The following is a 57,671-nucleotide window of genomic DNA, read 5'->3' as shown; positions in this document are numbered from 1 at the left end:
CTGATCTGCGCATCATTATTCAGAAAGTAGGCTAGGAAATTGACCACTTCTAGGATGTCCGACTCCTCACCAGACACCCTGTTGCCCACGAACACCCAAAGCGGCTTTTCGATGTTGAAGTCGGTCAGCTTGTCGCGATGAGTGCTCCAAAGCCAAAGCTGCTGATAGAAAGCCAATAGGCAGGCAGTGAAGTATTTGCGGGCGTACTCCTCCTGCTCGTAGGCCTCGCCGTTCATGTTCAGAATCAACGACTCTTTACCGTAGCCGTCTTCGTAGAAAAACTTGTAGGAGTAATCGAACAAGATGCACTTGGCGTAGATCTCACGGGTTGCGGAGATACGCGCTAGGCGTTTTTCATCGCTGCTCAGAGCAAGCTGCGCCAGCTGGCTGTCATCCAGCTTCTTCAGACTGACTGTCTCGAACAGCATCTTTGACTTCTTTTTCTGGATGTCTTCCTCCGCCGCAGCCACGGTCATTCCTTTGGCTACAGCCTGGCCGAAAGTAGCCGAGTACTCGAAGGCAAAGCCGCCGCGCACCAGTGCATCACGCCGGCTCATCCACGCACCACCGGCCTTGCCTGTGCCGGAATGGCCTTCGTCCACTAACACCAGGTTGTTGCCTTCGAAGGCATCCACAGCAACAACCTTATCCCCCATCTCATCACCAAGCTTGTTGATGTCGATGATCTCGATGGTTCCGCGCGCAGGGTTCTGCGCCTTGTTGAAGAACTGAGCAAAACTGAAGCCTGACAGATGCAGTTCTTCCAAATGCTGGCGTGACAAGCCCTCATTGGGCGTGAGAAGAATGATCTTGCTCGGGTAACTCTCATACTGACCTGCTTGGAAATAGTGCAGGTACTGCCTGATGTTGACGTGCAGTAGCAGCGTCTTACCACTACCTGTGGCGTTCCAGAAGGCAATCTTGTTCAGATCGTCTGCCTCAAAGGCATTAAATTGCTCCGCACCGGCCTCGGAACGATAGCGCAGCATCTCCTCATTCAGACTATCCAGCAGGGCCTGACGCTTGTTGAAATACCAGTCCAGATAGATCTCGGTGAACAGCAGCGACAGGTACTGAAAGTACTTCATCTGCAGTTCATGGCCTTCCAGCTTATTACGCTGAACGGTGATGGCTTGCCAGTGGCCAACAATGCTCAGGTCATAGCGCCGTAAGTCAACTTCAGATACTCGATCTACTTCGAACAGATTGCGAGTCAGCTCGTGGAAGAATTTGGTTTGCCCGTCCTCATCGATACCTTCGTGTCGGTCATCACCTAGGCGCAACTTCAATGCACCTAGGTTACCGCCCTTGAAAAAACCCATCATCCATCGATTAAGCACCAACTCCTGGTGAAAGCTGCGCTTTTTTCCGACAACTCTGGCGCCTGTAGTCGCGATAGTCTTGCGGGGACGCGCCATCAGATGTCCTCCGCCGAAAACATACGCTGCAGAAATTCAGGCTCAATCTGACGCAGCTTGAGCACACGGGTGGCACCGCCTTCTTCTGCGGTTTGCGTCAGTACGGTCGGGATGTTGTGGTCACCATTGATGTAAACCACGTCAAACTCGTTATCTGCCGGGTTAATGGCAAGCCGGTCGCAGAGTTTACTCACGCCTTCGTAATTTAGTATTTCGCAGTCACGCCACAGCACCAGGCAGCTCTCGCCGCTAGGCAGCATTCCAGTGACGGTTAAAAATCCACGCTCTGGTTGAGCATCGACATGCCGGACGCGTAGCCCGATCAGATAGTTGAATGTTTCGACTAGGTCGATGTTGCGCGGCTCAAACGCGCCCGCCGAATCGACCGCCACGTTCAGTGTGTAGTCGAAAGGTTTCTTGAAATCCTGCACGGAAAGCAGCGAATCGCGGCTCTCTACATCCAGCATGTAGTTCAGCAGATAGTCGTCTTGGGTCTGCTGATTCAATAGGGACAGCGTTTCACCCTGCTTGGCGTCCCGGCGCAGTTGCAGGTTGTTCAGCGTGTCTTCGTAGCTTTCGAGTTTGATGATCTTGAAACAGTGGGAAATTCCAGTATCAGGGGCGGTGGGTAGGCCGTTTGCCCAGTCAGCGGAGAAAATGACTTTCTGCACCCTTGGCTTGAGGACAGTCTCAAAGTACTCGCCTTGCTCAATGAGGATGTACTTACGACCGCCTCCATCCTCTCGGTTTAGGGCAATTGTGGCGCACCCAGTCGTTCCCGAGCCTGCGAAGTAGTCAAGTACGGTATTGCCGTCCTTGATGTTTAGAACGCGTAGATTATCAACGACAAGGTTAATGCTCTTGGGGAAATCAAAATCCTTTGCCTTGAATTGGTCTTTGAGAACCTTAGTGCCGCTCTCACTTGCGGAATATTCGGGGCGATCCCACCACGTTCCAGGTAAAGCACCGTCTTGGTTCGGTCTATATTTTTTCTGAAGTTCAATTGGGCCGTTATCGCTCCTGACGACTTTCAGGTCGTCTAGCTCAGTCCGCAAGCGAGCCACAGAGCACGTCCACACTTTCTCATTACCATTTGAATCGATAGGCCAGACAGCGGTCTCATTAGGAACGACTTCTTCTTCAACAATCCATTGCTCCTGTTCGCTGCTCCACGACATTGCTGGAACACGTGCAGATTTATCCTGCACATAAACAGGATAAAACGATTTTTTCCTGTCTGACCGATCTGAATCGGTGCCCGATTTTCTGAAGTTTGCCCACGAGTAAATGCCTTTCTCGTCGGTGTTAGGGTAACGCTCTGCCTTGGAGCCGACTCGCGGAAGTCGCCCGATGACCGGCTTTTCGACAGGGGACCAGAAAACTGCGTATTCGTGATTCGCGGAGAACCCGGACGCAGTTGGCCTTCCCTGTGGCTTACTCCTCACTACCGCTGTTCCGGAGTGCTGAAGCCCCAGCACTCCACTCATCATCAAATACTGTTGTGAGTACTCAAAGTCATCGATTGCAACGCAAATCATGCCATCTGGACTGAGAAGTCTTAAAGCTGTGGTCATTCGGCCCGTGAACAGACTTGCCCAGGACGAGTGTTGGTACCCATTCTTGTAGACAATTGGAGAGGCGTCAGTGTTGTACGGTGGGTCTATGTAGATGCCAGAGATCGTTTGACGCCAAGAAGCCTCCAAAAGATTCACGCCTTGGAAGTTGTCAGCGTGAACTAACAAGCCGCCCAGATGAGTATCGATTTCTTCAATGGCAGCCTGCAATCGCCGCTTGAAGTCGATCTCAAACAGAGTGGTATCCACCATCCGATAAGGCCTTGCCTTCAGATCCTCAAGGGTGCCAGTTGCCTCTCCATCCCATAATCCAAGCTGCTTCCACCGCTCCCATTGCCTTTCATTCGCCAAAATGTCTGCAATCAACTGCCCCCGGATAGCGATGACTTTGGCCTTTTCTTCGACATTCTGAACGCCAGCACCGATATCAAAAATTCGATCGAAAGTAATGCAGTAGTGACTGGACACCACAAACTTTTTCTTTAACCAAAGCTTCTTCTGGAAGTCTTCCAACTGGGCCAAAAACACAATCAACTCTAGCGCGATGGACCGCAAGCACTGGATCATGCGCAGCGACTTCTCGATATCGGCAAAGGCGCTAGCATTCTGCACATCGTCCAAGTGCATGGCTTCGCTCTTGACATAGAAGTCCAGCTCCCGACGCAGGAAGTCACCCAGGTTTTTGTGGATAAAGTAATCGGCAGTGTTTTTTGTGGTGTAGTCAACCAGATGCTTTTCCAGCAGGGTGCGCTGAGGGTTCTTCTCAGTAGGGGATCGGCTGCTCAAGTCCAGCCAGCGAGCCTTGACGGCAGCGTCACTCAATACCGCTGCGACAGCCTTTTGTACCAGTGCGTCTTGTTTGGTGCCTTTGGCGACGGCTTTGTACTCGAAGCGAACGATCAGCTCCTTGCCGCTCGAACCATTAACTTCCTCGACCGGCAGGAGCTGTTCCTCATACTCGTCGCCCAGCTCATCAATGCGAGTAACGGTTTTTTGTTCAACTAGGGCAAACCGACGATCCTTATCGTTGTCCTTGCGGTTGTCCTTGGCGGTGTCTGCCGACACTAGCCTTAAATGAACCGTGCGGCCCGATTGTCCGTCCTCGCTAGGCAGCTTGAAGCTGTAGTTGGCGAAATTCTCGCCACTCTTGGTGTAGTACTGGTCCTTGTTGGCCCAATGCAACATCACCTCTTCCCCCGCATAGGGAATGGCGTAGGTGTCGCCCTTGTAGCGGCGTTGGCTGATGAAATCGCCGTTGTCGTAATAACGCGAGAAGAACGTGAGCAGGTGCGAAAACACAGCGTTTTCATGTTCGCCATAGCCGGTAGTGATTGCTTTTAGCTTGTTGCGCAATTCCTGTACTTTGGGCACACCATCAGGACTGACGCCCAGTGCATGGGCATTTTTTTCCGCCTCCTGCAATTCGATTTGCAGCTGCTGGGTGTTGGCGGCATTGCCTAAAGCCAGCGCGGCTTGCACTTTCTCTGCTAGCCGGTTCTCCAGGTAGTCGTTTATCTCATCGGCGCGGGTATTGAGGATGCGATAGATGCCAAAGTCGAGCTCCGGTCGGTCAATCTGGAATATTTCTCGCAGCTTGGTAACGAGCTGCTGGAATTTAGCGTTCTGTTTAGCGATCACGGCTGTGCTCATAATTCGGGCCTTAATTCATTCGTTTCCGGTGCTCGGTTCACACCACCTGCCAGCGCAGGGTGAACAGCGATTGGGTATCGGTTTTCTCTTGCAGCCGTTGCTGCAAAGACTCAATCAGCGCATCGCGCTTCTCGATTATTTCGTCTTCAACGGCAAAAATTTCCTGGCGCTGACGGCGCTGTTTGCGCTCCAACTCCGAAAGCTCACGCTGGATGGACTCCTGCTCTTGCAGCGTCGCGGCTTTGCGGGCATCTCGCTTTAGTTGGGCAATGCTGGCCTTGGTGTTCTTAAGCGCTTCCTCAGCAGCGACGAGCTTGTCATCTGCCCAACGCTCCAACTTTTCACGCTCTTCATTGAACAGTCGCTGGTTGGCTTCCAACACGCTGGCAATGGTGGCCTGCACCAAGCGCTGACTGTTCGCCACCAGGGCATTGGGCGCTGCATCATCAATAGCGATGGGCTTACCAGCTGCCGGAATAGTCAGCAGTTTTTCGCAGACTTCCTGATCAAGCAGCTCACCATCATCCGTCTGGCCTGAGAACAACAGCGCCTCGGTTGTATCAAAGGCTGTCACTTCGAGCCGCACCAGTGTGAGCCAGCCGGACTTGCCGAGTAGCTTTTCAATGACCGAGATGCGCGTGCCATGCTTGGCGTAGTCCAGATTGAGCAGGGCGACCGGAGTAGAGGCGTTGAGGCTGGTGGCAATGCTCCACTCGCCCAGCGGATGGCTGAGACGGTAGGCGTGTGCCAACATATCGGGTTGAGCGGCACCGCGGATGAGCTGATAGCGGCCCGGCACAATTTGCAGAGCCTCAATATCTGGCGGACTGGTCAGCGAAAAGGCATACGCTTGATCATCAAAGCGTGCCCGATCACTTAGGGCATAGCGGGTCACTCCCCAGAACCAGCGCCCTAGTCTGTCAAGCCGGGCTTCAGCTTCGTCCAGTCTCAACTTGAGGCGGTCATGAACATCCTCATCGAAGTTCTCCAGCAGCAGGGACTGGGTGTCCTTTATGCGGTCATTGATCGCTTCTTCTAGCTCTGTCTGCAGCGCATTAAAGGCAGCTTCTATCTGATCTGGCTGGCGACAGGTATCGTAGATTTTCTGTATTCGTTTCTCGAAGTCCAGGCCACCTTCGATGCTGCCTAACACCTCATCACTGGCACCGAACACACCAGAAAACAGGCTGAATTTTTCAGTCAGCAACTCCAATACGCGCTGATCTGCCTGATTGCGGGTATTGAGGAAGTTAATAACCACCACATCGAATTTCTGACCGTAGCGGTGGCAGCGACCTATGCGCTGCTCGACCCGCTGTGGATTCCATGGGAGATCGTAGTTAATTAGCAAGGCGCAGAACTGAAGGTTCACACCTTCAGCAGCCGCCTCTGTGGCGATCATGATTTCCGCACCGCTGCCATCGACCTTGCGAAAGTGATCAATAAGCGCAGTGCGGCGGTCTACCTGGGGGGATCCGGTTATCCGATCAGTGCCTTTATGTTCAGTCAGCCATTGCTGGTAGACAAGGGTGGAGTCGGGATGGTTGTTCGTGCCACTGAACAGCACCAACTTGCCATCATAACCGCTGGCAGACAGGAACTGATGCAGGTACTCCTGAGTACGCTTTGATTCGGTGAATATGATGGCCTTACGTGAGGCTCCAAGCTCAGCCATGCTGGCAAAGCCTAGTTGCAAAGCAGTGAGCAGGGACTGAGCTTTGGTATCAGTACGCAGCCTATGTGCGAGCTCAATGATGGCCGTCAGCTCATCTATTTCTGCTTGGATAAACTGTTTTTTATGCTCTGGGCTTTGTACAACCGGCTGTGAGGGCAGCCGTTCATCCGACTCTGGCTCTTCTTCTTCTTCTTCGAGATAGTCGGTTTCGAGGTCGTCCTCTTCTACCCATTGCTCCAGCAGGTTGATCTGCTCTGCCGAGGCTTCGTCTACCAGCATCTGTTCCAGCCGAGCCCGAACGGTAATCAGCGTGGCAACGATGGCTGGGGTGCTGGATGCGAGCAGTTTGCGAAGAATCAGACCTGTGAGATGGCGCTGGCTTTTGGGCAAGGCAAAAGAATGTTCGCGTAGCAGGAAATCAGACACCTGGTCGTAAAGCGCGTGTTCATCATCCGTAGGGCTAAATGGCTGGGTTATAGCCTTGCGCTCGGTGTATTGGATGTACTCCAGCACATCCTTACGCAAAGTGCGTTGAGTGAAACCAGCAAGCCGCCCTCGCAGCTCCTCCAGCCCAGCAGGGTTGTTCAGATACTGCTTGCGAAAGGCTTTTTCATCGCCGAACAGATGCTCATCGATGAGGGTGGACAGCCCATACAACTCCATCAACGAGTTCTGCATCGGCGTAGCCGTTAGCAGCAACTTCTTGCGGCCTTCCAGCGCCCGGCGCAAGGCCTGGCCAGTTCGGTTGCTCTGGCGGTGTGCATTGCGAAGCTTGTGAGCTTCGTCGAGAACCACCACATGCCAAGGAATGGCACGCAATTCAGCCTCAAGACGGGCAGCAAACTGGTAGGACATGATCAGGACTGATTTACCAGCAAGGTGCTGCAATGTTCCCAGTACGCTGCCGGATGATTGCTTCTTAAGTGCCACGGCATCCAGCACAGTGCAGGGCACGGCAAACTTCTCTGACAGCTCTTGCGCCCACTGCTTGCGCAAGCTGGCCGGGGCAATAATCAGCAGCCTGCGACTGCGCTCCGCCCATAGCTGACAGACAACCAGCGCGGCTTCGATGGTTTTGCCCAAACCTACTTCATCGGCGAGCAAGACTCCTTGCTGCAAAGGATTACGCAAAGCAAACAGTGCTGCCTCGATCTGATGAGGATTCAGATCAACACTGGCGTCAAACAGGGACTGAGACAGGCGGTCAATGCCATCGGCAGCATGGCGTCTTGTTAACTCGTGCGCGTAGTACTTGGCGTGGTAGGCAGAAATCATTTCTTTGCTCCGGCCGTACGCTCCGGCTCCGAATATCCTGGCGCTAGCACAGCATTTTTAACGCCGTATATTGCCAATGAGTCCTTCAGCCAAAGACGGTGTTCTGGCCCTCGCAGACTATGATCCGGGGTACAGTCCACGCTCCATTTGCGCAACACATAGCCCACCGTTGCCGCACGCAGTTTCATTCGCAATACGCCTCCATGCATGCCGTAATCCATCTCGGTAATTTCCGAGTGCGGCTGATCCGGGTGCGGCACCAAATCCAACTCAACAATGCGAGTCCACTGGATATCCTGATCGCTCAGCTCATGGGATGCCGGCGACTCCTCCTTGAGCAAGCGCGGGCGTTTGATTCGCGTGATTACAAAGTCACGAAACTCTTGGTTTTTGCGATCAAAGGCTCGTACATGCCAATGCAGCCCTGTATCGATCAAGGCGAAAGGCACAATCTCGCGTTTGGACTTACCGCTGGAAATAGAGTGGTACTCGATAGCCAGGGGACAGCCCTTATGAATGGAGCGAGTCACACTCGCCAGCACATCCAAATCTGGGTTCGTCAGCCTGAAGGGAATCTCACAGGGCACCCAGGTTTTGAACAGCAGCGGTTCGCCATCGCCGAAGGCCTGCGCCAGCCAAGACATGACTCTTTCGGCCGGGTAATTGAATAGCGCACAGAAATCTGCGCCAAGTACATAGGCCTTACCCTTGGAGTCATAATCGATGTTGCCGGGTGCTAGCTCCCTATAGAGCGCAAGATCTCGGGTGGCTGCAGCAGACTGAATAGCAAAGCGCTCGACCAGATCCTGCCGACGAATATCCCCAACGAAGCGCACGCGCAGCTCGATAAAAGCTAGGCGATCACGCTGTGGCTGAGCGAACTCTGCAAGCGGGTTCATGGACGTCATGTGGTTTTGCAACTCTTTATGAACATAATTTAGCAGAGCTTATGGCATGCCTTTAAGCACGTCCATGGTTTCATTTAACAAATAAAGTTATGATCATTTTGATCGCTATAAATTCAGGACTGAGAAGGGTCATCACGCAAACCCGAAGAGGCCCGCCACAACACAGCATCCTGTACCGTCGGTCAGGAAATCAGCAATCGCCATTACCGCCAGCAGGGCTCATAAATTAAACGAGCCCCTAAAGATCACGCACCGATGGCGGCATTAACCCCTACTGGTATCGAATCCTCGCTGACGATCCCCGTAGGACTTCGTAGCTGCCTTGCAGAAGTAGCTCGCCCTATAGAACAGTGCAGGCAATTCGTCGACATCACCAGATCGGACATTTCGCACGATCCGGTATTCAGCGTTCGGTGGGATATTCACCAGTCCTCTCACGTCATCAACTGACAGCCCCAGAGCACTGGCCCAGGCTTCATTCATGCGGTTATTGATATTGCTGGCTTTAGATTTGAGCCACCCAAGCGTGTAGTAAGCCTCCTGATTGAGCAAGATCAGCAGGTGGTAATGCGGACGTCCCATCTCTCCAATTTCTCTTGCCCAGACGTAACGCACCTTGCTGTCATGAGCGTACGGATTCCGTTCACGTGCCTTGGCGCGGTTGTGCTCGATCTTGGCCTTGAATGATTCGATGAACCGGCTGATAACTTCGTTGGTGTAAGCGTAGTCAGGCAGGTCAATACCCAAGGGCAGGCGCAGATCCACTCGGAATGCCAGCACCCTTGAGTGTTGCTCCAGCGCTAGGTCAATGGTCTGCTTGAGACGGGAGAGGTACTCTCGGATGAACGGCCCTGCGGCCAGCATTACGGGCAAGCCATCGAAGGTAGGCAAGTCGTGCAGGTGAAGGTTGGAGTTACCGGAATGACGAAGCAGAGGGCGCTTTGTCTTGGGAGAATCAAGGTGCATGGTTACTACTCCTGGGTTAGGTTCATAACCTGTACCCATTGAGTATTTTTTAACTATTGACTCTGCTGCTTAGCCTACCTAGGTACCGTTTTTATGATAGGTATCTAGGCTTAGATTCACCGCCCCTTATACGTATCCCATAGGTGGTATTCCACTCTGGAACTGCACCCTGCGAATCCTGCTGGCGCATGCCCATACAAGTGCCTGTAGCCCAATGAGTAATCCTGAAACCGTGCAGGTAGTGGTCACTGCTTAAAGCATATTACTTTTACCGAGAATGACGCTCTCGACTGGCTAGGGAAACATAGCCTCAATTATCCAGCCTAGCGGGGGAATTTCTGCTAGTCCGTTACTCTGGAAGAAAACCATTTCGGCATTCGCTGATATAGCTGCCCAAACGAGTCGAGCAATGAGAAACATCGCCGCTCTGCTTATCGAAAAATACATAGGCCCATTCACCATAAGCGCCATGACCAGCCATAGCCGGTCATGGCACTTATGGTGGTTTCTAGCTTGCCATACTCAGGTGGCCGGTGGACCGCACTGCAGCGCCCTCAGCCAGGTCACGCTCTTCGATCCGTGCCAGGATCCAATCGTGCACCTCGCTATCGACCCAGCCGACGCAGCGGTCGCCGAGAGATACTGGTTTCGGGAAGCTACCTTCCGCGATGTATTTGTATATGGTCGACCGGGCAAGACCTGTCGAGTCGATGACTTCTTTTAAACGGATGATCCTCATGAACGGGGCTCCTCGTATTCGTTCAGAGGATTGGCAGGGGCGATAAAAAATAACCGCCTAAACGGCTGTCGCTCGTGCTGGCGTGAGCAACCCCGCTTTCTCTCTAAGCTCCTCAGGGCAAAGGGCTTCCGTAGTAATCTTCGTCGTTCCAGCGTGCTCGCCGAATTCCCTCAGCAGCCAGCCACTGCCAGCGCCCCCATCAAGCAACATCCCCAAACAGGAATAACCTAGTCGCAGATCACTGGGTAGAAGTCTGAAGTTCAGGCTTGACCAGGCAAGTCCATCAATCCGTGAAAAGCGCACCTTGCACACCCGTGCAAACTGAATAGTCATCTCCCAAAGAAAATCTATGATCTCAGTCTCGTCGAGCGAGCTCGCATCTTCAACATCCCTCATTGGCTTACGAAAAAATGCGCTGATGTCACCTCGGACGCTAAGGAAAAAGTCTGATTTAGCTACATCTAGCTGCTCCCAGTGCCGCGCCAGAAGCTCTGTCACGCAACCGCTCAGAAAAAACTGGAGTTGCTCAATCGCGTGTTTGGGAGCACGCCTAAAAAGACGGAGAACCGAGGCCGGCGTGGAAAATTCAGGCAATGAGTATTTATGCTTAGTAGCGGAATTACGCCAGCACTCAAGATCAAACCAAACGTCCCCTATGTAACGCACATCATCAGCCCATTCGTCCGCGCACTCATACACAACGAAGCCGTTCTTGTCCGTCCCCAAGGTGATTTGCCGATGATTCAGGTTAAGGACATAACTGCTTTTGAGTTTTTCAGCATAAATGGGGCTGGCGACTCCGGGCACGTGTCGCCGAATAAACCCCATTTCAACAAGCTTCTTAATCCGCTGCTTAAGACTTATCTGCTCAAGGCCGGTAAGTCGACATAGCTCTACATTCCCGAGCGAATTTACTACGCCAAAACGGTCTGCATGAGCGGATAGCACTGCAAGCAGAAGTCGATTGGATCGACTGAGCAGTGAAGTGCGGTTCGGCACTGCTGCCCTCGTTTGCTCCGCCTTCACAGTAGGCATCGAATAGATTTCCACGTCGGGCCTAGTGGCGTGAATGTAAGGCCCCTTGATTAGGTGCTCGACGGCGCCAAAGTGCGGCGCAAGATCGATGGGGCGCGAAATCAAACTCGCAATCCCGAGCTTATTGACCACGTCGTCATGGATGCGAAATGATTTTTTCAGCCGACCGGCTCGTTGAGCCAACACCGTTGTAGCGATGAGGATCGATTCTTCCAGGAGCAAGTTGAGCGTATTGGCACATTCTCTCGTGGGCACTCCAAGGCAACCCGCCAGCTCATCAATAGTGATCGGCCCTGTGGCAGTGAACTCATAACGCAGGTAAAACGAAGCCAGCGTGAACCGAGCCTTCGAATCAAGCCGCCCTAAATCCAGTGATAAAAGACTATTTAGCATATGAATTCCGGAAATAATCACAGCTAAATATACCCTATTTTTACCTGAAAAATCTAATAACGTTATTCATAACGTTATCAATAATGAATATACTAGCCCTAACCAATGCTCCAGCAGGAATAGATGAGAATGGGACGCAAAAGAGTAGTTGGGCTGGATTGGCTTGATCCTGAAAATACGAATCAACGCCTTTGGGCCTTGAAGTATTTGCAAGCGAAAGGCTTAGAGAGAATTTTCGATAGCGGGGAGAGGATCCTTCCGAATGAGCTTCCGTCCCACAACGAAATGCTGGATGCAGGCATGTATATCGAGCAGGACGCTGGCGCGAGCAAACTATTTCGCGATATGAAGGATGCTTGGCGCCAGGAGAGAGACAGAAACAAGAAAAAGGAGAGCGGCCGCCAAGTGTGCGCATTCACTCTGAGTACAGCCACCAAGAGCCATCTACAAACCATGGCCAAAGAGCAAAAAAAGAGCCCCGCCGTGCTGCTGGATAGCATGATTACAAAGGCTTATGCAGCCCATGTGCGCAGACAGCAAAGGCAACTGCCGAAACAAACTTTGCAGGGGAGTCGTCACCACACAATTCAAGACCTCCACGAGATGTTCGTCGGAGGCGCCATACAGCCCGATAACTCAGCCATCCCCAGCCATTCCTTAGCTGAAAAATCAATGGGTGAACCTGAGCTGCTGAAGCAGAAGTCAGGCGAGTACACTTCGGCAGCTCCAAATGAACGCTCTAGTTCGCAGGCTGCCCCAGAAATCGTTGAACCTCTACTTGAACAGGGAGAGGCTATTACCCTCGTTCCAGATTCACCCTGCAATAGTCAAATGCCGTCCGCGGCGGCAGAGGATGATCAGTCAGAACAATCAGCACCGTTGGACTTAAATTCAAGCCCGACCGATGATTTCCCTCACGCTCAAACCGACAACCCTTCACCCGTGGTGAAAATCAGTCCACAAAAGAGAAAAACGTTCAGGTTATCCAGCGCTCGCTTACCAAAAGCCTGGGACAAGGAACAAAGTGATTAACTGTCCGATCTGAAGCGACATACAACGTTTGGCATTCCAAATGGCATTCCAGACAAAAAATAAAACCGATCTTTTTCTTAATAAACAATAAGTTATATTTCCTGTTCAGATTACCCCGGCCCACCAAATACGAAGCAAGACAAAACCCGCCCAGTGCGGGTTTTGTTGCATCTGGGGTTCGGTAATCCAAGCCTCACGCCCCCCTGTGGGAGCGGGCTTGCCCACGAAGAGGCCAGCCAGACTCAGTAGAACTCGTCCAGCAAACAGTAAAACGCTATACGTTGCTGATCTGGCTCCACACCATATTCATGAAAAAATGGGGCCACCCATGCCGGTCCCAAATTGCGTTCAATGCTTCGGGCAGCCAGCGCAAGGTCTTGATAGATGTCACTGATGCCTAGTCGGCCGCAGTCGATGTAGCCGGTAAAGCGGCCTCCTTCGATCATGAAATTCGGAAGGCAGGCATCGCCGTGGGTGACGGCAAGATCATAGGTTTCGGGAAGCGTCGACAGCAGCTCTGCGAAGACATCCTCAGCGGTCCGACCCAGCCGCTCATCGTCAAAGTCTGACTCGTCAACCAGCCCGGCACTCACTCGGCTCCTGGCGACTGCCATGCGCTGCTGCAACGGGTGGTCAAAGGGACAGTTCTCAATTGGCACCTGGTGCAGCGTACGTAGCGCCATCGCCAGGGCGCTGATGATTTGGGGTGCAGACAAGTCGTTGGCACTGGCCAGATCCTGTCCGGGGACGGCACTCATGAGTAACCAATGGCGGTTGTCCTCTGTCGTCACATCAAGAACGGTCGGCCCAGGCAGGTCTAGCCGGTTCATCCAACGAAGACGCTTAATCTCTTCCGGCAGCTCACTGTGCGGGCCAACGGACTCGGACTTCAGGAACAGGTGTTCGCCGTTGATGCAGCGAATGCGAGAAACCTCGGCTCCTGACTCTCCGATAGTTTGTCGCTCAATAAGCGCCGTACTGAATGTTTGGGACCATTGGGCAGGAATATCCATCCTCTCATTTACTCAGTTTTTGCTTTGTATTTGGAGATGCGTCGGGGTGAAACAGGTTTAGATCTATTTCAGGATTAGACCCACCTTGCCCCTCAGCTCAACCGAAAATCGCTCAAGTCAATCGACACCATCACCCTCTCCCGCACAGGCTGCCTATCCTCACCCCGCAGATAGGCTCTACGCCGTGTGGGAAAACGAAAGCCCTGGGCCTCAACGTACTCGCTCACGTACTGGGCAGCTGCAAACCCGCCCGCCACATCGACGTGGTAGTCATGTCGCCGCAACAGGCCATCGTCCCCGAAGTAAAAATCCTGGAAACGGCTGTGGCTGGCGATGTGTTGTGGAAATTCGACCCGCAGACCGCGCCAGGCCTCGTGGCCTTCCTGCCAGGGAGCGATTTCACTGACATTGAAGCCCGGCATCGCCATGAAAAACGGTGTCGTCAGGTAGGTCCACATGGCGTACCCGCTGAAGTAGGCACGGTGCAGCGGATCCCAGGGTGTGTCCATGTCGTGCCCGGCGAATGATTCTCGCGGGTTCGATCGCTCGCGCACGATTTCGCCATCGGTGGTTTCGATGGCGATGTAGTCGGCCTGGAATGCCGTGCGCCAGTGCGGGTTACCGAAGGGTGTCACGCTGGCGTTTTGCTGGTGCAGGCTGACGGTCATCTCGCGGGGCATGGTGTCTTGCACCACGCTTTTCATTGCCCATAATTCCCCGCCCGTGACGATGGTGGCGTTGAGCGTTGTGAACTTGTTCCAGCGCTCCAGCTGGCCATGGGCGTCGAGTACTTTTTTCAGCAAATCGTTCATGGGTCTTGCCCCTTTCGATGCTGGCCGGAATCAAAAGAATAGGTCACTGGCGGGTCGTGGGCGGATCTATGCTGATGACTTCACTACAGGCTCGATCCTCCACTGACCAGAAGCATTGAGGAATGCAAAACATGAATATGCGGATTCTGGCCCTCCTGGCAGCGATGGTTTGCCTACCGGCACACGCCACCAGCGAAGTCGGCGCCTCCGATGCCGGCAATGGCAGCCGGCCTTTCGACCAGACGCTGGAATTGCAGGGCATTGTCTTTCATGTGACGGATGAGTCGATCGACGGTAGCCGTGCAGTACGCATCGCTCCCCGAGGGCTGGAAATCGATAATTCAGCCATGACTCACGCCCTGACTGGCGACATCGCCCGGGCGGAGGTCGGAGACCTTGATCGGGACGGCTCACCGGAAATTTACGTCTACGTCAGGTCACCCGGGCGTGGGTTGCCCGGCGAACTCGTGGCCTACGCCGCCAACCGTAAAAAGTCGCTCAGTGCGATCTATCTGCCACCGGTCAGCGAAGACCCGAAGATCGCCGAGGGGTATCGGGGCGAGGACGAGTTTGCCGTGGCAGAAAACACATTGGTGCAGCGGTTTGCGCTGTATGACGGTGCCGACGCTTCGGCGGGGCGGACGGGGAAAGTGCGCGAGATTCAGTACCGGCTGATGCCTGGGGAGGCGGGGTGGATTTTGCAGAGGCAGAAAGTGACGGAGTATTGAGCCATTTTCCGGTTTTGCCCCTCGGGCAACACATGAACTTTTCTTCACCCCGCGTTCAGGCAACTCCCTGTACATTTGACTCGCTCATTCAAGAAACTACGGTTTGCCCGCCCTCCCGCGGGCTTTTTTTTTGTCCTGCGAAAGGTCCTACCCCCAGAGCCAATCGCAGGGAAAAATCCCACAGGTCTTTCAGGTTGTCGCTCGGAAGGGGGCTGATTAATCTTTTGTCGTCACTGACCGCTCAGTGATCGGGTGTGAGAACCCGGCAAGTAATAGCCATGCACTACCAGTATCCGCATAATTGCCGGCAGCTTGTCCGCTGTCTGTAAATGCGCAATGGCGGCTGTGTGCGGGCAGACTTTTGTCTGACCGGGTGGCTATGACCGGATTCTCACCTCGCACATAGCTGCCACCTCTTTGCTGTGTGAGAACGGCAAGTACTGGCACCCACGCAAGAGGTTAATCATCTTGGATAAGCTAACCCCCGATCCCCCCTTCGATACCACCAAACCCTACCGCCCCAGCCCCTTCTTCACGCTCCTCCCCGACATAAAATCCGAAAGCCTCCTCGCCCACGCGTGCGAATCATTGGCTTCAGCCAGCGTCATGCTCAATGATTTCGCGACTTACCTCACCGGCCCCCAGCGCAACACGGCGCTGGGGATTGCGCAGGTCGTCATGCTGGCGGAGCTGGCTGTGAACCGGGCGCTGGATATTGTCGATCCGCAGGAGTAAGTCGGCCAGGCTGAGCCACCAATGCCGGTTCTTCAGCCTTGCGCAGGGCCGGCATCTCCAGCCGCGCTCGCCCGTAAAACGCCAGCGCCGTCAGCAGACACGCCAGCCACACGAAGATCCCGGCCCAGAAGGTGTGGGACATGTAGTGCCAACCCTGCACCACCCGCGTCGTGCCATACACGAACCCCAGGGCCAGCGAGCCGTACATGATTGCCTTGGAATAGCGCCAGCGGTAACGGCGTGCAACAAAGTACAGCGCAAGCATGGTGAAACCACCGGAGGCATGCCCGCCCGGCCAGCAGCGACCGTCACCGGCGACCTTGAGCAAATCGAAATTCTCGTACCATTCCTTATGCTCGATCTTCCCACCGTACTGGGTCGTCTCGATCGGGCAATACACACTGGTATGGCCCTTGAGGTAGTGAATCACACCGGTGCTGATGGAGAACGCAAGCACCACGTAGAGGAAATCCCGACGATGCTTGCTGGCAAAGCGCAATACCGGCGCGACTTTGATCTTCTCCAGGAAGGCGATGACTTTCGCGTGTTTTTCAGCCTTCAACCGCGGCCAGAGAAACGACAGCAAGGCACCGATGATGGCGATCTCGCCGGTCCAGTTCGGAATGATCCGCGCCCATTTATGGGTGATTTTTTCAAACAGGTGCACATGGTCCAGCGGGAACGTCTGCGTCACCGGGTCATAGAAAAGATTGTTGAAGGCGATGTCGATCCGGGTCAGGTCGAACATCAGGAACACCACAACCGCGCAGGCCAGTGGGATACCGAAGTTCAGCCAGTAAAAACGAGAACGGGAAGCCGTCTGCATGGTGCGTCCTGATTCAGAGAGTGAATTCATTCGGTGGTCACCGATTGCCAGTCCGAGGCTTCGATGAAACCGAGGATGCGTGGCGCTTGCTGCGCTTGGGCGGTGACGAAAAGCGCGGAGCCATAGCCGAAGGTCGAAGTCGGTAATTTGAGATCCTTTTGCAGTTGCGCCATGCATTCGCTGTGCGTCACCAGGATCAGGTTGCGCCCGGCGACCTTGTGCGCCAGGGCGTCGTGCAACATCGTGCCTTTGCAGTTGATCAACCAGTCGTCGCCGGCGCCGACCGTGTTGAACATGTAGCCGCTCGTCTGTGCCGTACGCACCATCGGGCTGTTGTAGATGTCGGCCTTGCGCAGCCCAAGCTGCTCGAACCGCGCACCGACGGCCACCGCAACGCTGCGCGAGCGATCGGTAATGCCATCGTTACCGCTCAGGCAGGGCGCGCTGGAGTGATCGCAACGCTCGACATGGCGCACCAGCACGATCATGTCGCCCTTGGCCCAACCCGCCAGCAGCGCCCGCGCGCCCTGCACATTGCCGTGGGCCAGGTCCGGCACGGCGGCAGGCCGTAACAGCAATACAGTCAAGAGGATCGCCAGCAGCGCCGAGGCCAGCACCACGATGGCATTGCGATAACGACCAAAACGGTTCAGGTCTATTGAGCGGCGTATTCCGAACAGACTCAGTCTCAGTTCCACATCAAGCCGCCTCGCAGCCCTTCATTAGGTGCCGTGAGCGTAAGGAGGTGGGCGTCGGCAGCCGGTGAAACCAATGTGAAAAAAAGCTTAAGCCCGTGCAAAAGCTTGTAACAGCATCCACCCGACAAAATCCTTTCAGCTCTCGCGATTGCTGCCGATACAAACCTGCAACCCACCCTTGCTGGCGCCTAAAAACAACAATCTTCCAGCCAACCGACGATCAAGAAACACACGTTCCTGGAGGAATTTTGATGAATAGCTGGTTCGGCAACATCAGCGTGAACCTGAAACTGGGCCTGGGCTTCGGCCTGGTCCTGGCCCTGACCTGCGTCCTCGCCTTGACCGGCTGGACCAGCCTGGGCAGTTTGATCGACCGCAGCAACTGGATGAGCGACATCACCCAGCTCAACGCCGGCCTGACCAAGCTGCGCGTGGTGCGCCTGCAGTACATGCTGACCAACGGCGACGAAGCCACCGCGCAGAATGTCCAGACCACGCTGCAGGCCTTTTCCGATCAGCAACAAGCCTTGCTGGCGAAGTTCAAGAGCCCGGAAAACATCAAATTGCTCAAAGAGCAAGGCGCTGTCATCGACGCCTACAAGACGTCCCTGGCCAAGATGCGTGACGCCTATCGCACCGGCAACCGTGTACGCGACGTCATGGGCGCCAACGCCGAAACGGCCAGCACGCTGATCGACGATCTGAACAGCCGCGTGCAACAACTGCCACCGAGTGACCAGCGCTTCGAACAGTTCCAGGCCATCACCGCCGCCAAACAAGCGTTCTTGCAGGCTCGCTACGAAGTGCGTGGCTACACCGCGACCACCAATGCCGAAACCGAGCAAAAAGCCGTCGCCCAACTGGACACCGCCATTGCCAGCCTGAAACAGCTCAACGTGCACCTCACCGACATCCAGCCCGACGCCCTGCGTCAACTGGAGACTGCGCTGGGCAACTACCGCAGCGCCTTGCAGGCTTACAAAGCCGCGAACAGCGATGCCGTGCAGGCGCGCAAGGAAATGACCGACCAGGGCGCGGCCATCGTGAGCCTCAGCGAGCAGCTGTATCAGATCCAGCTCGACCGTCGTGACGCCGAAAGCGCCCAGGCACGTACCCTGCAACTGATCAGCACCCTGCTGGCCTTGTTGGTGGGCATTATTGCCGCCGTCATCATTACCCGGCAGATCACAGGCCCCTTGCGCGAGACCCTGGCCGTGGTCGATCGCATCGCCAGCGGCGACCTGTCCCAGGACGTCAGGGTGACGCGCCGCGATGAGCTGGGTGTGTTGCAACAAGGCATCGCGCGCATGGGCGTGACCCTGCGCGACCTGATCAGCGGTATCCGCGACGGCGTCACCCAGATCGCCAGCGCGGCCGAAGAACTGTCGGCCGTGACCGAGCAAACCAGCGCCGGGGTCAACAGCCAGAAGGTCGAGACCGACCAGGTCGCCACCGCCATGCACGAGATGACCGCCACTGTGCAGGAAGTCGCGCGCAATGCCGAGCAAGCCTCCCAGGCCGCCGCCGCGGCGGATGGTGAAGCACGCGAAGGGGACAAGGTTGTCGGTGAAGCCATCACCCAGATCGAACGCCTGGCCAGCGAGGTGGCGCGCTCCACCGAAGCCATGGGCCTGCTGCAACAGGAAAGCGACAAGATCGGCAGCGTCATGGACGTGATCAAGGCCGTGGCCGAACAGACCAACCTGCTGGCGCTCAACGCCGCCATTGAAGCGGCACGCGCTGGTGAAGCCGGACGCGGTTTTGCCGTGGTGGCCGACGAAGTGCGGGGCCTGGCGCAACGCACGCAGAAATCCACCGAGGAGATCGAAGGCCTGGTGGCCGCCCTGCAGAACGGCACCCAGCAAGTGGCGACCGTGATGAACAACAGCCGCACCCTGACCGACAGTAGCGTGGCCCTGACCCGCGAGGCCGGCACCTCACTGGAAAACATCACCCGCACGGTGTCCAACATCCAGTCGATGAACCAGCAGATCGCCGCCGCGGCCGAACAGCAAAGCGCGGTGGCCGAAGAGATCAGCCGCAGCATCATCAACGTGCGCGACGTGTCGGAACAGACCGCGGCGGCCAGCGATGAGACGGCCAAGTCCAGCGTGGAACTGGCGCGGCTGGGGAATCAGTTGCAGATGATGGTCAGCCACTTCCGCGTCTGACGTTCACTGCGCGGTGAATGAAAGATCCATTCGCGAGCAGGCTCGCTTCCACAGGTTCAATGAGCATCCTGTGGAGCTAGCCTGCTCGCGAAGGCGATCCAGCTGTCAATGAAGGCACTCAGGCTTGCCACGGGTTGATTACTTCCAGCCCGGAAAACTCGAAATCACGAACATTGCGGGTGGCAATCGGTGCTCCGTGAACTCGGCAGACGGCGGCAATCTGCGCATCAGCCATCGACACAGACCGCCCCTTGGCTTCACAACCCGCCACCAACGTCGCGTACTCAACGGCGGCATGCACATCAAAAGGCAATATCCTCGCGGCGAAGTCCTCTTCAAACATCGCGATCGCATGGGCTTCAAGCTTTTGTTTGCGCTTGCCGGACGGGAGACGGGCGAGGCCATGGAGAATTTCCGCCACGGTAATGGCAGCAATGGCCAGTTCCATGGCAGGTTGTGCATCTACCCAGGCCAGAACCTGAGCGTCAGGCTCAACCCGCATAAACTCCGAAAGCACATTGGTATCAAGCACTATCATTCGGAGAAATCCACCGCGGTTGCTTTCTCCTGCCGTACGGGCAGATCCAGGTCAACTCCACCGCACACACCAAATCTGTTGCGGATTCTGCTGCCTAGCCCTCCCGCACGATCAACGGTAGCCAATGCCCTACCCAGGATAAGGCGAGCTTCCTCTTCCATCGAATGCCCGTTATGAGCAGCCGCAATTCGCAACTGCTCCTTGATCTGATCGTCGAGATTTCGAATCGTGATACTGGCCATGACGCCTCCCGCAATCAATGAAATCATTGATTTCAGACTAGCACATCATGTCCCGCTAAAACCCATTAAGACGCCCAACGGAATCAGGTATTTGGTAAACACCAATGTCACAAGAATCCCGCACGCAAATCCCCTTCCCGCGCCAGGAACCGCCCTTCCCTGCGCCCGTTCGCCTGACCGTCCTGATAGCTCAACACTCCATTGACCCACACGCCATCGATGCCTTCGGCCGCCCGTTGCGGGTCGTTGAAATCGGCGACATCGCGAATCGTTGCCGGGTCGAACAGCACCAGGTCGGCCCAATGGCCTTCACGGATCTCGCCCCTTTGCTTGAGGCCGAATCGCGCGGCCGACAAACCGGTCATCTTGTGCACGGCGGTGTGCAGGGGAAACAGGCCTACGTCACGGCTGAAGTGACCGAGCACCCGCGGGAAGGCGCCCCACAAGCGTGGATGGGGAAACGGATCTTCCGGCAGGCCATCGGAACCGACCATCGTCAACGGGTGCGCCAGAATCCGTCGCACATCGGCTTCGTCCATCCCGTAGTACACCGCGCCGGCCGGTTGCAACTGGCGGGCGGCATCGAGCAAGGACTGGTTCCACTCGGCGGCGATATCCATCAGGTCGCGCCCGCCCATCTGCGGGTGCGGCGTTGACCAGGTGATGGTAATGCGGTGGGCATCGGTGACTTGCTTGAGGTCCAGGGTCGAGGAACTGGCGGCATACGGATAGCAATCGCAGCCCACCGGGTGGGATTTCGCCGCCTGTTCGAGGGACGCCAGCAGCTGCGGGCTACGTCCCCAGTTACCGGCGCCGGCGCATTTGAGGTGGGAAATGATCACCGGGGATTGCGCATGGCGGCCGATCTGGAACGCCTCGTCCATGGCTTCCAGTACCGGCTCGAATTCGCTGCGTAAATGGGTGGTATAGACCGCGCCGAACGCCGTCAGCTCTTCGGTCAGTTGCATCACTTCCTCGGTGGATGCCGAGAACGCACTGGCGTAGGCAAGGCCGGTGGACAAGCCCAGGGCGCCGGCCTCGAGACTTTCGCGCAGCTGCTCGCGCATCGCGGCAATTTCATCGGGCGTAGCGGTGCGAAACAGGTCGTCGAGGTGGTTGCTGCGCAACGCGGTGTGGCCCACCAGCGCGGCGACGTTCAGCGTGGTGTTCGCCGCCTCGACCGCCGCGCGGTAATCACTGAACTTCGGATAAACAAACGCCGCAGCGCTGCCGAGCAGGTTCATCGGGTCCGGCGGATCGCCGCGCAGGCTCACCGGCGAGGCGCTGATCCCGCAGTTGCCGACGATCACCGTGGTCACGCCCTGGCTGAGCTTGGGCAGCATCTGCGGCTGACGGATCACCACCGTGTCGTCGTGGGTGTGCACATCGATGAAGCCGGGCGCCAGCACACGGCCGGCAGCGTCGATTTCTTCGCTGGCACGGGCATCCTGCAAGTCGCCGATGCGCTCGATGCGTCCATTGACGATTGCCACGTCGGCCAGGTAGCCAGGGCTGTTGCTGCCGTCGATGACCAGGGCATTGCGAATCAGCGTGTCGTACATCATGTCAGTCTCCCAGCGGCAAGTGATCGTCGCCACCGCGGTAATCGTCCAGGGCGAGTTTTATCCGCCGCAGGCGCTCTTGATTGTCTTGAGGATTGGCCAGTGCCAGCTCGGTGGCAAGCACATCGATGGCCAACAGCATGCCGTAGCGTGCCGCTGTCGGTTTGTAGATGAACGAGGTCTCGGCGCTTTGCAGCGGCAGCACGATATCGGCCAGTTGCGCCAGCGGCGAATCGCCTCGGGTAATGGCCAGGATGGGCGCGCCGTAGCTGCGGGCCAGCTCCACGGTTTCCAGCAGCTCGGGGGTGATGCCGGTCAGTGAACAGACGATGACCACCTGATCGGCGCTGAGACTGGCCGCCGTGATCCGCATCATCACCGCGTCGTGACAGACCGCGATCGGGTAGCCAAGGCGCACCAGGCGCACCTGTAACTCATCGCTGCACAAGGTCGAGCACCCGCCCATGCCGAAGGCGTGAATCATCCGCGCCTTGCCCAGCAGTTTCACCGCATCGGCGAACCGCGACTCGTCGAAGGCCGACAGGTGCTGGCGCAGGGTCGATTCGATGTCGCCGACAATCTGCCCGTAGAACGCCGACTGATCCGGCATGCCCGCCGGGTCGAGAAAACGGCTGCCGACGCCGCTGGCCTGGGCCAGTTGCAAACGCAGGTCGCGCAGATCCTTGCAGCCGACCGTACGGGCAAAACGCGACAGCGTGGCAGTGCTGACCTCTGCGCGTAGCGCCAGCTCATCCAGGCTTGCAGAGGCGGCAAACCCCACATCGTCGAGCATCAGGCGCGCGATGCGTCCTTCCCCGGCGCTGAAGGAATCCTGGCGGGCGCGGATCTGGTAGAGGATGTCCATGGCAGGCGGCTCCGGTTAAATCAGGTAGGAAAGGCCCACGGTCAGGCCGAAGGCGACGAGCGAGATCAGGGTCTCCAGCACCGTCCAGGTCTTGAAGGTCTGGGTCACCGTCATATTGAAGTATTCCTTGATCAGCCAGAAGCCGCCGTCGTTGACGTGGGAAAAAATCACCGAGCCCGCCCCCGTCGCCAGCACCAGCAACTCCGGATGCGGATACCCCATCGCGATGGCCACGGGCGCGACCACGCCCGAGGCGGTGGTCATGGCCACGGTGGCGGAGCCGGTGGCGATGCGCATCAATGCGGCAAACAACCAGCCCATCAGCAACGGCGACAAGTGAAATTCGTTGGCCAGGCCGACGATCTGGTCGGTGATGCCGGCGTCCACCAGGATCCGGTTCAGGCCGCCGCCGGCGCCTACCAGCAAGGTGATGCTGGCGGTCGGCGCCAGGCATTCGTTGGTGAACTTGAGGATCGACTCGCGATTGAAGCCCTGGGCCAGGCCGAGGGTCCAGAAGCTCAGCAACGTTGCCAGCAGCAGCGCGATGACCGAGTTACCGATGAACAGCAGGAACTGGTTAAGACCCGTGCCCGGGGTGGAAATCAGGTTGGCCCAGCCGCCGATCAGCATCAGCACCACCGGCAACAGGATGGTTGTCATGGTCAGGCCGAAACTCGGCAGGCTGTCGCGCGGTTCACGCTCGAGGAACTGCCGCTCCAGTGGGTTTTCCGCCGGCAACTGGATGCGCGGCACGATGAACTTGGCGTACAAGGGCCCGGCGATGATCGCCGTGGGAATACCGATCGCAATCGCATAGAGCAAGGTCTGCCCCACCGACGCCTGATACACCTGCACCGCCAGCATCGCCGCCGGGTGCGGTGGCACCAGCGCATGCACCACCGACAGGCCGGCGACCATCGGCAAGCCGACCATCAGGATCGACACGCCGACCCGCCGCGCCACGGTGAACGCGATTGGCACCAGCAATACGAAACCGACTTCGAAGAACAACGGCAGCCCCACCAGGAAGGCGATGCAGACCATCGCCCAATGCGCGTTCCGTTCGCCGAAGCGGTCGATCAAGGTGCGCGCCACCTGCTCGGCGCCGCCGGACTCGGCCATCATCTTGCCGAGCATGGTGCCCAGCGCTACCACCAGGGCGATATGCCCCAAGGTCTTGCCGACACCCGCCTCATACGCCCCGACCACGCCGGACGGCGGCATGCCCGCCACCAGCGCCAGGCCGATGGAGATCAGGGTGATGACAATGAACGGATTAAGCCGGTAACGGGCGATCAGCACGATCAGCGCGATGATGGCGACAGCGGCATACACCAGCAGCCAATAGCCGAAGGACGGGGTCATGCGGTACTCCTCGAGAGGGTCACGTCGAAAGTTTTGTGAAACTCTTAAAACATTTCGAGGCGATATTTTCAAACGAGGTGAAAGTAATTTTCGTGCAGAGGTAAGGGATGTCGCTCAGGGATATGTCGTGTCGCGATTAATGAAAATCAGGCAGGCGGATTTTCATGACCACGGATCGTTCCCACGCTCTGCGTGGGAATGCAGCCCGGGACGCTCCGCGTCCCTTCAAAAGCCGAACGCGGAGCGTCCGTGGAGGCATTCCCACGCAGAGCGTGGGAACGATCATCAGGCAGGTGATCTCAGTCGTGTTGCACCCGGGCACGCTTGAGCAGTTTCTTGCAGCGCTCGGACAGCCCCAGCACTCGCAGGTGCTTACCTGCCTTGCTGTAGCGCTCACGCAGGGTGTCCAGCGCGGCTATGGCCGAGTAGTCGACGAAGCTCAGGTGATGACAATCGAGGGTCACCTGCGCCGGGTCGTTGGCCGGGTCGAATTGGTTGAGGAAAGGGGTCGTCGAGGCGAAGAACAGCGTGCCGTGCACGCGGTAAAGCTTGCTGCCGTCGTTTTCCAGATGACTGTCGGCGTACAGCTGCCGAGCCTGCTGCCAGGCGAAATTCAGCGCCGCAATGATGATGCCGCACAACACCGCCGTGGCCAGGTCGGTGAACACCGTGATCACCGTCACCGCGATGATCACCAGCACATCGTTCAACGGCACCTTGTTCAGCACCCGCAGCGAAGCCCAGGCGAAAGTCTGCTGCGAGACCACGAACATCACCCCCACCAACGCCGCCAACGGAATACGTTCGATCAGCGGCGAAAGGAACAGGATGAACAGCAGAATCGACACCCCGGCGACCACACCGGACAGCCGGCCGCGTCCCCCGGAACTCAAGTTGATCACGGTCTGGCCGATCATCGCGCAACCGCCCATGCCACCGAACAGACCGGACACCACGTTGGCCGCGCCCAGCGCCACGCACTCGCGATCGGGGTAGCCGCGGCTCTCGGTGAATTCGTCGGTGAGGTTCAGGGTCAGCAACGTCTCCAGCAGACCGACCATCGCCATCAGGATCGCGTAGGGCGCGATGATGTGCAGGGTTTCCAGGGTCCAGGGAATGTCTGGCAAGGCAAACGTCGGCAAGCCGCCGGCGATATGTGCCATGTCGCCCAGGGTGCGGGTTGGCAGGCCGAGCAGGTAAACCGCCAGCCCCACCCCCAGGATCGCCACCAATGCCGGCGGCACCGCGCGGGTCAGGCGCGGCAGCACATAGACAACCGCCATCGTCACCGCCACCAACCCGATCATGTAGTACAACGGCGTGCCGCTCAGCCAGGTCTCACCACTCTTGAAGTGCTCAAGCTGCGCCAGGGCAATGACGATTGCCAGGCCGTTGACGAACCCCAGCATCACCGGGTGCGGCACCATCCGCACCAGCTTGCCCAGTCGCAGCAGCCCGAACGTCGACATGATCAACCCGCCCAGCAGCACCGTCGCCAGCAAGTACTGCACGCCGTGCTGCACCACCAGCGCGACGATCACCACCGCCATCGACCCGGCAGCACCGGACACCATGCCCGGCCGACCACCGAACAGCGCGGTCAGGGTGCAAATGATGAACGCACCATACAGCCCCATCAGCGGATTGAGATGAGCCACCAGCGCGAAGGCAATGCATTCGGGTAACAGGGCGAAAGACGTCGTGAGGCCGGCGAGGGCATCGGCGCGTAGATGTTTTGGTTTCATGGGGGACCGCATGCAGGGAGTCGCAGAAGGAGTGTGCGGATGTTACGGAATCGGGGGCGGCCCGGCCAGTTGTAGAGACTTTGAAAACGCCATCGCGGGCAAGCCCGCTCCCACAGGGGTTGTGCCGTTCACACAATTATTGAACGACACAAAACCTGTGGGAGCGTGGCTTGCCCGCGATGAACGATGACGCGGTCTAAAGCAAACTCACACCATCTCGTTGCGAATCCACTCCAGCACCGACCTACGCTTGGGCACCCAGCCCAGCAATTCCCGCGCATGCTTGCCGCGAACCCGGCTATTGGAGCCCAGGCCATAGTTGGCCATTTCATAACCCCACTCGGCTTCGGCATCCTTCAACGGCCAGTCTTGCGGCTTGCCCAGGTTCAACGCCTCGGCGATTGCCGTGGTCCTGGTCAGCGCCAGCAGGTACAGCGACACTACGTCTTCGATGTGCACGTTGGACCAGATGTTCTGCCCGGTCCCGACATGCCGGACCACGATGCTTTTGCGCGCCTGTTTGAGCAAGCGCGGCAACTGCACGCTGTCGCGCTTGACGCCCAGGCTGTGGCCGTAGATCAGCGTGTTGCAGATGACTGCCGAGTTCACGCCATCCTTGGACGCGGCAAGGATAAGGATCAGGTTATCGATGGCCACGCGTGCGGCCTTGTCCACGGTAGGTTCCTGACGAAAAATCCCTGCTGACCCAATTCACTCTTGCGCAGGAATCACGAATCAGCCGCTGAAATCCGTAGAGGCGTAAACCGCCAATTTGCTCTGGATGAAGTCGAGAAAGCACTGGATGCGCAAGGCCAGTTGCGAGTTGCGGTAGTACACCGCGTTGATCGGCTGGCGATAGCCGCTGTTGAATTCGCCCAGCAACACCTTCAACCGTCCGGCACGAATGTCTTCGATGGTCATGTAATGCGACAGGCTGGCGATGCCCTGGCCTTCCAGCGCCAGATGGCGGATGGTTTCACCGCTGGAAGCGCTGAGCGACGCCTGGATCGGCCAGCGATCCCCATGCACGTAGCGCAGCGGCCATTGGTTGAGACCTTCGTTCTGGGTGAATCCCAGCAGGGTGTGTTCGGCCAGGTCCGCCACGGCGGTCGGTGTGCCGTGTTTTTCCAGGTAGGCCGGGCTTGCGACGATGTGCAGCGGACTGCAGCCCAGGGAGCGGGCGTGCAGCGTCGAGTCGGCCAGTGTGCCGATGCGGATGGCGATGTCGGTGCTTTGCTCCAGCAGGTCGATGATCAGGTCGTTGCTGTTGAGTTCGAGTTGTATATCCGGATACAGCCTTCGGAACTCATCGATGTAGGGCACGATGGCGTGCAGCATGAACGGCGACGCGGCATTGATGCGCAAACGCCCGGACGGCGTTTGCTGTCGCGAAGACAAGCGCTCTTCGAGTTGATCCATCTGATCGAGAATCAGCTTGGCCTGCTCGAAGAAATACTTGCCCTCCTCGGTCAGGTCCATGCGCCGTGTTGTGCGGTTGATCAACGTGGTATCGAGCTTGGCCTCCAGCCGCGACAGCGTACGGCTGACCGCCGAGGGCGTTTGCCCGACTTGCTCGGCGGCCGCGGAAATCGACCCGCATTCAATCACGCAGACGAAAATCTGCAATTCATCGGATCTGGCTTTCACAGCTGCCCCTCATTCAAAAACTGGCTTGATAGTAGCTGGATGCGGGGCAAATGGAACCTTACGCAGACAGGCCAAACACCTCATTCAGGTGCTGCTCATAACGCGCCACATCGGCCTCGATATTCGGGCGCTTCATCACGTCCACGCAGAGGAAGGTTGGCAAGGCGGTCATGCCGAGGAACTCGTTGGCCTTGTGGAACGGGAAGTACACCGCGTCCACGCCTTTGGCCTCGAAGAAGTCGGTTGGGTCGTCGAAGGCTTGCTGCGGCGCGTTCCAGGTCAGCGACAGCATGTATTGCTTGCCTTGGATCAGGCCGCCACTGCCGTACTTCTGCGAAGCGTCGGAGCGGGTGCGGCCGTCGCTGGCGTAGAGGCTGCCGTGCCCTTCGGTGAAGACTTCGTCGATGTACTTCTTCACGGTCCATGGCGCGCCCATCCACCAGCCGGGCATCTGATAGATGATCACGTCGGCCCAGAGGAATTTGGCGACTTCTTCAGCGACGTCGTAACCCTCGTCGATGAAGGTGGCTTTGACATCCACACCGCCGCGATCCAGCACGCTCAGCGCGGCTTCATGCAAGGTGGTGTTGTAGCGGCCATCGGAGTGGGCGAATTTTTTACCGCCGTTAAGCAACAGGACTTTTTTCATGGGACGTCTCGGGAGGGGTCAGGAATTGGATGGCGGCAGAGTAACGATCTGCCTCGCGCGGAATAAGCGCTCATTTCGCAAAATTCTTTTGACCCAAACGCACGAATCAACAAGCGATTGTTGCCTTAGACTGGCGCCGATTCTGACTTGAGGAGTGTTTTCTGATGAGTGAAATGCAAGGCTTCATCCTGCACGCCAAGACCCGCCCGGAGAAATCCGACGCCTTTGAAGCGTTTTTCAGCGGTTATGTAGACGCGAGTCGCGCCGAACCCGGCTGCATCGAGTACCACATGCTGCGCGACAAGCAGGACCCTACCCTGTTTATCTTCTTCGAGATCTGGCAGTCCCTGGCACATCTCGACGTGCACTCGAACCTGCCGCACATGAAGCAGTTCCTCGAACAGCGCGACGAGTACCTGGAACGGGATTTCGAGATCCGCGCCATCGAAATGATCAGCCCATCGTCCGCTAGCCGCTGATTAACAAATGGCCGCCGAGCAACCCGAGGCCAATGAAAAATACGCGCTTGAACAACAGGGCGCTGATCCGCTGGCGCAGCCACTGCCCCAGCCACATGCCGAGCACCGCCGGGATCAGCGCCAACAGCGACGCACTCAACTCGCCACCGCCGAGGGCGCCACGCCATAGCAGTCCGCCAGCGAGGGCGAGGGTCGAGACGGTGAACGACAGGCCCAACGCCTGCACCAGTTCGTCCCTGCTCAAGTCCAGCGCCTGCATGTAAGGCACTGCCGGAATCACGAACACGCCCGTGGTCGACGTGATCACTCCCGTCAGCACGCCGCACAACGGACCTAGCCAGCGCTCCTTACCCGCGCCTACACGCAAGGTCGGCAAGAACAAGCCACTCAGCGCATAGAGCAACAACGCCGCGCCCAATCCGCGCACCACCCAGTGTCCACCGACCATGCCGATCCACAGCGTACCCGCGCCGGTGCCGATGAAAATGGCCAGCAGCATCGGCCACAGCCGCAGGATCAACCCGCGCAGATACCCGCCGAAGGCCAGCTGCCAGACGTTCGTCAGGGTCGCGGGGATGATCAACAGCGCGGCAGCCTGTGACGGCGCCATAGCCAGACCGAGCAAGCCCATGGCGATGGTCGGCAAGCCCAGGCCAATTACGCCCTTGATCATGCCAGCCAGCAGGAAGGTGGCGATGACCAGCAATGAGAGGGTCAGGCCGAGATTCTGGTAGAACGAGACGAGGGTATTCATGGGCTGATGGTGAGCCCGGATTGGCGGGTTGAAAATCTGCCATATACTGAGTCTGCCTCTTGATTAGCAAGAGGCATGATCGTTCCCACGCTCTGCGTGGGAATGCAGCCCGTGACGCTCTGCGTCACATGCCAAAGCGGACGCGGAGCGTCCGGTGAGGCATTCCCACGCCGAGCGTGGGAACGATCTCCTGGACACTGCATGCACTTCGACCTGACCGACCTGCGCCTCTACCTGAACATCCTCGACACCGGCAACATCACCGCCGGCGCGGCGCGTAGCCATCTTTCCCTGGCCGCCGCGAGCGCGCGAATCCGTGCAATGGAAGCATCACTCGGCACTGAGTTTCTGCAGCGCGGCCGTCGCGGCGTTACCCCAACGCCTGCCGGCAAAGCCCTCGCACAACACGCCCGGGTCCTGCTGCAACAGGCCGAACGCATGCAGCAGGACCTGGCCGAATATGCCAAAGGCGTCAAAGGCCAGGTGCGGTTGTTGTGCAACACCACGGCCATCACCGAATACCTGCCGGAGTTGCTCGCCGACTTCCTGCGCGAGCACCCCAACCTCGACATCGACTTGCAGGAATTGCCCAGCACGCGCATCACCCACGCCTTGCGCCAGGGTGCCGCCGACCTTGGCATCGTCTCCGACGCGGTGGACACCCACGCCCTCGAAACCCTGCCCTTTCGCGACGACCCGCTGGTGCTGATCATGCCGCCCGGGCATCCGTTGGCCGGAGGCGAACCGCCGACTTTCAGCGATACCTTGCAGCACGACTACGTGGGGTTGGCCGCGGATAGTGCACTCGCGGTGTACCTCGAAGAACAGGCGTTGCACGCGGGTATGCGCATGCAGATCCGCATCCGTGCGGAGGGTTTCGACGGGGTGATTCGCATGGTTGCCCGCGGCGCCGGGCTGGCGATTGTGCCGCTGGCGGCGATCCAGCGCCGGGCACTGGATCAACCGCTCAAAAGCTTCACGTTGAAGGAAGACTGGGCGCAGCGAAAACTGCTGCTGTGCGCGCGATCATTCACTGGCCTGCCCGGTTATGCCAGAGCGCTGCTCGAGGCGTTGCTCACTGAGTGAAGCCGGTTTGAGCTTGCTGAAAAACACGCCGTAGACAACGGTCAGCAACAACAGGAACGGCACACCGAACACCAGGGTCATCTTGAAGGCTTCGGTGAAGTAGGTGGTGATCATCACCGCGCCCATGAGCACCAGCCCCAACAACGTGCTGTAAGGAAACAGGCGCATGCGAAACGACAGTTTTCGCTCGCCGTGGCGCTGGTGATAGCGACGGAAACAGTAGTGCGTCAGGAAGATCATGAACCAGGTGAAGATGGCGCCGAACATGGAGATCGCCATCATCAAGGTGAACGAACTTTCCGGATACAGGATGTTGAGCAACGTCGCCAAGGCAATGCCCGAACTCGACAGCAACAGTGCATTCAGCGGGATCCCGCTCTTGCTCAGCTTGCCCATGGACTTGGGTGCGTAACCGCCACGGGACAGGCTGAACATCATGCGCGTGGTGATGTACAACTGGCTATTCATCGCCGAAAGCGCGGCGATCAGGATCACGAAATTCATCACCCCTGTTGCGCCGGGAATGCCGATGGCTTGCATGACCGTGACGAATGGGCTTTGCGCATGACCTGCCTGGACCCACGGCACGATCGCCAGCATCAGTGCGAGGGTCAGCAGATAGAACACCACCAGGCGCACGATGGTCGCGCGAAAGGCCTTCTTCACCGCTTGCTCCGGGTCCTGCGCTTCACCGGCGGCTACGGCGATCATCTCCACGCTCAGGTAACTGAAGATCGACACGATGACCGCGACCCACATGCCTTGCAGGCCATTAGGGAAAAAACCGCCGTGGGCGGTGTAATTGTGTACACCGTATTCCGGGTTGCCGGAACCGAACACCACGTACACCGCGAGAATGATGAAGCCGACAATGGCGCCGATCTTGATGGTCGAGAACCAGTACTCGAACGTGCCAAAGGTCTTCACGCTGATCGCATTGAGCACGATCAGCACACTGGAGAACGAGACGATCCATACCCACTCCGGCACGTTGGCAAACCAGTACTTCATGTACATCGCCACCGCCGTCACTTCCGTACCGACCGCCAGCACGATCGCCGCCCAATACGCGTAGCGCACCAGGAACCCGGCCAGCGGGCTGACATAGAATTCGGCATAGGCACCGAACGAACCGGAGGTCGAATGGGCCACGGTCATTTCCGCCAGGCAGCCCATCAGCAACAACGTGATGATCGCGCCGATGGCGTAGCTGAGCAGCACGCTCGGCCCGGCATAGCCGATGGCGTAGGCACTTCCCATGAACAGCCCGGTGCCGATCGCGCCACCAATGGCGATCATGCTCATTTGCCCGGACGTCAGCTGACGCCGCAGGCCCTGTTCACGGTTGGATATCGTTTCAAAACCGGTGTTATCGGTCATTTTTATGTCCTCTGAATATTGTCTTTCTTGAAGAGCACGTCTTGGTTTTTACCGGTGGGGATCAGCCACGCACAGCAGGACACGGATCAGAAAATACTCAGTGGATATTCGATGATGACGCGCACTTCGTTGTTGTCCGTGGTATCGGCCCGGGCCACTTGCGCGGTCGAACGCACACTGGCCTGGCGCACCCGCACCGACAGGTCCCGCGCCTTGCCCGACTGCACGACGTAGCGCGCCTCGATGTCGCGTTCCCAGCGCTTGCCGTCATCGCCGTAGCGGCCATAGGCGCCGTTGGGACCACCGTCGTAATGGCTGTCGTCGATATGGTCACCGCTGACGTAACGCGACATGAAGCTCAGGCCCGGCACGCCGAACGCCGCCATGTCCAGGTCATAACGCAGCTGCCATGAGCGTTCGTTGGGGGCGTTGAAGTCGAGCACCTGGACCGAGTTGGCGAGGAAAATCGAAGTGCCTGGCTGCTGGTCGAAACCCAGGTAATCGAACGGCTCATCGCCATCGACTTGCTGATACGCCAGGGTCAATCGATGGGCACCGAACTTGTACGCGCTGGCCAGCGACCAGCTGGTGTTGTCGATCTTGCCGGCCAGGCTCTGGCCATCGTCGTGGGTGCGGTAGAGGTTGAAATCCAGGTTCAGCGACTGGCCTTCACTCAGGGCAAAGGTGTAGTTGCTGTTGGCATAGTACTGCCGCCAGATATCGGTGAACTGCGAACCGTACAGGCTGACGCTCAGTTGGTCGCTCAGGGCGTAACTGCCGCCCAGATAGTCGACGCTGCGGGTTTCCACGCCAGCGTACAGCGCTTTCAGCGCACCATTGGCATTGGTCGAATTACTGTCGTTGCCGGCAGTGAAATGACCGATGTCCAGTTGCAATGCCTTGAGTTCATTGCTGGTCAGCTGAAAACCGGTGGCAACACTGGTGAACAGTCGCGCATTACCGGTGCCGAACACCGGGTTGAGCGGTGTCAGGTTGCCGTACTTGAGTTCGGTCTGCGATATCCGCGCCTTCACCGCGCCGCCCGCTTCGGAGTACTCATCCTCGGGACGACCATCGGAGTCGACCGGCAGCAAACCCGTGCCCGTGCGTCCCTTGCCACTGTCGAGCTTGATGCCTAATTGCGCGTAGGCATCGACCCCGAACCTCACCGTTCCCTGGGTGTAGCCGGAGCGGTAATCGAGCATGATCCCGTGGGCCCATTCATCCCGATAATTCTGGCCGCCAGGGTTGTTGAGGTTGTTGCGGTAGAAAAAGAAGTTACGGTTGGTCAGGGTCAGGCTGCTGCCTTCGACGAATCCATTGTCGGCGGCGGCATAGGCCATTTGCCCGAGGCAACTGCCGATGGCGAGCGACAAGGCGGGCCAGGGGGACAGTCTCATTCTGCGTGCTCCTTATTATTGTGTTTGCACAGAACAGTTGATCGATCGCAGGCGAAGCCCTGCCGCCAGGAAACCTGGCAGCAAGACCTGGACAACACAGGTATCAGGTGACGCTGTGGCGAACCTGGAATTGCGCTTGCGCCCAGGTTTTCTGATCGAGAATCTCGCCAAGGATCTGCACCGCATCCCAGACCTCGGTGAAGGTCGTGTACAACGGAGTGAAACCGAAACGCATGATCCGCGGCTCGCGGTAGTCGCCGATCACGCCTCGCTCGATCAGGGCCTGGATCACCGCATAACCTTGCGGGTGTTCGAAGCTGACGTGGCTGCCACGCTTGGCGTGCTCTCGTGGCGTGATCAACTTCAGTTCGTGAGCCGCACAACGCTGTTCGACCAGTTCGATGAACAAGTCCGTCAGGGCCAGGGATTTGCGGCGCAAGCTGGCCATGTCGGTCTGGGCGAAAACGTCCAGCCCGCACTCGACCATCGCCAACGAAGTGATTGGCTGGGTGCCGCACAGATAGCGAGCAATGCCGCTGCTCGGCTCGTAGCGCGATTCCATGGCGAACTGCCGCGAATGGCCAAACCAACCCGACAGCGGCTGCGGCACCAGATCGCACAACTGCGGCGAGACCCAGACGAACGCCTGCGAACCCGGACCACCATTGAGGTATTTGTAGGTGCAGCCGATGGCGTAGTCGGCGCCCGCCCGATGCAGGTCGACCGGCACCGCGCCGGCGGAATGCGCCAGGTCCCAGATGGCCAGCGCCCCACACTCGTGGGTCAGCGTGGTCAGCGCTTGCATGTCGTGCATGTAGCCGGTCTTGTAGTTGACGTGGGTCAGCATCACCACCGCCGTGTCCTGGTCAATGGCTTGCGGCAGCTCTTCAGGGCTGTCGACCAGGCGCAGGGTGTAACCCTGTTGCAGCATCTCGGCCAGGCCTTCAGCGATATACAGGTCGGTAGGGAAGTTACTGCTTTCGGTGACAATCACCCGTCGTGTCGGCGACCTTGTGGCCTGCACCCGTAGCGCGGCGCTGAGCACCTTGAACAGGTTGATCGAGGTGGTGTCGGTCACCACCACTTCACCGTCACGGGCGCCGATCAGCCCGGCCAGGCGGTTACCCAGGCGCTCGGACAGATCGCGCCAACCGGCACTGTTCCAGCTGCGGATCAGGCCATTTCCCCACTCTTGGGCAATCACCTCCTGAGCACGCGCCAATGCCGCGACCGGTCGTGCGCCCAGCGAATTGCCATCGAGATAAATCACACCGTCGGGTAGCGCAAATTGCTGGCGTAGCGGCGCGAGAGTGTCCTGGGCATCACGCTCCAGGCAATCGTTTCTTGTTGTCATCGGGTGTCCTGTTCTTTGAAGGTCGTAGCGTTTATGCAGGCGTTGTCGGCCCCTTTTTTCGTGGAGAAATAATGAACGATGCCTTGGAGAATTTTCGTGCAAACTAAGCGGCTACGAGGTAGTTATTTCGCATAAAATTCGAATCCAACACCCATAAACGCGGATTTACGCCAGCCATGAATCTCGACTCGACAGACCTGCGAATCCTCCATCAACTGCAACAGGATGGCCGCATTAGCAATCAGGAACTGGCAGAGAAAGTCGCCCTGTCGCCGTCGGCCTGTCTACGAAGGTTGCGCCTGTTGGAAAGCGAGGGAATCATCAGCGGCTATCGCGCCGTGCTGAATGCGGAACGGCTGGGAATCGAACTGGAAGCCATCGTGCATGTGTCATTGCGACAGGACGTCGAGGACTGGCACGAGACCTTCATCAAGAAGGTCCAGTCGTGGCCGGAAGTGGTGACTGCGTACGTGATTACGGGAGCGAGCAACTATGTGCTGCGGGTCCAGGCGCGCAATCTCAAACATTTCTCCGACTTCATCGTCAACCACTTGAACCGCACGGCGGGGGTGACTGATATCCGCTCGGAAATCGTCCTGCAGAAGATCAAGGAGCGTGAATCGTTGTTGGACCTGGTGGTGCGCAAGTAAGGAACGGATCGCTCAGAAGCCGCGCAGGCGCCGGGCTTCATTGCGCTGCAAGGTCATGCTCGGGGATTCGTCGAACAGCTTGCGGTATTCGGCGGAAAAACGCCCCAGGTGGGTGAAGCCCCAGCCCATGGCGATCGCGGAAATATTGCGTGCCGAGCCGTGCTCAAGAAGCTCCTGACGCACGCCGTTCAGGCGGTACTTCTTCAGGTAGACCATCGGCGACAATGCGAAGTACTTCTTGAACGCCTCAAACAGCTTGAAGCGTGAAACCCCGGCAGCCGCTTCGATGTCCTCCAGATGCAAAGCCTCGCGAGCATTGTCATGAATGTATTGCCGCGCACGGATCAGGTAGTGCGGCAACTTCACGCCCAGCACCTCGCGCAGCTCTTCTGAATAGTTGTTCGGCTGGGCGAGGATCAAGCCTTTGATCAGCGAACTTTCAATGTCCCGGGTGAAAGCCACTTGCTCGTAGAGGTCGCTGCCGTGTTCCAGCTCAGCGATGAAATAGCGCGCCATCCGCCACCACGAAGCCGACGCGCCATCGACCGCATCCATCATCGGTTCGAAGCGCAGCGGTGCATCCAGCGGCCGCTGCAGCAGGCCTTCCAGGGACTCGCTCATGGCGACGCGGGTAATCACCACCTGGACTTTGCGGCAGTCGCCGGAAATCGCCAGCAGCTGGTTTTCATTGGGGGAAATGATCACCCCCTGATCGCGGTCGGATTTCACCACGTTGCCGTTCTTGCTCAACTCCTGTTCGCCCACCAGGGGCAGGCTCAGGCTGTAGCTGCTGAAACGCTCGGGATCCTCGATATCGATGGTCACATCTGTGCCGTATTCGATAGTGCCCAGCGTCGTGGCCATCGATTTGAACATGTTGGCGCTGTGATGGAAGCGGATTCGCTCGGGCGTCGTGGTCACGAGTCGATGCGGCCCGCAGATGCCGGACATCCAGCTTCTTGCGGCCTCGAGGTCGTCGCTGTCGACACGAATGTCGCGACTCTGCGGATCGGTTTTGCTGTTCATCACGGTGCACCCACAGGCTATTTTTCAGCGCGCTCTGACGGCGCGTCTCAGGCGTGGAAAACGCAAGTTCCAGGCCACAAAACGCCAGCGCCAACTGAGTGGATAGCAATTCTCGACTATGTGGATAACGTAGCCGGTGAACGTGTCCCAACAGGCACTCGACGTTGCGCAAAACAGTACCTGATTGCTGCAGACAGGTGCAGCCGTTCATCGCTTGGTGCGCGGTCTGGGTAATCGCTGCCCAGCTTGATACCACCTGGGTGTTACCCCCCAAATTTTACGGACTGCCTTCGCCCACAAACCGGATAGACCCCCACCCGCCCCACTCCCTCTAATGGGCACACCGATTAGCCCCAATAAAAAACAGGTGCACACCCATGAGTGGCGAAAAAAACGTCGAGCAGTGGAAAGCGTTTATCCAGGGCTGCCTGGACTTCCGTCCGGCAGAAGGCGTGTTCCGCATCGCCCGGGACATTTTCACCGAGCCGCAGTTGTTCGATCTGGAGATGGAACTGATCTTCGAGAAAAACTGGATCTACGCCTGCCATGAAAGCGAGCTGGCCAATAAGCACGACTTCATCACGATGCGCGCCGGCCGCCAGCCGATGATCATTACCCGCGATGGCGACGGCCAGCTCAACGCGTTGATCAACGCCTGCCAGCATCGCGGCACGACCCTGACCCGCGTCGGCAAGGGCAACCAGTCGACCTTCACCTGCCCGTTCCATGCCTGGTGCTACAAGAGCGACGGGCGCCTGGTGAAGGTCAAGGCGCCGGGCGAGTATCCGGAAGGCTTCGACAAGGCCACCCGTGGCTTGAAAAAGGCGCGCATCGAGAGCTACAAGGGTTTCGTCTTCATCAGCCTCGACGTCCACGCCGATAACAGCCTTGAAGACTTCCTCGGCGACGCCAAGGTGTTCTTCGACATGATGGTCGCCCAGTCACCCACCGGTGAGCTGGAAGTGCTGCCCGGCAAGTCGGCCTACACCTACGACGGCAACTGGAAACTGCAGAACGAAAACGGCCTCGACGGCTATCACGTCAGCACCGTCCACTATAACTACGTGGCCACGGTGCAGCATCGCCAGCAGGTCAACAGCGAGAACGGCACCAGCAGCGCCAGCACCCTGGACTACAGCAAGCTCGGTGCGGGCGATGCCAATACCGATGACGGATGGTTCGCGTTCAACAACGGTCACAGCGTCTTGTTCAGTGACATGCCGAACCCGACGGTACGCTCGGGCTACGCCACCATCATGCCGCGCCTGGTCGAAGAACACGGCCAGGAAAAGGCTGAATGGATGATGCATCGCCTGCGTAACCTGAACATCTACCCAAGCCTGTTCTTCCTCGACCAGATCAGCTCGCAACTGCGCATCATCCGCCCGGTGGCCTGGAACAAGACCGAGATCATCAGCCAGTGCCTGGGGGTGAAAAACGAATCGGACGCCGACCGCGAAAACCGCATTCGCCAGTTCGAGGATTTCTTCAACGTGTCGGGACTGGGCACACCGGACGACCTGGTGGAATTCCGCGAAGCCCAGCGCGGTTTTCAGGCGCGCCTGGAGCGCTGGAGCGATATCTCCCGTGGCAGTCATCAATGGGCCACCGGCGCCACGCCCAACAGCGAGTCGATCGGCATCGCCCCGGCCATGACCGGCACCGAATTCACCCACGAAGGGCTCTACGTCAACCAGCACAGCAACTGGCAGAAGTTCCTGCTCGATGGCCTGGACGCGAAATCCCTGAAACTCCGTGAGGTGCAATGATGAATGCGCAATTGCAGTACCAGATCGAACAGTTTTTCTACCGCAAATCCGAACTGTGCGACGCCCAGGACTGGGATGCCTACATCAAGCTGTTCGACGAGCAGAGTGAATTCCACCTGCCGCAATGGGACTCGGAACACGTCTACACCCGCGACCCCAAACGCGAAATGTCGCTGATCTACTACCCCAATCGCTCGGGCCTGGAAGATCGCGTGTTCCGCCTGCGCACGGGCAAGTCTGCGTCCTCGACGCCGATGCCGCGCACCCTGCACCTGATCAACAATGTACGGATCGGCGAACTGGAAAACGGTGAGCTGGAAGTGCGCCTGAACTGGCACACGCTGTTCTATCGCCTGGCCACCTCCGAGCAGTTCTACGGCCGCGCGACCTACCGGCTCAAGCCCCACGCCGACAGCTGGCTGATCAGCCGCAAGCATGTGCTGCTGCTCAACGACACCATCAACTCGGTACTCGACTTCTACCACCTCTGAGCCCCTGGAGACCGAGGCATGAATCACAAAGTAGCGTTCAGCTTTGCCGACGGCAAAACCCTGTTCTTTCCCGTGCAACCCAACGAAATCCTGCTCGACGCCGCCCTGCGCAACGGCATCAACATTCCCCTGGATTGCCGCGAAGGCGTCTGCGGCACCTGTCAGGGTCGCTGTGAATCGGGCGACTACAGCCAGGATTACGTGGACGAGGAAGCGCTCTCGAGCCTGGACCTGCAGCAGCGCAAAATGCTCACCTGCCAAACTCGGGTAAAGTCCGATGCGGCGTTTTATTTCGACTTCGCCTCCAGCCTTTGCAACGCCTCGGGTCCGGAACAACTGAGCGCAACGGTGACGGACGTCAGGCAAGTTTCAGCCAGCACCGCAATCCTGCACCTGGATCTCGGCACGACAACCCCACTGGATTTTCTGCCAGGGCAGTACGCCCGGTTGTCGATTCCGGGAACCGAGAGCAAGCGCTCCTACTCGTTTGCCAATCGGCCGAGTGAACACAATCAACTGCAATTTTTGATTCGCCTCTTGCCCGACGGGGTGATGAGCAACTACATCCGTGAACGCTGCCAGGTGGGCGACGAAATCATTCTGGAGGCACCGCTGGGTGCCTTCTATCTGCGGCATGTGGCCAAGCCGCTGATCCTGGTGGCGGGCGGCACCGGGCTGTCCGCCCTGCTGGGCATGCTCGACGACCTCGCCGAACGCGGTTGCGCGCAGCCGGTGCATCTGTACTACGGCGTGCGCGATGCTGCCGACCTGTGCGAACGCGCACGGATCGAGGCCTACGCCGAACGCCTTCCGGGGTTTCGCTACACCGAAGTGGTCAGCGATCCAGCGCCACAGTGGACGGGAAAGCGCGGCTACATTGCCGAGCATTTCGACATCAGTGAGCTGCGCGACGCGCCGGTCGACATGTACGTCTGCGGTCCGCCGCCGATGGTCGAGTCGATCAAGGACTGGCTGCAGACCCAGGCACTGGAAAGCGTTCACCTGTATTACGAAAAGTTCACCGAGAGTAATATCTGATCTTTCAAATCAGGCCTGACAACAATAACCAGAAGGGAACGAGATGGCGGATGAAATCTTGCAACAGGGAACGCTCAAGCGGGGGTTGAAGAATCGACATATTCAACTGATCGCCCTGGGCGGGGCGATTGGCACCGGGCTGTTCCTGGGCTCTGCAGGCGTGCTCAAGTCGGCCGGACCGTCGATGATCCTCGGTTATGCGATTGCCGGGTTCATCGCCTTCCTGATCATGCGCCAGTTGGGCGAGATGATTGTCGAGGAGCCGGTGGCAGGTTCCTTCAGTCACTTCGCCCACAAGTACTGGAGCGGTTATGCCGGCTTCCTGTCCGGCTGGAATTACTGGGTCTTGTACGTGCTGGTGGGCATGGCCGAGCTGACGGCCGTCGGCAAGTACGTGCAGTTCTGGTGGCCGGAGATCCCGACCTGGGTCAGCGCCGCGGTGTTCTTCGTGCTGGTCAACCTGATCAACACGATGAACGTCAAAGTCTTCGGCGAGATGGAGTTCTGGTTCGCGATCATCAAGGTCGTGGCCATCATCGGCATGATCGTCCTGGGCTGCTACATGCTGTTCAGCGGCACTGGCGGCCCGCAGGCGTCGGTCAGTAACCTGTGGAGCCACGGCGGTTTCTTCCCCAACGGCACCACCGGTTTGCTGATGTCGATGGCCTTCATCATGTTCTCCTTCGGCGGCCTGGAACTGGTCGGCATCACGGCCGCTGAAGCCAGCGAACCGAGGAAGGTGATTCCCAAGGCGATCAACCAGGTGGTGTATCGCGTGTTGATCTTCTATGTCGGCGCACTCACCGTGTTGCTGTCGCTGTACCCCTGGGATCAACTGCTGCAGACCCTCGGCGCATCCGGCGATGCCTACAGCGGCAGCCCGTTCGTACAGATCTTCTCGCTGATCGGCAGCGACACCGCCGCGCACATCCTCAACTTCGTGGTGCTCACCGCGGCGCTCTCGGTCTACAACAGCGGCGTCTACTGCAACAGCCGGATGCTCTACGGCCTGGCCGAACAGGGCGACGCACCGAAATCGCTGATGAAACTGAACAAACAGGGCGTGCCACTGCGGGCGCTGGGTATCTCGGCGCTGATCACGATGCTGTCCGTGCTGGTCAACTACCTGGCGCCCCATGAAGCGCTGGAGTTGCTGTTCGCCCTGGTGGTCGCCTCGTTGATGATCAACTGGACGCTGATCAGCCTGACCCACCTGAAGTTTCGCAAGATCATGGGCCAGCAAGGCATCGTGCCGGGCTTCAAGTCGTTCTGGTTTCCTTTCAGCAACTACCTGTGCCTGGCGTTCATGGCCATGATCATCTGCGTGATGTGGATGATTCCGGGCATACGCGCCTCGGTCATCGCCATCCCGGTGTGGGTGACGATCATCTACCTGTTCTACCGGATGCGTGTGGCGCGCGATCGCGGCTTGCCCGTCGCGCAATAATCCTGCTCACCAACAAAAAGCCCCGGCATTCATCGAATGCCGGGGCTTTTTAATGCTTGTCAGATCAAAGGGTCGAACGCACCCGCCACAACTCCGGGAACAGTACGGTATCGAGCATCTTGCGCAGATAACCCACCCCTTCAGTGCCGCCAGTGCCCGGTTGAAAGCCGATGATCCGCTCAACCGTGGTGACATGGCGGAAGCGCCACTGGCGGAACGAGTCTTCGAGATCGATGAATTTCTCGGCCAGCTGGTAGAGGTCCCAGTAACGCGACGGATCTTTGTAAACCACACGCCAGGCCGCTTCGACCGAGGCGTCATGCTGCGTCGGGCCGGACGGGTCACGCTCGAAACGCTGAGGGTCGATCGCCAGTCCGGCGTTGGCCATCAAGCGAATGGCTTCGTCATACAGCGAAGGGGTGGCAATGGCTTTTTCCAGCTCCTGCAACAGCTCCGGCCGATGGGCGTGGGGGCGCAACAGCGTCGCGCTTTTGTTGCCCAGAATGAACTCGATTTCACGGTATTGAAACGACTGGAAGCCCGACGACTGTCCCAGGAACGGCCTGATCGAGTGGTACTCGGTGGGCGTCATGGTGGCCAGCACCGTCCACGCATGCACCAGCTGATCGAAGATCCGCGAGACCCTCGCCAGCATCTTGAAGGCCGGCGGCAATTCACCCAGCCGAACGTGTTCGCGGGCGGCCTTGAGTTCGTGCAGCATCAGCTTCATCCACAGCTCGGAGGTTTGGTGCTGGATGATGAACAGCATCTCGTTATGGTCTGGCGACAGTGGGTGCTGGGCACTGAGGATGCGCCCCAGGTCCAGGTAGTCGCCATAGCTCATGGAGTCGGAAAAATTCAGCTCGGCGTTATGCCATTCCTCTGTCTGATTGGCAGGCGAATACGGACATTGGCTCATTGAACAGGCTCCTCATGCAGCGGTGAATTCAGTGGACGCAAGATAGCCCTGACCGGGCTGGCGTCGAGATTGGCAAAGCGCAGCGGCAGCGCGATCAACTCGTAATCCCCTTCCGGGACGTCATCGAGCACGATGCCTTCGAGAATGGCCATGCCGTGGTGCGCCACGGCGTTGTGCGCATCCATGGTCTTGGATTGCTGCGGGTCCAGCGACGGCGTGTCGATACCGATCAGACGCACGCCGAGACTGGCGAGCAGGTCGACGGTGTCTTTGGCGACCGCCGTGAATTCGGGGTCCCAGGTGGTCAGCGGCGCCTGTTGATAGGTGCGCAGCAGCACGCGTTCGGGCAGGTTGGTCAAACGACCTTGCAGTTGCTCAGGCTGCACCAGTGCATCGCTGTCCAGGCAATGCAGCACCCGGCAAGGCCCGATATAAACATCGAGCGACACATCGCCAATGGCCGCGCCGTCCTTGCTGTAGTGCAGCGGCGCGTCGACATGGGCGCCGGTGTGCGGCGACAGCGTGATGCGTCCGACATTCACCGGGCATTCGGGCCCCAGCGTCCAGACGCGTTCTTCCTGAAACGGCGTGTCCCCCGGCCAGGTCGGTGTTGCGGTACTCAAGGGCGGGCTGATGTCCCACCAAGACATTGTTTTTTTCATTGCACAGCTCTCGGCCTTTTCCGAGGTGAATGATACGAGCGATACCTGTGCATGTTCTTGCAAATACGTTCGAAAAAGCCTGGGGCTTTCGCACAAACTGCCAGATATCGGCGGTTTATCGAGTGGAAATTTCAATGGCCCCGCAGCCGATGGCAGGCCTCGAGCGGGTGATGGCCGCTGCGTTTCTGGATACCTCGATGTCGAACACAGACAACTGATCCCGGGGCAGGCCCTATAGGGTGCGTCTTCAGCTCTCCCCCAAACGCCGGAGTCATCATGACCGCACCGATTACCGTTCTTCGCGACACCCATCCGCTGCCCGTACTCGACGCCTGCAAATGGGAAAAACTCGAAGGCGACCCGCACACCGTCAACCTCAACGCCTACACCAGCGAAGATGGCAGCAAGATCATGGGCACCTGGATCTGCACGCCGGGCAAGTGGTACGTGGAATACGTGAAGTGGGAATACTGCGACTTCCGCGAGGGCTACTGCATCATCACCCCTGAAGGAAAAGAGCCGATCCACCTGCGCGCCGGTGACATTTTCGTCATTGAGCCGGGGATGAAAGGCACCTGGGAAGTGGTGGAAACCGTGCGCAAGTATTTCGTGTTTGCCTGATGCAAAAAAACCGGGAAATCACCCGACGTGATTTCCCGGTCAATGTATTGAATCGTTTTATTGCGGCTTGCGATAACCGTTGATAATCGCCGAGAAGTCACTGCCGCCTTCCCCACGCAGGCTCATCGCCTGATACAACTGTTGTGCCACCGCGCCGAGCACCACCGGCTGGTGCGCCTGACGTGCCGCTTCCGTGGCCAGCCCCAGATCCTTGAGCATCAGCTCGGCGCCGAAGCCACCGGTATAGCCGCGCGAAGCCGGTGCCGTTTCGACGATGCCCGGCCACGGGTTGTACATCTCCGAACTCCAGCAACGTCCGGTGGAGCTGTTGATGATGCCGGCCAGCACCTTGGTGTCGATGCCCAGCGCATCACCCAGCGCCATGGCTTCGCTGACACCGACCATGGAAATGCCCAGCAAAAGGTTGTTGCAGATCTTGGCGATCTGTCCGGTACCGACTTCGCCGCAATGGACGATGTTGCGGCCCATCTGCGCCAGCACCGGTTGCAGGGTCGCGAAGAGTTCCGGGGTTGCACCGACCATGAACGTCAAGGTCCCCGCCGCGGCGCCACCGGTACCACCGGAGACCGGCGCATCGGCCATGGCCACGCCCTGTTTGGCAGCGGCGGCGGCCACGTCACGGGCGGTCTGCGGATCGATGGTGCTGCAATCCACGGCTGGCACACCCTTGCCGATTCCGGCGAGCACACCGTCTTCACCCAGCCAGACGCTACGTACATGCACGGCAGCGGGCAGCATGGTGATGACCATTTCCGCACCTTGCGCCGCCTCACGGGCCGAAGCGCTGATGCTGCCGCCCAGTTGCTCAAGCTCCGCCAGCACGGTCTTGTTCAGGTCGACCAGGCGCAGTGAATGGCCGGCCTTGATCAGGTTGCGCGCCATCGGCGCGCCCATGTTGCCCAGACCGATAAAAGCGATGTTCATGTCCGGCTCCTTAACGCAGGTTGATGGTGGTGTTCACACCGTCGTTGACGCTGTCGTCATCGAACCAGCGGCTGGTGACGGTCTTGGTCTGAGTGTAGAACTGCACCACTTGCTTGCCATACGGGCCGAGGTCGCCGAGCTTGGAACCACGGGAACCGGTGAAGCTGAAGAACGGGACCGGCACCGGAATCGGGATGTTGATGCCGACCTGGCCAACGTCGATTTCGTTCTGGAACTTGCGCGCCGCCGCACCGGACTGGGTGAACAGGCCCGTGCCGTTACCGAACGGGTTGGCGTTGACCAGGGCAATGGCCTCGTCGAGCGTATTCACTTCCAGCACGACCAGCACCGGACCGAAGATTTCCTGGGTGTAGATCTGCATGTCAGTGGTCACACCGGAGAACAGGGTCGGGCCGACGAAGTTGCCCTTCTCGTAACCGGGAACCGTGATTTCGCGACCATCGAGCTCCAGTTTCGCGCCTTCCTTGATGCCGCTCTCGATCAGGTCGAGAATTCGCGCCTTGGCCTTTTTCGAGATGACCGGACCGACATCGGTGCCCGGCTCGCTGCCGGCATTCACCTTGAGTTTCTGCGCCAGCGCTTTCAAGTCTGGCAGCCATTGCTTGGCCGCGCCGACCAGCACCACCACAGACGTGGCCATGCAGCGTTGACCGGCCGCGCCGAAACCGGCGCCCACCAGCGCATTCAGCGCCTGTTCGCGATTGGCATCGGGCAGCACCACGGCGTGGTTCTTCGCGCCCATCATCGATTGCACGCGTTTACCGTGCTTGCCGGCCAGGTCATAGACGTGGGTGCCGACCGCCGTCGAGCCGACGAAGGAAACGGCCTTGATGTCTTTGTGGGTGCAGAGCGCATCCACCACATCCTTGCCGCCGTGCACCACGTTGAGCACGCCGGCCGGAACGCCGGCCTCGATGGCCAGCTCCACCAGCAGCATGGTCGACATCGGATCCTGTTCGGACGGCTTGAGCACGAAGGTGTTGCCGCAGGCGATGGCCATCGGAAACATCCACAGCGGAATCATCGCCGGGAAATTGAACGGTGTGATCCCGGCGCAAACGCCAATTGGCTGACGCAGGGTGTAGGTGTCCACGCCGCCCGCCACGTTTTCAGCGAACTCGCCCATTTGCAGGCTGCCGATGGAGCATGCGTGCTCGACCACTTCCAGGCCACGGAAAATATCGCCTTCAGCGTCGGCAATGGTCTTGCCCTGCTCGGCGCTCAGGACCGCCGCGATGCGCTTGGAGTGTTCACGGATCAACGCCTGGAGCTTGAGCATGATGCGCATGCGAGCGCCGATCGGCGTCAGCTTCCAGGTCTGGAATGCGCGATGGGCAGCGCTGATGGCAGCGTCGACTTCTTCAGCGGTGGCAAACGGCACCTTGGCCAACACTTGCTGGGTTGCCGGGTTGATGATGTCGTGCCATTCAGTGGTCTGGGATTCGACCCACTGGCCATCGATCAACAGTTTGACCTTTTGCACAGTGGTCTCGTTTGGCGTAAGCGAAGCGTTCATGTGGGTCTCCGAATCTTTGTTTTTATTCCAGGAGCCAGGGCGAAAAGTCACCCTGCGATTAGACGTGTGCCGCGAATTGGTGATCGAGCTGTTTTTGGAGTATAGATGTGCAAACTTCTAATAAGAACGCACATAAAAGCCGGACCATCATGCAAAAAAACATCACGTCTCTAGGCTCCCTGAACTGGGATGACCTCAAGTTTTTCCTTGAGGTCTCCCGTACCCGCAAGGCCAGCACCGCGGCCAAACGCCTGGCCGTCGACTACACCACCGTGTCGCGGCGCATCAGTTCACTGGAAGCTTCGCTGGGCACCTTGCTGTTCGAGAAATCCCGGACCAGCGGCTTCGTCCTGACCGCCGAAGGCCAGCGCCTGATGGGCTACGCCGAGTCGATCGAAAGCACGCTGCACATGGCCTGCGAGCAGGTATCGGGGTCCGGCGTGGCGTTGTCCGGCCATGTGCGCATGGGCTGCACTGAAGGTTTCGGCAGCTTTTTCATTACCCCGCAACTGAGCCACTTCGTCGACGCCTACCCGGCGATCTCGGTGGACATCCTGCCGCTGCCGCACTTCATCAGCCTGTCCAAGCGCGAGGCCGACATCGTCATCGCCCTGGAACGCCCGGAGCACGGGCCCTATGTCTGCTGCAAACTGACCGACTACCGCCTGCAGCTGTATGCGACCCAGCAATACCTCGACAAACACCCGGCGATCCGCCGCCCGGCCGACCTGGGCAAACATTCGTTCATCAGTTATGTCGACGACCTGGCGTTCAGCTCCGAGCTGCTGTACCTGGCCAACGTGCTCCCCGGGGCCAGCGCCAATTTGCGCAGTACCAGCGTGATCGCGCAGTTCGTGGCTGCGCAGCAAGGGCGATCGCTGGCCATCCTGCCGTGCTTCCTTGCCGCCCAGGACCCACGCTTGTTGCCGGTGTTGCCGCAGGAAATCAATATCACCCGGCAGTTCTGGATGTACTGCCGGGAGGATTTGAGGAAGCTCAAGCGGATCACCCTGTTGTGGGATTACATCCGCGCGGTGACCGAGCAGAACCAGGACCTGTTGATGGGTGACAGTCGGCAGATGCTGTTTGCCGACTGAGGACCTTCAAAAACGTTCAGGTTGTAACCGGTTGGCGGCCAGCCACTTTCCTGGACAATGTCTTGCCAAAAGCAATCCACCATTTTTCATAATAGAAAGTGGAGATATGCGCGGTGATGAAAATCGCGGCGAACAACAACGGACGCTTCAGATATTTAACGACGGTATCTCCACTACCCAGCCATGTATGTGCCAGCAGTGGATGAACAACGTAGAGCGCATAGGAAATGGTGGCGATATAAAACAGAACGCGATTGTTCAGAAGCTGGGCAACAACACGTGCCTGGCCATTGACTAACGTGCTCCCCACCATGGCTGCGGCAATATAGGGGCGCAAGTAGTTCATGAAGCTTCCGTCGGGATGACTGGACACGACAAACAGGACGAATAAAATTATTTGCACAACCCATATTTGCTGCGGAAGCTTAACAAGGTTGCGGCCCAATCCTTTGTGGTATATCAGTGCAAGTAAGCATCCAGAAAGTATTTCATCAATGCGATAATAGGTGTTGATCACGACATGAGCATCGTTCATGACCCGGTAGGTCGTGACAGCGAGGGCGAGAAAAGGGATCAGCACCATCCACCTTTTCCTCATCAGAACGACCAGCAACGCGATGGCCACATAAAACTGGACCTCCATGCACAAACTCCACAGATGGCCGTTTACATTGCCAAGCCACATGGGCGGCCAGTTGGCAAAGAAAAGAAAGTTTGCGATGTAGTAATCCGGAGGGCTGCTCATGATAGGTAGAACAATTGCCATGTATAACCAGGCAAGAGGCACAATCCGAAAGAACCTGCGGATTAAAAAATCAATGACGCTGTCGTTCTTGAGCAGGAAACTTGTTATCAGGAAACCCGACAGTGTAAAAAATATGGCCATACCCATGACGCCTGCAGCGGAATTCAACTGCAAAATCTTTGGGCCAAGTGGTAGCAAGTGACACGCCAGGACCAGCAAGATACTTATGCCGCGCCATCCATCAAGTACGTTTAATCGAGAGCCTGCTACGGAACTATCACTCATATTGGCATTCGCTCTTTGGATATGAAAACCCAATAGTCGTAGCAGTGAACATCTCATGGAGCCAGACCATTTAAGCCTGAAGTCTAGGCCACCTTTTGAGCTTTACACTTCACGCCATGATAAAATTTTGTCGCGAGCCAGTGGCTGAATAACTGGTTTTTTGACGTTGCTTTCATGGCGTGAAGTGCATCGTCCACTTTTTGGCAGATGCACTGCGAGCGCTGTCAGTCGCTCGCCTCCTTGAGTTCCAGCATCAGCCCGCTCAAGCGTTTGACCCGGCGCCGTACCGCCTCTTCGAAGACGCCTGCCCGAGGCTCGATCAATGTGAACCAGTCCTTGGCCCGGGTGATGCCGGTGTAGATCAGCTCCTTGGTGAGCACCGGGTTCAGGGTATCGGGAAGGATCAACGCGGTGTGGGCGAATTCCGAGCCCTGGGACTTGTGCACCGTCATGGCGTACACGGTTTCGACATCATTGAGTCGGCTGGGCAACACAAAGCGCACACCGCCCTGTCCGTCGTTCCTCGGGAAGGCTACGCGCAGCACCGGTTTCCCGGCCTCGGGCCCCTCGCGCTCGGGGAGCTTGAGGGCAATACCGATGTCGCCATTCATCAAGCCCAGGCCGTAATCATTGCGGGTCATCAGCACCGGCCGACCTTCGTACCACTGCTGGTCACTGTCGATCAGCCGTGCCTTCAGCAAGGCGTCAGTCACCCGCTGGTTCAAGCCTTCCACGCCCCAAGGGCCTTTGCGCACCGCGCACAACAACTGGAAGGTGTCGAATGCCTGCAGGACCTGCCGGGCCCAATCGGTCCAGCGCACGTCTTCCAGAGGACAATCGAGCGCTGGACGCTGGTTGCGCAGCAGGCTCAAGTAGTAGCGGTAGCCTTGCGGCCCCTCACCATGACCTTCGAGCAACAGGCGCTCCAGCGCGCGATCCTGTTCATTGCGCAGGGACAGGCAGAACACATCGTCGTGGCTTCGCGCCGCCAACAATTTCCTGGCTTGCGCAGGCTGTTGCTGGTTCACCCAACGGGCCAACTGGCCAATGCCGCTGCCTTCGCCGAATCGCCGCGAGTGGCGCAACATCACCACTTGCTGGGCCAGCGGATGGGTGCCTTGGGAATCTTCCTCCAATCCGCTGGCGTCCAGGCTTTCGCCACTAACGGCCTGCAGCCACTGGCGGGTCTGCGGGCTATACCAACCCGCTTCGGCGTCGCGACACAGATCCCCCAGCACGGCACCGGCCTCCACCGACGCCAGCTGGTCCTTGTCACCCAGCAGTACCAGGCGGGCATGGGCCGGCAGCGCGTCGAGCAGGTTGGCCATCATTTCCAGGTCGATCATCGACGCTTCATCCACCACCAGTACATCCAGCGGCAAGTGATTGCCGGCGTGGTGACGGAAATGCCGCGTCCCCGGGCGGCTGCCGAGCAGGCGGTGCACGGTGGTGACGTCAGAGGGAATTTTATCGCGGATGGCTTCAGTGACTTTCAGCGTGCGCACTTGTGCGCTGATGGACTCAGTCAGCCGCGCCGCGGCCTTGCCGGTGGGCGCGGCAAGACGAATGCGCAGTGGCTTGCCCGCCTCTACCGCCGGGGCCTGGAGTAAAGCGAGCAAGCGCACGACGGTGGTGGTCTTACCGGTTCCCGGACCGCCAGTGACGATACTGAAAGCACTGCGCGTCGCCAGGGCGCAGGCGAGTTTCTGCCAGTCGATGACCTCACCGGGCCTGGCCGGACCGAACAGCCCCGTGAGGCGCTGCAACAAATCATCCGGCGTGCTTTCTTGCGCCGCCAAACGCTCACGCAAAGCATTGTCGATACGTCGCTCGTAGGCCCAGTAGCGCCGCAGGTACAGGCGTTTGCCGGCCAACACCAGGGGCCGCTGTTGCACGCTGTCGCGCTCGTCCGCAGCCAACGCAACCAGGCTGCTGGCTGCCAGCACCTTGCACCAATGGGCGCCATCCAGCGCTTCCAGCAACTGCGAAGGCAGCAACATCGTGCCCCCTTGCAGGTCACCTTCCGGTGGCAGCGACAGGGCGAAGTCCGGCTCCTTGAGGGTCTCGAACAGATCCAGGCACACATGCCCGTGCCCCAGCTGGTGACTGGTCAATGCCGCCGCCAGCAGCACCAGCGGATCATCGTCCGGGGCCAGTTCGTGGAGAAAACCGACGAAGGCCTTGTCCAGTGCTCGCAACCAGCCGCGCTCAACCCAGCGCGTGAGCAGCAGCAACAGGTCTTCGGCGCGACTCAATGGGGTGAGTTGCGCCAGGCTGTCGGCGCTCAGTGGCGTCGACAGCACATCGGCGAAGGTACGGTTCATAGCAGTTCTCCCTGTTCCCAGGCGGGTTCAACCCTGGGCTGCGGCTTGCCCTGGAACAGGCGGTCAAGTTGCTCGATCAACGCCCGGGGCGGGCGGGCGAAAAATACGCCCTGGCTTGGCGCACGGGTACCGCGCAGGAACAGGTACAGCGCTCCTCCGACATGCCGGTCGTAGTCGTAATCGGCCAGCCGGGCCTTGAGCTGGCGATGCAGGGCCAGCAGGTACAGCACGTATTGCAGGTCGTAGCGGTTGTCGAGGATCGACTGCTCCATGGCCTGTTCGGTATAGGCCGCGTCGTCGACCCCGAGCCAGTTGGATTTGTAGTCGGCGACGTAGTAGCGGCCGTCATGCTCGAACGTCAGGTCGATGAAGCCCTTGAACATGCCGTTGAGCATCACCGGTTCGGCGGCCACCCGCGGCACGCCGTTGTGGGTGTATTGGCACACCAGGGCATCGAGCTTGAGCACATCGACCTTGTGGCTGGCGAACCAGAACTCCATCTCGACCCGATACTGGGCCAACTGCCCGAATATCACCGGCGCCTGGCCGCTGCCCAGCGGCAATGGCGACTTGAGCAGATGCTGCAACCATTCACTCAACGTGCTGATCCAGCCCTCCCAGCCACGGCGATTGCAGCGACGGGCGATCGCATCTTCCACGGCTTGTGGGGTGACGGCGAAACCTTCGTTGCCTGCCCATTCGAGCAAGCCATGGAGAAAGGTGCCCGGGTTCGGGCCACGGGGGAATCGATGGATATCGGCACCACCGGCCACCATCTCCCGGGGGGCATGCGGGTCGAGACGTTCGTCGTCGAAGAGTTTCTGTGCCTGCGGGCTTTCGGGCGCCTGGTCACTGCCGATGCTCAGGCTGTCGCCGATGCGCAAGGCGCTGTAGGAGGCAATCCACCAGTTTTCACTGGCCTTGCGTTGCACCGTCAACGGCGCCAGCAACGCCGCGGTGTTCTGCGGTGGATGGTAATGCTCGGAAGTGGCCTCAGGCATTGCGCCCAGGCCAATCGCCGGACAGCCCTGTTGCAGGTCTCGCAACCAGGCCTGCAAACCCGCCGACTCGTTCAGGCAAGCACCACCGCCCAACAGATACCCTAGTGCCGACAGGTGCAGCACCGAACTGTTGCCGTTACCACGCTTGAGATCCGCCACGCCCAGCCAGCAGGCGTGTTGCGCCCGGGTCAGGGCTACATACAGCAGGCGCAGGTCTTCGGCCAGGCGCTCGTCATCGGCCAGGGCAATCAGTTCGGCCGTGGGGTTCAAGCTCACCTGGGCCTTGCCCGCGGCGTCGTGGTAATGCAACGGCAAGCGGCTGCCATCCACCGGTTTGGCTGAACAAATGAACGGCAGGAACACCAACGGGTACTCCAGCCCTTTGGACTTGTGGATGGTCACAACCTTGACCAGTTGCTCATCGCTTTCCAGGCGCAGGATTTGCTCTTCACCCGCCTGGCCCGACAAGGCCAGGTGCTCGGACAAATGCCGGATCAAGGCCTGCTCGCCGTCAAGTTCGGCGGCCGCCTGTTGCAGCAACTCGGACAGGTGCAACAGGTTGGTCAGCACCCGCTCGCCATCGCTGCGCGTCATCAATGCCTGGGGTAGCTTGAAGTCATGCAGCAAGCGTCGCAGCATCGGCAACACACCCTGCTTGCGCCAGAGTTCGCGATAACGGCGGAACTGCATGACCCGCGCTTCCCAGGCCAGTTCGTCCTGGTTCAACTGCTCCAGTTCGGTCAGCGACAGATTCAGCGTGATGCTGGCCAATGCGGCGCGTAGTGGCCGCTCGACGTCCGGCTCGGCGCAGGCCTTGAGCCAGGTCAGCACGTCGTGGGCTTCCTGTGCGGCGAACACCGAGTCCTTGTCCGACAGGTAAACGCTGCGCACGCCTCGGGCCGAGAGCTCGGTACGCACCGCCTGGGCTTCCTTGCCGTCGCGCACGAGGATGGCAATGTCCGAGGGCATCAGGCCTTTGAGTGCCTGGTCGTCACGCACGAACCCCGCAAGGCCTTGTTGCCCGCCGTTGAGCAAGGCGGTGATTTCACTGGCACAGGCGGCCGCCAGTTGCTGGCGATAGACCGCGCCGGACATCGGCTGCTCGGCCGACAGGTGCCAGATGTTCAACGCCGGTACTGCCTGATGATTGATGCGCAGGACCTCTTTGCGTCCCTGGGACTCGACGGGCAGGAACGGCACCGGGTTGTCGCCATTTTTTTCCCGGAACAGAAAGGCCCCACGCCCGGCCTCGCGAGACTCGGCATAGTCGAATACATGGTTCACGGCGCTGACCATGCCATGGCTCGAACGGAAGTTGGTGCCCAGGGTATGCAGGCGGCCAGTGGTTGCCTGACGGGCGCGCAGGTAGGTATAGATGTCGGCGCCGCGGAAGGCGTAGATCGCCTGCTTCGGGTCGCCGATCAGGAACAGCCCGCTGTCGGGGCTGTTTTCTTCAATGCGGTAGATGCTCTCGAAGATCCGGTACTGCACCGGGTCGGTGTCCTGGAATTCGTCGATCAATGCCACCGGGAACTGTTCGCGGATCAAGCTCGCCAGGCGCTCGCCGCCATCGCTTTGCAGCGCCGCATCCAGGCGCAGCAACATGTCGTCGAAGCCCATTTCCGCACGACGGCGCTTTTCCTCTTCGAAACGCGCCCCCACCCAATGGGCAGCGTGTTGCAGCACGGCGGCATCGGGCGTCGGCAAGCCATCGAGACAGGCCTTGAGTGCGGGCATCGCGTCCAGGCCCGGATGATCCGGCGCAGGGCCCTTCTTCCAGGCTTCGGCCATGCCGTCGGGGGTCAGGCGCGTGAAGCCGGTACCGATGTCCAGTTGTTCAAGGGACTCGTCTTCGGCCCAGGTTTTGATTTTCTCGAACCAGGGCTCGAAATACCGCGCCTGCATCTTGCGCCCGTCGACGCTCTTGCTGGCGACACCTTCGTGACACAGGGCCAATAACTCGTCGGCCCACTGGCGCCAGGGCATCTTGAGTTCAAGCAAGGCGGCTCGCCGCGCCTGCAGACATTCCGTGATCAACTGAGCCGGTTCTTTACCGGCGAGGGTGTCCCGCTCGCTGTTGAACAGCCCACGGATTCGCGGCAACAAGGCCGCCGGCCCGCCCCAATTACCGCGCACCCAGTTCAACGCATCGCCCTGCATCGGATAACAGAACAGCCGCCAGTAGTCGCGCAGGACTTCACCCAGCAGATCGCTGTGGTCGGTTTCCAGGGTCTGGGTAAACAGGCTGCCGCTGTCGAAGGCGTGCTCGCGCAACATGCGCTGACACCAACTGTGGATAGTCGACACCGCCGCCTCATCCATCCATTGCGCGGCGATGTCCAGGCGATTGGCGCAGCCGGGCCACTGCTCGGGCGCGTACTGTTCACGCAACTGATTGATCAGCCCGTCGGGGGCCGGCGTTTCGTCGCGGAAAAAGCGCGCGGCTTCTGCCAGGCGCGTACGGATACGTTCGCGCAGCTCTTTGGTGGCGGCATCGGTAAAGGTCACCACGAGGATCTGTGGTGGCAGCAGTTCACGTCTGAAACCATTGGAGTCTGCGCCATGGCCCAGGACCAGGCGCAGGTAGAGTGCGGAAATGGTGAAGGTCTTGCCGGTCCCGGCGCTGGCCTCGATCAGTTGACTGCCACGCAGCGGGAACGCCAGGGCCAAAGGTGTCTGGGTGGTCATGGGCGGGTTTCCTCACTGGCCACTGATCGCCAAGGGGCCTCAAGCAGCGGTCGATACAGCGCGTCACACCAATCGGCGAACGTCTCGTCTGCGACCAGGGCGTCGTAATCGGCGAATTGCCGCGCGAGCGCCACGCTTTCTCGACGCTCGCCGTCAGTGGTCAAACCGTCCCCCTCATAGGCCTTGCGAGCAGCGGCCTGGCCCTTGACCGGATCGGTTTGCCCAAGCCATGCAAAGGCGGTCTTGACCGCAATGGGCAGCGGTTGGCGCATGCCTGATTGCCAGGCCAGCAACAGATCGCCCAAGGTGCGCAAGGCACTGTCCTGTGCAATCGGGTCGAGCAGCAGGCTGTCGTCACTGGCCACCAAGGCAGTGGTCATCGGCATTCCGCTGGCGCACGCCACCAGATGGTTGACCCACGGCCGTGTCAGCCGATGCCATTTGCGGGTCTTGATCGAACCGATGCTGTTGGGGATCGTCGTGACCGCCAACAAGCCACCGTCAGCACGTTGATGCAGGCCGCTTAGCCAGCCCTCGATACGCAGGTCATCCACTTGCAGATTGACTGGCAGGGCACTGGCCAGGGGCGTTGGCCACAAGGCCAGGAGCTGTTGATAACGTGCAAGCAGGTCCGGCAAGGGTTCGATCAGCTCGCGTTGCAGGCATTCGCCAAATCCCGCCATTGGCAGCAGCCCACTGTTTTGCAGGCGACTGGCGTGCGCCTCCAGTACCCGGTCGCTGTTATCCAGGTCTGCCAGTGCCGCGCCGAGCAGACTGTCACTCAGGCCATAGCGTTGCAAGGCATCGAGCACAAAGGGTTCTTCATCGGCCAAAGGCGCTTCGGCCGCTTCAAAGAACACCTTCAATCGCTGGCTGAAGAAATGTCGCACCGGGTTGCGCAGGAAATCCTGCAACTGCCCAAGACTCAGCGGCTCCTCCTGGACGTGGGCATCGAGCATCGTGTGGCCAGGCGTTTGCCCGCTGGCTTGATGGAGCACCTGCCATTCACTGGCATAGCTGAACAGGGCATCGCCCTGGTGGAAGTAACGGGCACTGAAGGGTTGCAGCGGGTGCTCCTGGGTCATGGCCTCAAGCAAGTCTTGCTCGGCATCGGCCGATCGCCAACCGCAGGCCAAGTGGTCACGGAGCTGGCCGATCAACACCGATGCCGGGCGCTCGCTATTATCGCGGATGCTGCGACCGACCCAGCTCACATAGAGTTGATCACGTGCCGACAACAAGGCCTCCAACAGCAAATAGCGGTCATCCTCACGTCGCGAGCGATCGCCGGGCCGGTAGTCGCTGCCCATGAGGTCGAAGTCCAGTGGCGGCTGTGCCCGCGGGTAGTCGCCATCGTTCATCCCCAGCAGGCACACCAGCTTGAACGGGATCGCGCGCATGGGCATCAGGGTACAGAAGTTGACCGCTCCGGCCAGAAAACGCTGGGACAACCGTCCCTGATCGAGCCCGGCCAGCCAGGCTTCACGGACCACCGTCAGCGGCAGTTCGTCGTGCAAGCCGACTGACTCACAGTTCTCCAGCCAGGTTTCGCGCAACGTTTCCAGCTGTGTCAGCAAATACTCGTCGTGCTCGTTACTGGCCCGGAAGAACAGCGCCACCAACGCCTGCAAGCGCAGGCTCCATTGCTGGGGCGATGCCGGTCGAGAGAGTTCGTGGTGGGCAATTTCCAGTGCATCCAGCAGCGCCACCAGCGGGCCTATGAGCGCCGCATCCAGCCCACCGATTTCGTCGTAGGGTTCGATGCCGCCACAGGCACCCGAACTGCCAACAGCGTACCCGAGCAACATCCGCCGCAAGCCAAAACGCCAACTGTTTTGCTCCAGAGCCTCAGGCAGGCCCAGGCCTGCACGCTGCTCGGCATTCATCCCCCAGCGGATGCCCGCCCCTTCGATCCAGCGGTGCAGGGTTGGCAGGTCGCGTTCCTCTACGCCAAAGCGCTCCCGGAGCGCGGGGACGTCCAGCAGGTCGAGAATCTCGCTGACCGGGAAACGGCTGTCTGGCAGCTTGAGCAGATGCTCCACCGCGATCAGCAGTGGATCACGGCCGCGCTGCCCCTGGTCTGCGAGGGTGAAGGGTACGAAGCGCGGATCATGGCGCTCCAGCTGACCGAACACCGCGCGAATGTGCGGGGCGTAGGCATCAATGTCCGGGACCATGACAATCACATCCCGGGGCCGCAATAGCGGATCGGCACTGAAGCGCGCGAGCAACTGATCGTGCAGGATCTCCACTTCGCGCTGGGCGCTGTGGGCAATATGGAAACGGATCGATGAGTCTTTGCGCAGATCCACGGCCGGCCAGTGGTCGCGGGTTTCGCCCAGTGGGCGCAACTCAAGGATATCGTCCTGCAACTGGTTGAGCATGTGCAACGGCTGGCTGTCACTGAACAGGTCGATGCGCCCGTCACGAAACGCCGAGCGATAACTGTTGGGATCGTCGTAGCTGTCGAGCAGGTTGATGTAGTCCCGCCCCTGCTTGCCCCATGCGGCCAGTAACGGATGGGCGTGTTGATGCAGGGTTTGCGGGTCGAGAACACCGGGCATGCCGCTCTTGCGCGCCTGACGTTTGTATTGATGGCGCAACAGGTCTTTGTCGGCGACGATGTCTGCCCAATGGTGACGGCAGGGGTTGTGCACGCACAGCAGAACCTGGCTGAATCGAGCCAGCCCGGCCAGGGCCTCGAGGGCTTGAGCAGGCAGCGAGGAAATGCCGAACACGATGACCCGTGACGGTAATCCGCTCGGAGCGACGTCGAGGCTATTGATGCGTTCGATAAACCGCTGATGCACGCCGGCCCGGCTTTGCGCCATCCCTTCTTCACCGACATCCAGCAACAGTGCGCGCCACAACTCTGCCTGCCAGGCATTGGCCGCGGTCAGCGGCTTGGCTTCGCCCCTGCCGTTACGTAGCTGGTGACGACCTTGCGCCCAGTCTTCGAGCCAGTCGGCGCGGTACACCTGGTATTGGTCGAACAGATCCGCCAGTCGCTCAGCCAGTTGATAGCGTTTGCGCAAATCGGGGTCATGGGTGAGAAAACGCTGCAGCGGTTCGAAGTGTGGCTGATTGATCAACTGCGGCAGCAGACGCATCAGGCGCCAGGTCAAGGGGGCTTTATCCAGCAGCGATTTGGCGGGAATTTCGTCGCGGCCCAAGACCATCCGATAGAGCTGCCACATGAAACTGCCGGGGAGCTGCACGTCGATGGCGGCGGCGATTCCGCAGCCCCCCATGTCGTCATCTTCAGCGTCTTCGGCCAGTGCCAGCTTCAGCCATTGCGCGATGCCGTTGCTCTGCACCAGGGCGATTTCATTTTCCAGGGGAGCCAGCGGGTAGCGCCGCATCCAGCTCACCACCAGGCTACGTAACTCGTCCAGGCGATTGCCGTGAACCACCATAAAACCAGCACTGAGGGACGTTGCGTCCGGCATAAAGGCTTCCTTGGAAAGCGCAAATCGAGGGGCGACTTTAACATTGAAGGCGATTGGCTTCATTGTAGGGTAGGCGCGTGGCTTGCCCGCGAAGCATACGCCGCGGTACGTCAGGTACAGCGCGTCATCAGAAAAAGGAGCCAGAAAGACAAAACCCCTACCTGCATACGCAGATAGGGGTTTTGGAATTTAATCTTGACGATGACCTACTCTCACATGGGGAAACCCCACACTACCATCGGCGATGCATCGTTTCACTTCTG

45 protein-coding genes and 2 pseudogenes (1 of these 47 running past the window's edge) are annotated in these 57,671 nt (G+C 58.8%); 14 read left to right on the top strand and 33 right to left on the bottom strand.

From position 1 onward, the window contains the following. The 7 genes from ACIO0C_RS25670 to ACIO0C_RS25640 form a co-directional block, all read right to left on the bottom strand. Positions 1 to 1,418 carry the 5' portion of a DEAD/DEAH box helicase family protein gene (locus tag ACIO0C_RS25670; protein WP_401316298.1) on the bottom strand. Its footprint begins 1,957 nt before the window's first position, so only the first 1,418 of its 3,375 coding nucleotides appear in the window; the start codon lies at positions 1,416 to 1,418; its stop codon lies beyond the left edge, outside the window. Beyond that, positions 1,418 to 4,642 (bottom strand): DNA methyltransferase, encoded by a 3,225-nt coding sequence (locus ACIO0C_RS25665; protein WP_401316295.1) that lies wholly within the window; start codon positions 4,640 to 4,642, stop codon positions 1,418 to 1,420. The genes ACIO0C_RS25670 and ACIO0C_RS25665 overlap by 1 nt, the downstream gene beginning before the upstream one ends. 37 nt (positions 4,643 to 4,679) lie before the next feature. Further along, entirely contained in the window at positions 4,680 to 7,592 is a 2,913-nt protein-coding gene (locus ACIO0C_RS25660; RefSeq protein WP_401316292.1) for an SNF2-related protein, read from the bottom strand. Beyond that, positions 7,589 to 8,500, bottom strand: a complete 912-nt coding sequence (locus tag ACIO0C_RS25655; RefSeq protein ID WP_401316289.1) for a WYL domain-containing protein — start codon at positions 8,498 to 8,500, stop codon at positions 7,589 to 7,591. Before ACIO0C_RS25655 ends, ACIO0C_RS25660 begins: the two co-directional genes overlap by 4 nt. Positions 8,501 to 8,764: 264 nt before the next feature. Next, positions 8,765 to 9,466: an inovirus Gp2 family protein gene (locus ACIO0C_RS25650; RefSeq protein ID WP_401316287.1), complete on the bottom strand. Its 702-nt coding sequence runs from the start codon at positions 9,464 to 9,466 to the stop codon at positions 8,765 to 8,767. Between the two features lie 508 nt (positions 9,467 to 9,974). Further along, positions 9,975 to 10,205, bottom strand: coding sequence for an AlpA family transcriptional regulator (locus ACIO0C_RS25645; RefSeq protein WP_003235111.1), 231 nt, complete (start codon positions 10,203 to 10,205; stop codon positions 9,975 to 9,977). A gap of 57 nt (positions 10,206 to 10,262) precedes the next feature. Continuing rightward, positions 10,263 to 11,633 carry a hypothetical protein gene (locus ACIO0C_RS25640; RefSeq protein ID WP_401316284.1) on the bottom strand — a complete coding sequence of 457 codons (1,371 nt, stop codon included), beginning with the start codon at positions 11,631 to 11,633 and terminating at the stop codon, positions 10,263 to 10,265. A gap of 129 nt (positions 11,634 to 11,762) precedes the next feature. Between ACIO0C_RS25640 and ACIO0C_RS25635 the strand changes: the two genes are divergently transcribed. Next, positions 11,763 to 12,665, top strand: coding sequence for a hypothetical protein (locus ACIO0C_RS25635; RefSeq protein ID WP_401316281.1), 903 nt, complete (start codon positions 11,763 to 11,765; stop codon positions 12,663 to 12,665). 242 nt (positions 12,666 to 12,907) lie between these two features. On the opposite strand, the gene ACIO0C_RS25630 is transcribed toward ACIO0C_RS25635, so the two are convergent. Both ACIO0C_RS25630 and ACIO0C_RS25625 read right to left on the bottom strand, forming a co-directional pair. After that, positions 12,908 to 13,678, bottom strand: a complete 771-nt coding sequence (locus ACIO0C_RS25630; RefSeq protein ID WP_401316278.1) for an APH(3')-II family aminoglycoside O-phosphotransferase — start codon at positions 13,676 to 13,678, stop codon at positions 12,908 to 12,910. A gap of 92 nt (positions 13,679 to 13,770) precedes the next feature. Further along, positions 13,771 to 14,490, bottom strand: a complete 720-nt coding sequence (locus tag ACIO0C_RS25625; RefSeq protein WP_401316275.1) for a hypothetical protein — start codon at positions 14,488 to 14,490, stop codon at positions 13,771 to 13,773. A gap of 131 nt (positions 14,491 to 14,621) precedes the next feature. Here ACIO0C_RS25625 and ACIO0C_RS25620 point away from each other — a divergent pair, with 131 nt between their 5' ends. Together ACIO0C_RS25620 and ACIO0C_RS25615 are read left to right on the top strand one after the other, a co-directional pair. Continuing rightward, positions 14,622 to 15,218, top strand: a complete 597-nt coding sequence (locus tag ACIO0C_RS25620) for a hypothetical protein (RefSeq protein ID WP_401316272.1) — start codon at positions 14,622 to 14,624, stop codon at positions 15,216 to 15,218. A gap of 468 nt (positions 15,219 to 15,686) precedes the next feature. Beyond that, the gene (locus ACIO0C_RS25615) at positions 15,687 to 15,953 is read left to right on the top strand and encodes a DUF6124 family protein (RefSeq protein ID WP_401316269.1); all 267 of its coding nucleotides are present in this window, start codon (positions 15,687 to 15,689) and stop codon (positions 15,951 to 15,953) included. Here the strand turns inward: ACIO0C_RS25615 and ACIO0C_RS25610 are convergent. Further along, positions 15,895 to 16,779, bottom strand: coding sequence for a phosphatase PAP2 family protein (locus tag ACIO0C_RS25610; RefSeq protein WP_401316267.1), 885 nt, complete (start codon positions 16,777 to 16,779; stop codon positions 15,895 to 15,897). The genes ACIO0C_RS25615 and ACIO0C_RS25610 overlap by 59 nt on opposite strands. Positions 16,780 to 16,805: 26 nt before the next feature. Next, entirely contained in the window at positions 16,806 to 17,477 is a 672-nt protein-coding gene (locus tag ACIO0C_RS25605) for a histidine phosphatase family protein (RefSeq protein WP_401316265.1), read from the bottom strand. Positions 17,478 to 17,728: 251 nt separating this feature from the next. On the opposite strand from ACIO0C_RS25605, the pseudogene ACIO0C_RS25600 reads away from it, so the two are divergent. Both ACIO0C_RS25600 and ACIO0C_RS25595 read left to right on the top strand, forming a co-directional pair. Continuing rightward, positions 17,729 to 18,790, top strand: a pseudogene (locus ACIO0C_RS25600) (methyl-accepting chemotaxis protein); the annotation flags it as partial. After that, positions 18,785 to 19,648, top strand: coding sequence for a methyl-accepting chemotaxis protein (locus ACIO0C_RS25595; RefSeq protein ID WP_401316333.1), 864 nt, complete (start codon positions 18,785 to 18,787; stop codon positions 19,646 to 19,648). The pseudogene ACIO0C_RS25600 and the gene ACIO0C_RS25595, both read left to right, overlap by 6 nt. A gap of 118 nt (positions 19,649 to 19,766) precedes the next feature. Here ACIO0C_RS25595 and ACIO0C_RS25590 read toward each other — a convergent pair whose 3' ends face one another. The 9 genes and pseudogenes from ACIO0C_RS25590 to ACIO0C_RS25550 form a co-directional block, all read right to left on the bottom strand. Next, positions 19,767 to 20,186: a type II toxin-antitoxin system VapC family toxin gene (locus tag ACIO0C_RS25590; protein ID WP_401316262.1), complete on the bottom strand. Its 420-nt coding sequence runs from the start codon at positions 20,184 to 20,186 to the stop codon at positions 19,767 to 19,769. Beyond that, a complete protein-coding gene (locus ACIO0C_RS25585) occupies positions 20,183 to 20,428 on the bottom strand; it encodes a FitA-like ribbon-helix-helix domain-containing protein (RefSeq protein WP_401316261.1) in 246 nt (81 codons plus the stop codon). The genes ACIO0C_RS25590 and ACIO0C_RS25585 overlap by 4 nt, the downstream gene beginning before the upstream one ends. Positions 20,429 to 20,535: 107 nt before the next feature. Further along, a complete protein-coding gene (locus tag ACIO0C_RS25580; protein ID WP_401316258.1) occupies positions 20,536 to 21,993 on the bottom strand; it encodes an amidohydrolase family protein in 1,458 nt (485 codons plus the stop codon). A gap of 1 nt (position 21,994) precedes the next feature. Next, positions 21,995 to 22,855, bottom strand: a complete 861-nt coding sequence (locus ACIO0C_RS25575) for a MurR/RpiR family transcriptional regulator (protein ID WP_008055211.1) — start codon at positions 22,853 to 22,855, stop codon at positions 21,995 to 21,997. A gap of 15 nt (positions 22,856 to 22,870) precedes the next feature. Beyond that, complete coding sequence (locus ACIO0C_RS25570) at positions 22,871 to 24,220, bottom strand: gluconate:H+ symporter (RefSeq protein ID WP_401316256.1); 1,350 nt, start codon at positions 24,218 to 24,220, stop codon at positions 22,871 to 22,873. Between the two features lie 299 nt (positions 24,221 to 24,519). Beyond that, complete coding sequence (locus ACIO0C_RS25565; protein ID WP_401316254.1) at positions 24,520 to 25,965, bottom strand: SulP family inorganic anion transporter; 1,446 nt, start codon at positions 25,963 to 25,965, stop codon at positions 24,520 to 24,522. Between the two features lie 207 nt (positions 25,966 to 26,172). Further along, positions 26,173 to 26,649 (bottom strand): annotated as a pseudogene (locus ACIO0C_RS25560) (NAD-dependent epimerase/dehydratase family protein); the annotation flags it as partial. Positions 26,650 to 26,700: 51 nt separating this feature from the next. Next, positions 26,701 to 27,612, bottom strand: a complete 912-nt coding sequence (locus ACIO0C_RS25555) for a LysR family transcriptional regulator (RefSeq protein ID WP_401316251.1) — start codon at positions 27,610 to 27,612, stop codon at positions 26,701 to 26,703. Positions 27,613 to 27,670: 58 nt separating this feature from the next. Continuing rightward, the gene (locus tag ACIO0C_RS25550) at positions 27,671 to 28,261 is read right to left on the bottom strand and encodes an NAD(P)H-dependent oxidoreductase (RefSeq protein ID WP_401316248.1); all 591 of its coding nucleotides are present in this window, start codon (positions 28,259 to 28,261) and stop codon (positions 27,671 to 27,673) included. Positions 28,262 to 28,425: 164 nt separating this feature from the next. Here ACIO0C_RS25550 and ACIO0C_RS25545 point away from each other — a divergent pair, with 164 nt between their 5' ends. Beyond that, positions 28,426 to 28,740: a putative quinol monooxygenase gene (locus ACIO0C_RS25545; protein WP_401316245.1), complete on the top strand. Its 315-nt coding sequence runs from the start codon at positions 28,426 to 28,428 to the stop codon at positions 28,738 to 28,740. On the opposite strand, the gene ACIO0C_RS25540 is transcribed toward ACIO0C_RS25545, so the two are convergent. Next, positions 28,730 to 29,494, bottom strand: a complete 765-nt coding sequence (locus ACIO0C_RS25540; protein WP_401316243.1) for a sulfite exporter TauE/SafE family protein — start codon at positions 29,492 to 29,494, stop codon at positions 28,730 to 28,732. The genes ACIO0C_RS25545 and ACIO0C_RS25540 overlap by 11 nt on opposite strands. Before the next feature lie 201 nt (positions 29,495 to 29,695). Between ACIO0C_RS25540 and ACIO0C_RS25535 the strand changes: the two genes are divergently transcribed. Beyond that, positions 29,696 to 30,580 (top strand): LysR substrate-binding domain-containing protein, encoded by an 885-nt coding sequence (locus tag ACIO0C_RS25535; RefSeq protein WP_401316240.1) that lies wholly within the window; start codon positions 29,696 to 29,698, stop codon positions 30,578 to 30,580. Here the strand turns inward: ACIO0C_RS25535 and ACIO0C_RS25530 are convergent. The 3 genes from ACIO0C_RS25530 to kynU all read right to left on the bottom strand — a co-directional run bounded on the left by ACIO0C_RS25530 (position 30,521) and on the right by kynU (position 34,714). Beyond that, complete coding sequence (locus tag ACIO0C_RS25530; protein WP_401316237.1) at positions 30,521 to 31,960, bottom strand: amino acid permease; 1,440 nt, start codon at positions 31,958 to 31,960, stop codon at positions 30,521 to 30,523. The genes ACIO0C_RS25535 and ACIO0C_RS25530 overlap by 60 nt on opposite strands. An 86-nt stretch (positions 31,961 to 32,046) precedes the next feature. Next, complete coding sequence (locus tag ACIO0C_RS25525; RefSeq protein WP_401316234.1) at positions 32,047 to 33,360, bottom strand: OprD family porin; 1,314 nt, start codon at positions 33,358 to 33,360, stop codon at positions 32,047 to 32,049. 103 nt (positions 33,361 to 33,463) lie between these two features. Then, positions 33,464 to 34,714, bottom strand: coding sequence for a kynureninase (gene kynU / locus ACIO0C_RS25520; RefSeq protein ID WP_401316231.1), 1,251 nt, complete (start codon positions 34,712 to 34,714; stop codon positions 33,464 to 33,466). Between the two features lie 176 nt (positions 34,715 to 34,890). Between kynU and ACIO0C_RS25515 the strand changes: the two genes are divergently transcribed. Next, on the top strand, positions 34,891 to 35,364 hold the full coding sequence (locus ACIO0C_RS25515; RefSeq protein WP_020796471.1) for an Lrp/AsnC family transcriptional regulator: 474 nt from the start codon (positions 34,891 to 34,893) through the stop codon (positions 35,362 to 35,364). Positions 35,365 to 35,376: 12 nt separating this feature from the next. Here the strand turns inward: ACIO0C_RS25515 and ACIO0C_RS25510 are convergent, their stop codons facing one another. Next, complete coding sequence (locus ACIO0C_RS25510; RefSeq protein WP_401316229.1) at positions 35,377 to 36,390, bottom strand: helix-turn-helix domain-containing protein; 1,014 nt, start codon at positions 36,388 to 36,390, stop codon at positions 35,377 to 35,379. Positions 36,391 to 36,767: 377 nt separating this feature from the next. On the opposite strand from ACIO0C_RS25510, the gene antA reads away from it, so the two are divergent. The 4 genes from antA to ACIO0C_RS25490 are packed head-to-tail and all read left to right on the top strand — an operon-like array spanning position 36,768 to position 41,135. Further along, entirely contained in the window at positions 36,768 to 38,159 is a 1,392-nt protein-coding gene (gene antA, locus ACIO0C_RS25505; RefSeq protein WP_401316227.1) for an anthranilate 1,2-dioxygenase large subunit, read from the top strand. After that, entirely contained in the window at positions 38,159 to 38,650 is a 492-nt protein-coding gene (gene antB / locus ACIO0C_RS25500; RefSeq protein WP_128606504.1) for an anthranilate 1,2-dioxygenase small subunit, read from the top strand. The genes antA and antB overlap by 1 nt, the downstream gene beginning before the upstream one ends. 18 nt (positions 38,651 to 38,668) lie before the next feature. Beyond that, positions 38,669 to 39,688 carry an anthranilate 1,2-dioxygenase electron transfer component AntC gene (gene antC, locus ACIO0C_RS25495; RefSeq protein ID WP_401316223.1) on the top strand — a complete coding sequence of 340 codons (1,020 nt, stop codon included), beginning with the start codon at positions 38,669 to 38,671 and terminating at the stop codon, positions 39,686 to 39,688. A gap of 43 nt (positions 39,689 to 39,731) precedes the next feature. Continuing rightward, positions 39,732 to 41,135: an amino acid permease gene (locus ACIO0C_RS25490; protein ID WP_401316221.1), complete on the top strand. Its 1,404-nt coding sequence runs from the start codon at positions 39,732 to 39,734 to the stop codon at positions 41,133 to 41,135. Between the two features lie 64 nt (positions 41,136 to 41,199). Here ACIO0C_RS25490 and kynA read toward each other — a convergent pair whose 3' ends face one another. Both kynA and kynB read right to left on the bottom strand, forming a co-directional pair. After that, complete coding sequence (gene kynA / locus ACIO0C_RS25485) at positions 41,200 to 42,054, bottom strand: tryptophan 2,3-dioxygenase (RefSeq protein ID WP_401316219.1); 855 nt, start codon at positions 42,052 to 42,054, stop codon at positions 41,200 to 41,202. Further along, positions 42,051 to 42,716 carry an arylformamidase gene (gene kynB, locus ACIO0C_RS25480; RefSeq protein WP_401316216.1) on the bottom strand — a complete coding sequence of 222 codons (666 nt, stop codon included), beginning with the start codon at positions 42,714 to 42,716 and terminating at the stop codon, positions 42,051 to 42,053. The genes kynA and kynB overlap by 4 nt, the downstream gene beginning before the upstream one ends. Positions 42,717 to 42,992: 276 nt before the next feature. Here kynB and ACIO0C_RS25475 point away from each other — a divergent pair, with 276 nt between their 5' ends. After that, entirely contained in the window at positions 42,993 to 43,337 is a 345-nt protein-coding gene (locus ACIO0C_RS25475; RefSeq protein WP_007946320.1) for a cupin domain-containing protein, read from the top strand. A 57-nt stretch (positions 43,338 to 43,394) separates the two neighbouring features. On the opposite strand, the gene mmsB is transcribed toward ACIO0C_RS25475, so the two are convergent. Together mmsB and ACIO0C_RS25465 are read right to left on the bottom strand one after the other, a co-directional pair. Next, positions 43,395 to 44,282, bottom strand: a complete 888-nt coding sequence (gene mmsB, locus ACIO0C_RS25470; protein ID WP_401316214.1) for a 3-hydroxyisobutyrate dehydrogenase — start codon at positions 44,280 to 44,282, stop codon at positions 43,395 to 43,397. Between the two features lie 10 nt (positions 44,283 to 44,292). Next, positions 44,293 to 45,819, bottom strand: a complete 1,527-nt coding sequence (locus ACIO0C_RS25465; RefSeq protein WP_008063832.1) for a CoA-acylating methylmalonate-semialdehyde dehydrogenase — start codon at positions 45,817 to 45,819, stop codon at positions 44,293 to 44,295. Positions 45,820 to 45,968: 149 nt separating this feature from the next. Between ACIO0C_RS25465 and ACIO0C_RS25460 the strand changes: the two genes are divergently transcribed. Further along, the gene (locus ACIO0C_RS25460) at positions 45,969 to 46,916 is read left to right on the top strand and encodes a LysR family transcriptional regulator (protein ID WP_401316211.1); all 948 of its coding nucleotides are present in this window, start codon (positions 45,969 to 45,971) and stop codon (positions 46,914 to 46,916) included. Positions 46,917 to 46,932: 16 nt separating this feature from the next. On the opposite strand, the gene ACIO0C_RS25455 is transcribed toward ACIO0C_RS25460, so the two are convergent. The 4 genes from ACIO0C_RS25455 to recC form a co-directional block, all read right to left on the bottom strand. After that, positions 46,933 to 47,946 (bottom strand): acyltransferase family protein, encoded by a 1,014-nt coding sequence (locus tag ACIO0C_RS25455; RefSeq protein ID WP_401316209.1) that lies wholly within the window; start codon positions 47,944 to 47,946, stop codon positions 46,933 to 46,935. A 224-nt stretch (positions 47,947 to 48,170) separates the two neighbouring features. Then, complete coding sequence (recD, locus tag ACIO0C_RS25450; protein WP_401316205.1) at positions 48,171 to 50,270, bottom strand: exodeoxyribonuclease V subunit alpha; 2,100 nt, start codon at positions 50,268 to 50,270, stop codon at positions 48,171 to 48,173. Next, the gene (gene recB / locus ACIO0C_RS25445; protein WP_401316202.1) at positions 50,267 to 53,959 is read right to left on the bottom strand and encodes an exodeoxyribonuclease V subunit beta; all 3,693 of its coding nucleotides are present in this window, start codon (positions 53,957 to 53,959) and stop codon (positions 50,267 to 50,269) included. Before recB ends, recD begins: the two co-directional genes overlap by 4 nt. Continuing rightward, positions 53,956 to 57,408 carry an exodeoxyribonuclease V subunit gamma gene (recC, locus tag ACIO0C_RS25440; RefSeq protein WP_401316199.1) on the bottom strand — a complete coding sequence of 1,151 codons (3,453 nt, stop codon included), beginning with the start codon at positions 57,406 to 57,408 and terminating at the stop codon, positions 53,956 to 53,958. The genes recB and recC overlap by 4 nt, the downstream gene beginning before the upstream one ends. Positions 57,409 to 57,671 lie beyond the last annotated feature (263 nt).

It is taken from the genome of Pseudomonas sp. NPDC087336 (assembly GCF_044744285.1).
GTDB lineage: Bacteria > Pseudomonadota > Gammaproteobacteria > Pseudomonadales > Pseudomonadaceae > Aquipseudomonas.
This window is presented reverse-complemented; position numbering and strand designations above follow the sequence as displayed.

Bases quoted from the DNA above. Each gene is read 5' to 3' on its own strand.
- ACIO0C_RS25455 (WP_401316209.1), bottom strand. From the start codon at position 47,946: ATGAGTGATAGTTCCGTAGCAGGCTCTCGATTAAACGTACTTGATGGA.
- ACIO0C_RS25525 (WP_401316234.1), bottom strand. From the start codon at position 33,360: ATGAGACTGTCCCCCTGGCCCGCCTTGTCGCTCGCCATCGGCAGTTGC.
- ACIO0C_RS25540 (WP_401316243.1), bottom strand. From the start codon at position 29,494: ATGAATACCCTCGTCTCGTTCTACCAGAATCTCGGCCTGACCCTCTCA.
- ACIO0C_RS25630 (WP_401316278.1), bottom strand. From the start codon at position 13,678: ATGGATATTCCTGCCCAATGGTCCCAAACATTCAGTACGGCGCTTATT.
- ACIO0C_RS25515 (WP_020796471.1), top strand. From the start codon at position 34,891: ATGAATCTCGACTCGACAGACCTGCGAATCCTCCATCAACTGCAACAG.
- kynA (WP_401316219.1), bottom strand. From the start codon at position 42,054: ATGAGCCAATGTCCGTATTCGCCTGCCAATCAGACAGAGGAATGGCAT.
- mmsB (WP_401316214.1), bottom strand. From the start codon at position 44,282: ATGAACATCGCTTTTATCGGTCTGGGCAACATGGGCGCGCCGATGGCG.
- ACIO0C_RS25660 (WP_401316292.1), bottom strand. From the start codon at position 7,592: ATGATTTCTGCCTACCACGCCAAGTACTACGCGCACGAGTTAACAAGA.
- recD (WP_401316205.1), bottom strand. From the start codon at position 50,270: ATGAACCGTACCTTCGCCGATGTGCTGTCGACGCCACTGAGCGCCGAC.
- ACIO0C_RS25625 (WP_401316275.1), bottom strand. From the start codon at position 14,490: ATGAACGATTTGCTGAAAAAAGTACTCGACGCCCATGGCCAGCTGGAG.
- ACIO0C_RS25575 (WP_008055211.1), bottom strand. From the start codon at position 22,855: ATGGACATCCTCTACCAGATCCGCGCCCGCCAGGATTCCTTCAGCGCC.
- antA (WP_401316227.1), top strand. From the start codon at position 36,768: ATGAGTGGCGAAAAAAACGTCGAGCAGTGGAAAGCGTTTATCCAGGGC.
- ACIO0C_RS25490 (WP_401316221.1), top strand. From the start codon at position 39,732: ATGGCGGATGAAATCTTGCAACAGGGAACGCTCAAGCGGGGGTTGAAG.
- recB (WP_401316202.1), bottom strand. From the start codon at position 53,959: ATGACCACCCAGACACCTTTGGCCCTGGCGTTCCCGCTGCGTGGCAGT.
- ACIO0C_RS25510 (WP_401316229.1), bottom strand. From the start codon at position 36,390: ATGAACAGCAAAACCGATCCGCAGAGTCGCGACATTCGTGTCGACAGC.
- ACIO0C_RS25585 (WP_401316261.1), bottom strand. From the start codon at position 20,428: ATGGCCAGTATCACGATTCGAAATCTCGACGATCAGATCAAGGAGCAG.
- ACIO0C_RS25635 (WP_401316281.1), top strand. From the start codon at position 11,763: ATGGGACGCAAAAGAGTAGTTGGGCTGGATTGGCTTGATCCTGAAAAT.
- ACIO0C_RS25535 (WP_401316240.1), top strand. From the start codon at position 29,696: ATGCACTTCGACCTGACCGACCTGCGCCTCTACCTGAACATCCTCGAC.
- ACIO0C_RS25650 (WP_401316287.1), bottom strand. From the start codon at position 9,466: ATGCACCTTGATTCTCCCAAGACAAAGCGCCCTCTGCTTCGTCATTCC.
- ACIO0C_RS25665 (WP_401316295.1), bottom strand. From the start codon at position 4,642: ATGAGCACAGCCGTGATCGCTAAACAGAACGCTAAATTCCAGCAGCTC.
- antB (WP_128606504.1), top strand. From the start codon at position 38,159: ATGAATGCGCAATTGCAGTACCAGATCGAACAGTTTTTCTACCGCAAA.
- kynU (WP_401316231.1), bottom strand. From the start codon at position 34,714: ATGACAACAAGAAACGATTGCCTGGAGCGTGATGCCCAGGACACTCTC.
- ACIO0C_RS25465 (WP_008063832.1), bottom strand. From the start codon at position 45,819: ATGAACGCTTCGCTTACGCCAAACGAGACCACTGTGCAAAAGGTCAAA.
- ACIO0C_RS25595 (WP_401316333.1), top strand. From the start codon at position 18,785: ATGGGCGTGACCCTGCGCGACCTGATCAGCGGTATCCGCGACGGCGTC.
- ACIO0C_RS25620 (WP_401316272.1), top strand. From the start codon at position 14,622: ATGAATATGCGGATTCTGGCCCTCCTGGCAGCGATGGTTTGCCTACCG.
- antC (WP_401316223.1), top strand. From the start codon at position 38,669: ATGAATCACAAAGTAGCGTTCAGCTTTGCCGACGGCAAAACCCTGTTC.
- ACIO0C_RS25550 (WP_401316248.1), bottom strand. From the start codon at position 28,261: ATGAAAAAAGTCCTGTTGCTTAACGGCGGTAAAAAATTCGCCCACTCC.
- ACIO0C_RS25655 (WP_401316289.1), bottom strand. From the start codon at position 8,500: ATGACGTCCATGAACCCGCTTGCAGAGTTCGCTCAGCCACAGCGTGAT.
- ACIO0C_RS25580 (WP_401316258.1), bottom strand. From the start codon at position 21,993: ATGATGTACGACACGCTGATTCGCAATGCCCTGGTCATCGACGGCAGC.
- ACIO0C_RS25530 (WP_401316237.1), bottom strand. From the start codon at position 31,960: ATGACCGATAACACCGGTTTTGAAACGATATCCAACCGTGAACAGGGC.
- kynB (WP_401316216.1), bottom strand. From the start codon at position 42,716: ATGAAAAAAACAATGTCTTGGTGGGACATCAGCCCGCCCTTGAGTACC.
- ACIO0C_RS25565 (WP_401316254.1), bottom strand. From the start codon at position 25,965: ATGAAACCAAAACATCTACGCGCCGATGCCCTCGCCGGCCTCACGACG.
- ACIO0C_RS25460 (WP_401316211.1), top strand. From the start codon at position 45,969: ATGCAAAAAAACATCACGTCTCTAGGCTCCCTGAACTGGGATGACCTC.
- ACIO0C_RS25645 (WP_003235111.1), bottom strand. From the start codon at position 10,205: ATGAGGATCATCCGTTTAAAAGAAGTCATCGACTCGACAGGTCTTGCC.
- ACIO0C_RS25640 (WP_401316284.1), bottom strand. From the start codon at position 11,633: ATGCTAAATAGTCTTTTATCACTGGATTTAGGGCGGCTTGATTCGAAG.
- ACIO0C_RS25475 (WP_007946320.1), top strand. From the start codon at position 42,993: ATGACCGCACCGATTACCGTTCTTCGCGACACCCATCCGCTGCCCGTA.
- ACIO0C_RS25570 (WP_401316256.1), bottom strand. From the start codon at position 24,220: ATGACCCCGTCCTTCGGCTATTGGCTGCTGGTGTATGCCGCTGTCGCC.
- ACIO0C_RS25590 (WP_401316262.1), bottom strand. From the start codon at position 20,186: ATGATAGTGCTTGATACCAATGTGCTTTCGGAGTTTATGCGGGTTGAG.
- recC (WP_401316199.1), bottom strand. From the start codon at position 57,408: ATGCCGGACGCAACGTCCCTCAGTGCTGGTTTTATGGTGGTTCACGGC.
- ACIO0C_RS25610 (WP_401316267.1), bottom strand. From the start codon at position 16,779: ATGCAGACGGCTTCCCGTTCTCGTTTTTACTGGCTGAACTTCGGTATC.
- ACIO0C_RS25545 (WP_401316245.1), top strand. From the start codon at position 28,426: ATGAGTGAAATGCAAGGCTTCATCCTGCACGCCAAGACCCGCCCGGAG.